General features: G+C 69.9%; 62 protein-coding genes (2 of these 62 cut by a window edge). 22 read left to right on the top strand and 40 right to left on the bottom strand.

Annotated elements, in window-relative coordinates:
- On the bottom strand, positions 1-306 hold the start of the coding sequence (locus C5C17_RS07040; RefSeq protein WP_104252669.1) for a 5-dehydro-4-deoxyglucarate dehydratase. Its footprint begins 654 nt before the window's first position; 306 of the gene's 960 nt are visible here — the first part of the coding sequence; the start codon lies at positions 304-306; its stop codon lies beyond the left edge, outside the window.
- Positions 307-453: 147 nt separating this feature from the next.
- Here C5C17_RS07040 and C5C17_RS07045 point away from each other — a divergent pair, with 147 nt between their 5' ends.
- From C5C17_RS07045 to C5C17_RS07085, 9 genes are all read left to right on the top strand, one after another.
- Complete coding sequence (locus C5C17_RS07045) at positions 454-1,353, top strand: LysR family transcriptional regulator (RefSeq protein WP_104252670.1); 900 nt, start codon at positions 454-456, stop codon at positions 1,351-1,353.
- A gap of 150 nt (positions 1,354-1,503) precedes the next feature.
- Entirely contained in the window at positions 1,504-2,832 is a 1,329-nt protein-coding gene (locus tag C5C17_RS07050) for an enolase C-terminal domain-like protein (RefSeq protein WP_104252671.1), read from the top strand.
- Positions 2,833-2,898: 66 nt separating this feature from the next.
- Positions 2,899-4,716, top strand: coding sequence for an ABC transporter ATP-binding protein (locus tag C5C17_RS07055; RefSeq protein WP_258066044.1), 1,818 nt, complete (start codon positions 2,899-2,901; stop codon positions 4,714-4,716).
- 11 nt (positions 4,717-4,727) lie between these two features.
- Complete coding sequence (locus C5C17_RS07060) at positions 4,728-5,153, top strand: biopolymer transporter Tol (RefSeq protein WP_374953902.1); 426 nt, start codon at positions 4,728-4,730, stop codon at positions 5,151-5,153.
- Between the two features lie 87 nt (positions 5,154-5,240).
- The gene (locus tag C5C17_RS07065) at positions 5,241-5,642 is read left to right on the top strand and encodes an ethanolamine utilization protein (protein WP_219820483.1); all 402 of its coding nucleotides are present in this window, start codon (positions 5,241-5,243) and stop codon (positions 5,640-5,642) included.
- 47 nt (positions 5,643-5,689) lie between these two features.
- Complete coding sequence (locus C5C17_RS07070) at positions 5,690-6,382, top strand: dimethylamine monooxygenase subunit DmmA family protein (RefSeq protein WP_146079101.1); 693 nt, start codon at positions 5,690-5,692, stop codon at positions 6,380-6,382.
- Positions 6,379-7,419 (top strand): PDR/VanB family oxidoreductase, encoded by a 1,041-nt coding sequence (locus tag C5C17_RS07075; RefSeq protein WP_258066045.1) that lies wholly within the window; start codon positions 6,379-6,381, stop codon positions 7,417-7,419. Before C5C17_RS07070 ends, C5C17_RS07075 begins: the two co-directional genes overlap by 4 nt.
- On the top strand, positions 7,416-8,447 hold the full coding sequence (locus tag C5C17_RS07080) for a DUF3445 domain-containing protein (protein ID WP_219820484.1): 1,032 nt from the start codon (positions 7,416-7,418) through the stop codon (positions 8,445-8,447). Before C5C17_RS07075 ends, C5C17_RS07080 begins: the two co-directional genes overlap by 4 nt.
- A gap of 157 nt (positions 8,448-8,604) precedes the next feature.
- Positions 8,605-8,928 (top strand): hypothetical protein, encoded by a 324-nt coding sequence (locus tag C5C17_RS07085; RefSeq protein ID WP_104252674.1) that lies wholly within the window; start codon positions 8,605-8,607, stop codon positions 8,926-8,928.
- 66 nt (positions 8,929-8,994) lie between these two features.
- Here C5C17_RS07085 and C5C17_RS07090 read toward each other — a convergent pair whose 3' ends face one another.
- The 3 genes from C5C17_RS07090 to C5C17_RS07100 all read right to left on the bottom strand — a co-directional run bounded on the left by C5C17_RS07090 (position 8,995) and on the right by C5C17_RS07100 (position 11,595).
- Positions 8,995-9,747, bottom strand: a complete 753-nt coding sequence (locus C5C17_RS07090; RefSeq protein WP_104252675.1) for a sulfite exporter TauE/SafE family protein — start codon at positions 9,745-9,747, stop codon at positions 8,995-8,997.
- Positions 9,748-9,910: 163 nt separating this feature from the next.
- Positions 9,911-10,981, bottom strand: coding sequence for a carbohydrate kinase (locus C5C17_RS07095; RefSeq protein WP_104252676.1), 1,071 nt, complete (start codon positions 10,979-10,981; stop codon positions 9,911-9,913).
- Positions 10,978-11,595 carry a maleylpyruvate isomerase family mycothiol-dependent enzyme gene (locus C5C17_RS07100; RefSeq protein ID WP_258066046.1) on the bottom strand — a complete coding sequence of 206 codons (618 nt, stop codon included), beginning with the start codon at positions 11,593-11,595 and terminating at the stop codon, positions 10,978-10,980. Before C5C17_RS07100 ends, C5C17_RS07095 begins: the two co-directional genes overlap by 4 nt.
- 160 nt (positions 11,596-11,755) lie before the next feature.
- On the opposite strand from C5C17_RS07100, the gene C5C17_RS07105 reads away from it, so the two are divergent.
- A complete protein-coding gene (locus C5C17_RS07105; protein ID WP_104252677.1) occupies positions 11,756-12,949 on the top strand; it encodes a zinc-dependent alcohol dehydrogenase in 1,194 nt (397 codons plus the stop codon).
- Between the two features lie 16 nt (positions 12,950-12,965).
- On the opposite strand, the gene C5C17_RS07110 is transcribed toward C5C17_RS07105, so the two are convergent.
- The 8 genes from C5C17_RS07110 to C5C17_RS07145 form a co-directional block, all read right to left on the bottom strand.
- A complete protein-coding gene (locus C5C17_RS07110) occupies positions 12,966-13,181 on the bottom strand; it encodes a helix-turn-helix transcriptional regulator (protein WP_104252678.1) in 216 nt (71 codons plus the stop codon).
- Positions 13,181-13,666: a DUF2975 domain-containing protein gene (locus C5C17_RS07115; protein WP_104252679.1), complete on the bottom strand. Its 486-nt coding sequence runs from the start codon at positions 13,664-13,666 to the stop codon at positions 13,181-13,183. Before C5C17_RS07115 ends, C5C17_RS07110 begins: the two co-directional genes overlap by 1 nt.
- Before the next feature lie 141 nt (positions 13,667-13,807).
- Positions 13,808-14,272 (bottom strand): SRPBCC domain-containing protein, encoded by a 465-nt coding sequence (locus C5C17_RS07120; RefSeq protein ID WP_104252680.1) that lies wholly within the window; start codon positions 14,270-14,272, stop codon positions 13,808-13,810.
- 265 nt (positions 14,273-14,537) lie between these two features.
- The gene (locus C5C17_RS07125) at positions 14,538-15,455 is read right to left on the bottom strand and encodes an SCO1664 family protein (RefSeq protein WP_258066048.1); all 918 of its coding nucleotides are present in this window, start codon (positions 15,453-15,455) and stop codon (positions 14,538-14,540) included.
- The gene (locus C5C17_RS07130) at positions 15,452-16,060 is read right to left on the bottom strand and encodes a DUF3090 domain-containing protein (protein ID WP_104252681.1); all 609 of its coding nucleotides are present in this window, start codon (positions 16,058-16,060) and stop codon (positions 15,452-15,454) included. Before C5C17_RS07130 ends, C5C17_RS07125 begins: the two co-directional genes overlap by 4 nt.
- Before the next feature lie 16 nt (positions 16,061-16,076).
- Positions 16,077-16,811 (bottom strand): MSMEG_4193 family putative phosphomutase, encoded by a 735-nt coding sequence (locus C5C17_RS07135; protein ID WP_104252682.1) that lies wholly within the window; start codon positions 16,809-16,811, stop codon positions 16,077-16,079.
- 45 nt (positions 16,812-16,856) lie between these two features.
- The gene (locus C5C17_RS07140; RefSeq protein WP_104252683.1) at positions 16,857-18,506 is read right to left on the bottom strand and encodes an ABC-F family ATP-binding cassette domain-containing protein; all 1,650 of its coding nucleotides are present in this window, start codon (positions 18,504-18,506) and stop codon (positions 16,857-16,859) included.
- Positions 18,507-18,638: 132 nt separating this feature from the next.
- Positions 18,639-19,085: a MarR family winged helix-turn-helix transcriptional regulator gene (locus tag C5C17_RS07145; RefSeq protein WP_104252684.1), complete on the bottom strand. Its 447-nt coding sequence runs from the start codon at positions 19,083-19,085 to the stop codon at positions 18,639-18,641.
- Between the two features lie 121 nt (positions 19,086-19,206).
- Here C5C17_RS07145 and C5C17_RS07150 point away from each other — a divergent pair, with 121 nt between their 5' ends.
- Both C5C17_RS07150 and C5C17_RS18570 read left to right on the top strand, forming a co-directional pair.
- A complete protein-coding gene (locus tag C5C17_RS07150; protein ID WP_104252685.1) occupies positions 19,207-20,424 on the top strand; it encodes an MFS transporter in 1,218 nt (405 codons plus the stop codon).
- Positions 20,425-20,650: 226 nt separating this feature from the next.
- Positions 20,651-20,812, top strand: coding sequence for a hypothetical protein (locus C5C17_RS18570; RefSeq protein ID WP_181028513.1), 162 nt, complete (start codon positions 20,651-20,653; stop codon positions 20,810-20,812).
- Between the two features lie 67 nt (positions 20,813-20,879).
- On the opposite strand, the gene C5C17_RS07155 is transcribed toward C5C17_RS18570, so the two are convergent.
- Entirely contained in the window at positions 20,880-21,125 is a 246-nt protein-coding gene (locus C5C17_RS07155) for a hypothetical protein (protein ID WP_104252686.1), read from the bottom strand.
- A gap of 351 nt (positions 21,126-21,476) precedes the next feature.
- Between C5C17_RS07155 and C5C17_RS07160 the strand changes: the two genes are divergently transcribed.
- Complete coding sequence (locus C5C17_RS07160; protein ID WP_104252687.1) at positions 21,477-21,995, top strand: SRPBCC domain-containing protein; 519 nt, start codon at positions 21,477-21,479, stop codon at positions 21,993-21,995.
- 76 nt (positions 21,996-22,071) lie between these two features.
- Here the strand turns inward: C5C17_RS07160 and C5C17_RS07165 are convergent, their stop codons facing one another.
- The 19 genes from C5C17_RS07165 to C5C17_RS07250 all read right to left on the bottom strand — a co-directional run bounded on the left by C5C17_RS07165 (position 22,072) and on the right by C5C17_RS07250 (position 38,511).
- The gene (locus tag C5C17_RS07165) at positions 22,072-22,821 is read right to left on the bottom strand and encodes an SGNH/GDSL hydrolase family protein (RefSeq protein WP_104252688.1); all 750 of its coding nucleotides are present in this window, start codon (positions 22,819-22,821) and stop codon (positions 22,072-22,074) included.
- 36 nt (positions 22,822-22,857) lie between these two features.
- A complete protein-coding gene (locus tag C5C17_RS18575; RefSeq protein ID WP_181028514.1) occupies positions 22,858-23,031 on the bottom strand; it encodes a hypothetical protein in 174 nt (57 codons plus the stop codon).
- A complete protein-coding gene (locus C5C17_RS07170) occupies positions 23,028-23,750 on the bottom strand; it encodes a DsbA family oxidoreductase (RefSeq protein ID WP_258066049.1) in 723 nt (240 codons plus the stop codon). The genes C5C17_RS18575 and C5C17_RS07170 overlap by 4 nt, the downstream gene beginning before the upstream one ends.
- A gap of 55 nt (positions 23,751-23,805) precedes the next feature.
- Positions 23,806-25,110: a Y-family DNA polymerase gene (locus tag C5C17_RS07175; RefSeq protein WP_104252690.1), complete on the bottom strand. Its 1,305-nt coding sequence runs from the start codon at positions 25,108-25,110 to the stop codon at positions 23,806-23,808.
- The gene (locus tag C5C17_RS07180; protein WP_104252691.1) at positions 25,103-25,564 is read right to left on the bottom strand and encodes a LexA family transcriptional regulator; all 462 of its coding nucleotides are present in this window, start codon (positions 25,562-25,564) and stop codon (positions 25,103-25,105) included. The genes C5C17_RS07175 and C5C17_RS07180 overlap by 8 nt, the downstream gene beginning before the upstream one ends.
- Before the next feature lie 53 nt (positions 25,565-25,617).
- The gene (locus C5C17_RS07185) at positions 25,618-26,478 is read right to left on the bottom strand and encodes an ABC transporter ATP-binding protein (RefSeq protein WP_104252692.1); all 861 of its coding nucleotides are present in this window, start codon (positions 26,476-26,478) and stop codon (positions 25,618-25,620) included.
- Positions 26,475-27,533, bottom strand: a complete 1,059-nt coding sequence (locus tag C5C17_RS07190) for a FecCD family ABC transporter permease (protein WP_374953904.1) — start codon at positions 27,531-27,533, stop codon at positions 26,475-26,477. Before C5C17_RS07190 ends, C5C17_RS07185 begins: the two co-directional genes overlap by 4 nt.
- Positions 27,534-27,583: 50 nt before the next feature.
- Complete coding sequence (locus tag C5C17_RS07195; RefSeq protein ID WP_104252693.1) at positions 27,584-28,630, bottom strand: iron ABC transporter permease; 1,047 nt, start codon at positions 28,628-28,630, stop codon at positions 27,584-27,586.
- Positions 28,627-29,664, bottom strand: coding sequence for an iron-siderophore ABC transporter substrate-binding protein (locus C5C17_RS07200; protein ID WP_104252955.1), 1,038 nt, complete (start codon positions 29,662-29,664; stop codon positions 28,627-28,629). Before C5C17_RS07200 ends, C5C17_RS07195 begins: the two co-directional genes overlap by 4 nt.
- A gap of 235 nt (positions 29,665-29,899) precedes the next feature.
- On the bottom strand, positions 29,900-30,691 hold the full coding sequence (locus C5C17_RS07205; RefSeq protein ID WP_258066050.1) for an AraC family transcriptional regulator: 792 nt from the start codon (positions 30,689-30,691) through the stop codon (positions 29,900-29,902).
- 32 nt (positions 30,692-30,723) lie between these two features.
- The gene (locus C5C17_RS07210; protein WP_104252694.1) at positions 30,724-31,563 is read right to left on the bottom strand and encodes an NAD-dependent epimerase/dehydratase family protein; all 840 of its coding nucleotides are present in this window, start codon (positions 31,561-31,563) and stop codon (positions 30,724-30,726) included.
- Between the two features lie 104 nt (positions 31,564-31,667).
- Positions 31,668-33,215, bottom strand: coding sequence for a nucleobase:cation symporter-2 family protein (locus C5C17_RS07215; protein ID WP_104252695.1), 1,548 nt, complete (start codon positions 33,213-33,215; stop codon positions 31,668-31,670).
- 120 nt (positions 33,216-33,335) lie between these two features.
- Positions 33,336-34,253, bottom strand: coding sequence for a factor-independent urate hydroxylase (gene pucL, locus C5C17_RS07220; protein ID WP_104252696.1), 918 nt, complete (start codon positions 34,251-34,253; stop codon positions 33,336-33,338).
- Positions 34,254-34,255: 2 nt separating this feature from the next.
- Positions 34,256-34,609 carry a hydroxyisourate hydrolase gene (gene uraH / locus C5C17_RS07225; RefSeq protein WP_104252697.1) on the bottom strand — a complete coding sequence of 118 codons (354 nt, stop codon included), beginning with the start codon at positions 34,607-34,609 and terminating at the stop codon, positions 34,256-34,258.
- Positions 34,606-35,103 carry a 2-oxo-4-hydroxy-4-carboxy-5-ureidoimidazoline decarboxylase gene (gene uraD, locus C5C17_RS07230; RefSeq protein ID WP_104252698.1) on the bottom strand — a complete coding sequence of 166 codons (498 nt, stop codon included), beginning with the start codon at positions 35,101-35,103 and terminating at the stop codon, positions 34,606-34,608. Before uraD ends, uraH begins: the two co-directional genes overlap by 4 nt.
- Positions 35,104-35,270: 167 nt before the next feature.
- Positions 35,271-35,978, bottom strand: a complete 708-nt coding sequence (locus C5C17_RS07235; protein ID WP_219820485.1) for a helix-turn-helix domain-containing protein — start codon at positions 35,976-35,978, stop codon at positions 35,271-35,273.
- A gap of 121 nt (positions 35,979-36,099) precedes the next feature.
- Positions 36,100-36,486, bottom strand: coding sequence for a DUF4342 domain-containing protein (locus tag C5C17_RS07240; RefSeq protein ID WP_104252700.1), 387 nt, complete (start codon positions 36,484-36,486; stop codon positions 36,100-36,102).
- 121 nt (positions 36,487-36,607) lie between these two features.
- The gene (locus C5C17_RS07245; RefSeq protein WP_104252957.1) at positions 36,608-37,027 is read right to left on the bottom strand and encodes a VOC family protein; all 420 of its coding nucleotides are present in this window, start codon (positions 37,025-37,027) and stop codon (positions 36,608-36,610) included.
- A 122-nt stretch (positions 37,028-37,149) separates the two neighbouring features.
- Positions 37,150-38,511: a deoxyribodipyrimidine photo-lyase gene (locus C5C17_RS07250; RefSeq protein ID WP_104252701.1), complete on the bottom strand. Its 1,362-nt coding sequence runs from the start codon at positions 38,509-38,511 to the stop codon at positions 37,150-37,152.
- 130 nt (positions 38,512-38,641) lie between these two features.
- On the opposite strand from C5C17_RS07250, the gene C5C17_RS07255 reads away from it, so the two are divergent.
- Together C5C17_RS07255 and C5C17_RS07260 are read left to right on the top strand one after the other, a co-directional pair.
- Positions 38,642-39,391 (top strand): ABC transporter ATP-binding protein, encoded by a 750-nt coding sequence (locus C5C17_RS07255; protein ID WP_104252958.1) that lies wholly within the window; start codon positions 38,642-38,644, stop codon positions 39,389-39,391.
- The gene (locus C5C17_RS07260; RefSeq protein WP_258066051.1) at positions 39,388-40,851 is read left to right on the top strand and encodes an FtsX-like permease family protein; all 1,464 of its coding nucleotides are present in this window, start codon (positions 39,388-39,390) and stop codon (positions 40,849-40,851) included. The genes C5C17_RS07255 and C5C17_RS07260 overlap by 4 nt, the downstream gene beginning before the upstream one ends.
- A 220-nt stretch (positions 40,852-41,071) precedes the next feature.
- On the opposite strand, the gene C5C17_RS07265 is transcribed toward C5C17_RS07260, so the two are convergent.
- Positions 41,072-42,001 (bottom strand): aldo/keto reductase family oxidoreductase, encoded by a 930-nt coding sequence (locus tag C5C17_RS07265; RefSeq protein ID WP_104252702.1) that lies wholly within the window; start codon positions 41,999-42,001, stop codon positions 41,072-41,074.
- 194 nt (positions 42,002-42,195) lie between these two features.
- Between C5C17_RS07265 and C5C17_RS07270 the strand changes: the two genes are divergently transcribed.
- From C5C17_RS07270 to C5C17_RS07280, 3 genes are read left to right on the top strand one after another with little or no spacing between them, the layout of a single operon-like run.
- Positions 42,196-42,687 carry a DUF4395 domain-containing protein gene (locus C5C17_RS07270; RefSeq protein WP_104252703.1) on the top strand — a complete coding sequence of 164 codons (492 nt, stop codon included), beginning with the start codon at positions 42,196-42,198 and terminating at the stop codon, positions 42,685-42,687.
- A gap of 11 nt (positions 42,688-42,698) precedes the next feature.
- Positions 42,699-43,130, top strand: a complete 432-nt coding sequence (locus C5C17_RS07275; protein WP_104252704.1) for a thioredoxin family protein — start codon at positions 42,699-42,701, stop codon at positions 43,128-43,130.
- A 53-nt stretch (positions 43,131-43,183) separates the two neighbouring features.
- Complete coding sequence (locus C5C17_RS07280; protein WP_104252705.1) at positions 43,184-43,624, top strand: thioredoxin family protein; 441 nt, start codon at positions 43,184-43,186, stop codon at positions 43,622-43,624.
- Between the two features lie 45 nt (positions 43,625-43,669).
- On the opposite strand, the gene C5C17_RS07285 is transcribed toward C5C17_RS07280, so the two are convergent.
- Positions 43,670-44,467, bottom strand: coding sequence for a GAP family protein (locus tag C5C17_RS07285; protein WP_104252706.1), 798 nt, complete (start codon positions 44,465-44,467; stop codon positions 43,670-43,672).
- Between the two features lie 117 nt (positions 44,468-44,584).
- Between C5C17_RS07285 and C5C17_RS07290 the strand changes: the two genes are divergently transcribed.
- Both C5C17_RS07290 and C5C17_RS07295 read left to right on the top strand, forming a co-directional pair.
- On the top strand, positions 44,585-45,793 hold the full coding sequence (locus C5C17_RS07290; protein WP_104252707.1) for a sensor histidine kinase: 1,209 nt from the start codon (positions 44,585-44,587) through the stop codon (positions 45,791-45,793).
- The gene (locus C5C17_RS07295; RefSeq protein WP_104252708.1) at positions 45,790-46,542 is read left to right on the top strand and encodes a response regulator transcription factor; all 753 of its coding nucleotides are present in this window, start codon (positions 45,790-45,792) and stop codon (positions 46,540-46,542) included. The genes C5C17_RS07290 and C5C17_RS07295 overlap by 4 nt, the downstream gene beginning before the upstream one ends.
- A gap of 22 nt (positions 46,543-46,564) precedes the next feature.
- On the opposite strand, the gene C5C17_RS07300 is transcribed toward C5C17_RS07295, so the two are convergent.
- Complete coding sequence (locus tag C5C17_RS07300) at positions 46,565-47,131, bottom strand: dihydrofolate reductase family protein (RefSeq protein WP_104252709.1); 567 nt, start codon at positions 47,129-47,131, stop codon at positions 46,565-46,567.
- Positions 47,132-47,306: 175 nt separating this feature from the next.
- On the opposite strand from C5C17_RS07300, the gene C5C17_RS07305 reads away from it, so the two are divergent.
- Positions 47,307-48,299: a Gfo/Idh/MocA family protein gene (locus C5C17_RS07305; RefSeq protein ID WP_104252710.1), complete on the top strand. Its 993-nt coding sequence runs from the start codon at positions 47,307-47,309 to the stop codon at positions 48,297-48,299.
- Between the two features lie 43 nt (positions 48,300-48,342).
- On the opposite strand, the gene C5C17_RS07310 is transcribed toward C5C17_RS07305, so the two are convergent.
- From C5C17_RS07310 to C5C17_RS07330, 5 genes are all read right to left on the bottom strand, one after another.
- Entirely contained in the window at positions 48,343-48,723 is a 381-nt protein-coding gene (locus C5C17_RS07310; protein WP_104252711.1) for a VOC family protein, read from the bottom strand.
- A 77-nt stretch (positions 48,724-48,800) separates the two neighbouring features.
- Entirely contained in the window at positions 48,801-50,579 is a 1,779-nt protein-coding gene (locus C5C17_RS07315; protein ID WP_258066053.1) for a biotin carboxylase N-terminal domain-containing protein, read from the bottom strand.
- Entirely contained in the window at positions 50,576-52,225 is a 1,650-nt protein-coding gene (locus C5C17_RS07320) for an urea amidolyase family protein (protein ID WP_104252712.1), read from the bottom strand. Before C5C17_RS07320 ends, C5C17_RS07315 begins: the two co-directional genes overlap by 4 nt.
- Before the next feature lie 9 nt (positions 52,226-52,234).
- Positions 52,235-53,044, bottom strand: a complete 810-nt coding sequence (locus C5C17_RS07325) for a LamB/YcsF family protein (protein ID WP_104252713.1) — start codon at positions 53,042-53,044, stop codon at positions 52,235-52,237.
- 29 nt (positions 53,045-53,073) lie between these two features.
- Complete coding sequence (locus tag C5C17_RS07330) at positions 53,074-54,366, bottom strand: NRAMP family divalent metal transporter (protein ID WP_104252714.1); 1,293 nt, start codon at positions 54,364-54,366, stop codon at positions 53,074-53,076.
- Between the two features lie 181 nt (positions 54,367-54,547).
- Between C5C17_RS07330 and C5C17_RS07335 the strand changes: the two genes are divergently transcribed.
- Positions 54,548-54,575: the start of a GntR family transcriptional regulator gene (locus tag C5C17_RS07335; RefSeq protein ID WP_104252715.1), read on the top strand. 641 nt of this gene lie beyond the right edge of the window; 28 of the gene's 669 nt are visible here — the first part of the coding sequence; the start codon lies at positions 54,548-54,550; its stop codon lies off the right edge, out of view.

Genomic DNA, 54,575 nt, shown 5'->3' on the forward strand with positions numbered 1-54,575 from the left:
GAGGAGGAGGATGCCATCCGCCCCGACCGCCTCTGCGCTGCGCACCTGCGCCTTGGCGTCGGCGAGCGTTCCGCCGGCCCCGGCGAACACCGGCGTTGCCTTCTTGGTGGTCGTGACGGCCGTGTCGACGACGGTCGTGTACTCGTCGAGGCTGAGCGCGTGGAACTCGCCGGTGCCGCAGGCGATGAAGATGCCGCCCGGCTCGTGGGCGAGCCCCTGTTCGAGGTGCTTCGCGAGGGCTGCGACATCGACGGCATCGTCGGCCGTGAAGGGGGTGACCGGGAAGAAGAGGATTCTGTCGAGCACGTCGATCTCCTTAGTTGCGTGTCTCCGCGGTGCGTCGTTGCACGGTGCGGCTGTTCCGAGTTGATTGCCCGGCTATCTGCGACGCTATGGTCTTATGGATGCGCAAACAAACTAAAGTGTGGATGAATCAATGTTGGGAGTGAATTGATGTTTACCCTGGTCCAGCTCGAGTGCTTCGTCGCCGTCGCCGAGGAACTGCACTTCGGTGCGGCCGCCGAGCGCCTCCGCATGACCCAGCCGCCCATCAGTCGCCAGATCCAGCAGCTGGAGCGCGAGCTCGACACGCAGCTGTTCGTCCGGACGAGTCGTCGGGTCGCACTCACGGAGGCTGGGCGCACCCTCCTGCCCAGCGCCCGCAAGCTCATCGACCTCTCGGCGAAGGCCGCGGCCGATGTGCGCGCCGTCGGCGAGGGGGCGACCGGCACGCTGACGGTCGGCTACACCGCGGTCGCGGCGCACAGCGTGCTCCCCAAGCTGCTGCGGGCAGCGGCGGAGGAGCTGCCCGGGCTGCAGCTCATCCTGCAGGAGTCGGTGACCGTCGACCAGATGGACGAGCTCGAGCGCGGCACGGTCGACATCGGCCTCCTGCGTCCCATGCGGGACCGCCCAGGCGTCCAGTCGACGACGGTGCTGACGGAGCGCCTGGTGCTGGCGCTGCCGAGGGGCTCGCGGCTCGCCGAGTTCACAGGGCCCGTCTTCCTGAGCGACCTCAACGATGAGGCGCTCCTCATGTACTCGCCAGGTGGTGCTCGCTACTTCCACGACCTGCTCCTCAGCATGTTCGTCGCCTCATCCAGTCACCCGCGCATCGTGCAGTACGCGGGCCAGGTGCCTGCGCTGCTCGCGCTCGTGAACGCGGGCATCGGCGTCGCGCTCATCCCCGAGTCCGCAACGCAGCTCGCGCCCGACGGCGTCATCTGCCGGCCGGTTGCCGACGGTGACCGATCGGAGCCGTACAACCGAGTGCACCTCGACATCGCATGGCGGGAGGACTCCGACAATCCGCTCGTGGCGGCGGTCGTCGAGCTCATGCAGCGCAACGCGTGACCGCGGTCGCACGCCGCTATTGATGCTGAACGCGCATCCGGTCATGCCGAATACGCTCTCGATCGAATGGATGCGGCTCCTTAGAGTGGCAATACGGCACCGTGGCCAGAGCCACGCGTGACCACCCAGCGCGGCGATGGAGGCGGAGCTATGAACCAGGTGACGGTCGAGACGTGGGACGTGATCCCAGTGGCGGGCCACGACAGCATGCTGCTGAACCTCAGCGGAGCCCACGCGCCCCTCTTCACTCGCAACCTCGTGAAGCTCACCGACAGCGAGGGGCGCGTCGGCATCGGCGAAGTGCCCGGCGGCGAGAGCATCCGCTCGACGCTCGTCGCCTCCGCCGAGCTGATCGTCGGCAAGCCCGTGGCCGACTACCGCGCGATCCTGCGCAGCATCAACGAGGAATTCTCCTGGCAGGACAGCGCCGGCCGCGGCGCGCAGACCTTCGACCTGCGCACGACCGTGCACGTCGTCACCGCCTGGGAGTGTGCGCTCCTCGACCTCCTCGGACAGCAGCTCGGCCTGCCGATCTCGTCGCTCCTCGGCGACGGCAGGCAGCGCGAGGCCGTCGACGTGCTCGGCTACCTCTTCTTCGTCGGCGACCCCGACGCGACCGGCCTCGACTACCTGCGCGGCGACGACACGAGCGACGCGTGGGGACGCGTGCGCCGCGAGCGTGCCCTCGACAGCGAGGGGGTCGTGCGGCTCGCGAAGGCCGCGCAGGAGCGATACGGCTTCCGCGACTTCAAGCTCAAGGGCGGCGTGCTCGAACCGGCCGTCGAAGCCGCCGTGGTCACCGACCTCGCCGCCGAGTTCCCGGATGCGCGCATCACGCTCGACCCGAACGGCTCCTGGCCGCTCGACGAGGCGCTCCGCCTCGGCCCCGACCTGAAGCGCGTGCTCGCGTATGCCGAGGACCCGGTCGGCGCGGAGAACGGCTACTCGGGGCGCGAGGTGATGGCGGAGTTCCGCCGCGCCACGGGGCTGCGGACTGCCACCAACATGATCGCGACCGACTGGCGCGAGCTGGGGCACGCGATCCGCTCGCAGGCCGTCGACATCCCGCTCGCCGACCCGCACTTCTGGACCATGAGCGGCTCCGTGCGTGTGGCGCAGCTGTGCGACGAGCTCGGCCTCACGTGGGGCTCGCACTCGAACAACCACTTCGACGTGAGCCTCGCGATGTTCACGCACGTCGCCGCGGCGGCCCCTGGAACGCCGACGGCGATCGACACGCACTGGATCTGGCAGGACGGCGAGGAGCTCACGACGGCCGCCCCCAAGATCGAGGACGGCGTCATCCAGGTGCCGACGGCCCCAGGCCTCGGCGTCACCCTCGACGACGCCGCGGTGAGCCGCGCCCACGAGCGATACCTGAGCCTCGAGAACTCGGCGCGCGACGACGCGTTCGCGATGAAGACCTTCATGCCCGAGTGGGCATTCCACCCGAAGCGGCCTGCCCTCATCCGCGCCTAGCGGACGCGGCACAGGCACTCCAGAGCAACCAATCCAACACGACGAGGTGTGAGAATGGACCAGCGAATGACGCAGCAGCAGCTCCAGGCCGACGAACTGGCCGCGACGGCAGGACAGGCCGGACGCCAGGCCGAGGTGGCCCCGAACGGTGAGGCCGCCACCGGCCAGGCTCAACCCGGCAAGGCTCGACCCGACCAGGAAGTGGAGAAGGCCATGCTCCTCTCGGTGCGCGACCTCTGCATCTCCTACGGCATCGGCGGACGCGCCGTCGACGCGGTGAGGAACGTCTCGTTCGAGCTGTACGCCGGCGAGGTGCTTGCGGTCGTCGGCGAGTCCGGCTCCGGCAAGAGCACGGTGGCGCACGCGCTCATCAACCTCCTCGCGCCGAACGCGACGGTCACCTCGGGTGAGATCAAGTTCGACGGCGAGCCCATCCAGGGGTTCAGCGACGCGCAGTGGCGGGGCATCCGCGGTCGGCGCATCGGCCTCGTCCCGCAGGACCCGGCCCTCTCCCTCAACCCGACGACGAAGGTCGGAGCCCAGGTCGCCGAGCCGCTCCTCATCCACGGACTCGCGAGCCGCAAGGACGCGCACGCCGAGGCGGTGCGACTCCTCGACATGGCAGGCCTCACCGAGCCGGCGGCCCGTGCTCAGCAGTACCCGCACGAGTTCTCCGGAGGCATGAAGCAGCGCGCGCTCATCGCGACGGCGCTCGCAGGCCAGCCGGAGATGGTGATCGCCGACGAGCCGACCAGTGCCCTCGACGTGACGGTGCAGAAGCAGATCCTCGACCACATCGACGGCCTCGTGAAGGAGCTGGGCACGGCCGTGCTGATGATCACGCACGACCTCGGCGTCGCGGCCGACCGCGCCGACCGCATCATCGTCATGCGCAAGGGTGAGATTGTCGAGACGGGCACAGCCGACGACGTCATGCTCCGGCCGCAGCACGACTACACGAAGAAGCTCCTGCGTGCCGCGCCGAGCCTGCACAGCCACGAGGCCCGCACGGTGCTCGTCACCGACAAGGCGACGGGAAAGGCGTCGAGTCGAGCGGCGGATGCGCGTGACGGGGCTCCGGACATCACCTCGCCGCTGCTGCGGGTCGAGAACCTCACCAAGGAGTTCGCACTTCCCGGCGGTCGCGGCGGCAAGCGCACGCTGACCGCCGTCGACGACATGAGCTTCGACCTGCATCGCGGGGAGACGCTCGCGGTGGTCGGGGAGTCGGGGTCCGGCAAGAGCACGACGGCGCGCCTGGTGCTTCGCCTCGAGAAGCCCACCTCCGGCCGCATCGTCTTCGATGACCAGGACATCACGGACCTCGAGGGTGAGCGGTTGCGAGCCCTTCGCCGCAGGTTCCAGATGGTCTACCAGAGCCCGTATGCGTCGCTGAACCCGCGCTTCTCCATCGAGCAGCTCATCGCCGAACCGTTGGTGTCGTTCAAGCTGGGCGACTCGAAGTCGCGCGCCAAGCGGGTGCGGGAGCTGCTCGACCAGGTCCAGCTGCCGCAGCTGTTCCTGAACCGCGGGCCTGACGAGCTGTCGGGTGGCCAGCGCCAGCGTGTGGCGATCGCGAGGGCGCTTGCCCTCGAGCCCGAGTTCATCGTGCTCGACGAGGCCGTCTCGGCGCTCGACGTGTCGGTGCAGGCGCAGATCCTGGACCTGCTCACCGAGCTGCAGCAGGAGAATGACCTCACGTACCTGTTCATCACGCACGACCTCGCGGTCGTGGCGCAGATCTCCGATCGTGTCGCCGTCATGAAGAACGGCGTGCTCGTCGAACTGGGCAGGACCGGTGACATCCTCATGAAGCCGCAGGAGCCCTACACGCGAAAGCTCATCGACGCCATCCCGGGGCACGGGAGCTCGCACGCCGCGTAGGCTCGGCGCCTATGGGTGACGGAGGCAATGCGGGTGAGGCAGCTGGCGGGGGCGTCGATGGGAGCGGCGCCGGCACCGCGGGTGGGCCCGACGATGGGTCCGCCGGCGAAGAGCACGCCGACGACGAGCGCTGGCTCGTGGTCAATGGCCGGCGCTGGCGGCGTACCGATCCGAGTCTTCCTGCAAGCATGGTCGAACGGCTGAAATCGCATCTCGGCCGCGGGCGATCGGGCGTGGGCGCCGCGAAGCGCCAGGGTGACGACTCTGCCGTGGCGGCGTCGCGCAAGCGCGTCGGCCTCGCGAAGCACGGGCTGGGCGAGCGCGGTCCGCGCTGGTGGGAGGAGCCGAAGGCGGCTCGACTCGAGCGGGCCCGCCAGGCACTTGACGAGCTTGACGAGCTCGACGAGCTCGACGGGGCGGCCCCGGAGGGCGCCTGACGCCGCGGAGCACGGCGAGTCGCTCCGGCACACGATCGACCACCAGTGTTTACACCCAGGAAACTGTGTTCACTGAATACTTGGTCCATGAGCACAGAATTCATGAGCACAGATGCAGTGGCCACCGCCGTTCCGCCGTTCCGCGTGACCCCCGACTTCTGGTCGCAGCTGCCGAGGATGCCGCTCGACCAGTATCCGGGCACCGAGGGCTACATCGCGGACGTGTACTCGAACCCGGACGGATCGGCCATGTCGGCCGGCTACTTCGCCCTGACGCACACGGATGCCCCGCTCGACTACTTCTACGACTACGACGAGATGAAGGTCGTCATCTCCGGCACGTTCCGCCTCGAGAACGTCGACACCGGGCAGGTGTCGTACGCGGGCCCGAAGGATGCCATCTTCTTCCCGAAGGGGTCGCGCATCCTCTTCAGCACCGAGGATGCGGCGCTCGCGTTCTACGTCGGCCACCGCTCCGTCGCACCCTGACCGCCATGGCGATGTCCTCGATGCAACCCGCCGGAGTCGGACCGGGCGTGAGCGCAACCGCCACCAGTTCGGCTCGGTGGCGGCGCCTGCTCGAAGCGGGTGGCCGGGCGGCGACCGACGCATGGTCGGCGGTCGCACCGGCGCGCACCATGACGTTCCTCGTCGGTGCGGCACCCACCGCGTCCATCGGTGGCGTGCCCGATGACACGGCGTCGAGCGGGGTCGCGCGTGGCGCCGCGGTGTCCAGAAGCGCGGAGCCCACCGGCGATGGCCAGCCAGGTCCAGGCGAAGGGGCTCTGGTCGCGCTCGACGACGCGACCTCGGCCGCGTCGCGAGCCCGGATCCTCGAGGCGCTCCGGGTCGCGCGCACGGGGTGGCGGTTCCGAGTCGTCGGCGACGAGCTCGCGCTCGGCGCGTTTCGGGCGGTCCTGCACGACGCCGGCGTGCTCGACGAGGAGATCGAGTTCGTGCTCACGGCCCCGGAGCCAGGCGTCGCCGAGGTGCCCGTGCACTGTGGGCACTGCCAGGCGAAGACGAGTACGCAGACAGGCGGAAGCGTGCCGTGCTCGGGTTGCGGTCTGCACCTCACCGTTCACTCACACTACTCCCGCCGCCAGGGCGCCTACCTCGGGTACTTCGCTGACGCCGAGCTGACCGTGCCCGACGTGGAATCCGCTGCCGGCATCCGCGCGAGCATCGTGGCCGCAGAGCACCGCCGGAGCGGACCGGTGCTCGTGTGAGCGGCGCCCCCGCGGCCGACGCCACGACGACTCGCCCGCCTGCTGCCGACGCCCGTGTGGGTGGCGCGGCGCTCGACCTCATCGTCTCCGAGATCGCGGAGCTCAGCCGCGGCGTCCGCTCCTTCACGCTTCGCGACCCGCTTGGCCGTTCACTTCCGTCGTTCGCGCCGGGAAGCAGCATCGCGGTGCAGCTCGGCGGCGGCGGCCGCAACTCGTACTCGCTGACGGGCAGCGGGCGACGCCCAGACCACTACTCGATCTCGGTGCGCCTCGACGATGCAGGCCGAGGCGGCTCGCGGTGGATGCACGGCCTCAGCGTCGGCGACGAGGTGGCGGTGAGCGCGCCGTCCAGTGCGTTCCCGCCTGTGCTCTCTGCACGCCACCATCTGCTGATCGCGGGCGGCATCGGGGTCACCCCGATCCTCTCGCACGCCAGGGCCGCGGCCGAGTGGGGGCGCTCCTTCGACGTCGTGTACGCCTTCGGCGAGGGCGGGGGAGCGCACCGGGACGAGCTGGAGCGCCTGAGCGGGGGCCGGATGACCGTCTGCGGGAGCCGCGCCGCCCTGCATGCCCACCTCGCGTCGGCCCTGCTCGACCAGCCGCTCGGCGCACATCTCTACGTCTGCGGTCCGGTCGCCATGATCGACGCGGTGCAGGCAGCCGCTCGCGCGGCCGGCTGGCCCGAGGCGCGCATCCACGCCGAGGCGTTCGCCCCGCCCATCCTCGACCCGGGCGAGCCATTCGAGGCCCGGCTCCTCGGCCTCGGCCGGACCATCCGAGTCGACTCGGGCGTCACCCTGCTCGAAGCGCTGCTCGCCGAGAACGTGCCGGTGCCCAACCTCTGCCGCCAAGGCGTGTGCGGCGAATGCCGCGTCGCCGTCCGAGCACCGTCCGATTCGCACCGTGCAGACGTGCACGGCCCCGCGGGGATCGACCACCGCGACAGCTTTCTCACCGATGAGGAGAAGGACCGCGGCGACTGCCTCATGCCGTGCGTCTCCCGCCCAAGAGGCGAGATCCTGGAGCTCGAACTGTGACCGCACCCGCCACCGGCAAGGCCGACCATTCCGTCGCCGTTGCCGGCTTCCCGTTCCCCTTCCCGAAAGAGACGTACCGCTACAGCACCAACGTGGAGCCGGCCTCCGTGCCACGGCCAACGGCGGCAGGTTCCTGGGGCGAGCATCCGGTCGACATCGACCACGCCTATCGCGATGAGCTCGCCGAGCGGGCCCGCATCCTGAGCGCCGACCCCTCGAGGCTGCAGTGCCTGCCGCACATGGTGCCGGCCGCGTGGGACGCGATGTTCGTGCTCATGGAGCAGCTCGCCGACGCGTACCCGCAGCACATGAGCCTCACCAGGGAGGGCGGCGGCTGGCACTGGCACAACGGTCTGCTCGGCATCGACCGGTGCTTCGCGGTCGGCGAGACCTCGTCGATGCCGGAGGGTCCCCTCGGGTTCATCGGCCAGCAGATGCAGGAGGATATCGTGCTGCTCGAGCAGCGTGACGGCGAGCTGTGGGCCGACGCCGGCCTCGTGACGTTCGCCGCGGACTGGTCGTTCGGCTTCGACGTCGGGATGTCGTTCCTCGAGATCCACGGGCCCGTGCCGCGGGTGCACGACGAGGGGGTCATCCCGCGGGCGCAGGCCTTCCTCATGCGGCTCGAGCCCGGGCAGAGCTACCGGCGCACCAACTGGACGCTCACCGTCGACGGCAAGCTGGACACGTCGACGGAGACGTACCCCGAGTGGGGTCCAGACCGGACCACGCTTGTGGACGGCCCGCTCGCGGCGGTCGGCGACAGGCTGCACCTGCGGACCGAGGTGCAGCACCTCATCCGCCTCCCCGAGTCGAACGCCATCATGTTCCTGATCCGCAGCTACCTGCTGCCGTTCGCGGCCCTGGCGACCGTGCCAGAGTGGGCTGCGAGAACGGCGGAGGTGCTCGAGGAGCTGCCAGTCGACATGGCCGAGTACAAGGGCGTGACGCGCACCCGCGAGGCGGGCATCAGGTGGTTGCGCGAGTACGGGGGAGTCTGCGAGGGGAGCGCTGCTGGGGCGGCGTGATGTTGGTGCTGTCGCAGGCGGGCGTGAGCGCGGACGCCGATGTGCACACGGATGCCTAGTGCTGGCATCAGCACGCGTGCCGGTGCAGGTGCCGGTACCGGTACCGGTGTCCGTGCCAGCGCGGGTCGGGCTTCCGTCCCTGTGTACTCTTGCCGACATGGCTGACGCAGCGCAGGTCCCGAGCGAGCCGGCGCACGAGTCTCGACGGGAGCGCGATCCCGATCACGGTCACAGCGCCGGGCGCGGTGCCGAGCACAGGGTCGAGGACTGGGCGGTGGACAGGCCGGACGACTCGGTCGAGGACCCAGCCGCCCCGACCCCTGCGGAGCCGCTCGAGCTCACGCAGCAGGAGCGGGCCGAGGCCACGCTGCGCTCGATCATGTCCGGCGGCAACCTCACCGCCGAGACGATGAGGCTCTCGAACGACTTCACCGACCGGCACGTGTCGCGCCTGAAGTCGTTCTTCCGCCGCGCGAAGTAGACGGCGTCTCGAGCCCGGCGCTGCCCGCACGCACCGCTCGGCGCCTCGCGCAGCGCCGCCGCGCCCTCACACGAGCAGGTAGACGGCGCCGGCGATCGTGAGCACCAGCACGATCCGGTCGAAGAGCTGCTGGCTCAGCCGCGGGGCGAGCCAGCGTCCCAGGAATGCGCCGCCGATGAGGAGCGGAACGAGCAGCAGATCCAGGACAAGCGTGCTCGGCGTGATGAGGCCCAGCCCGATCGAGAACGGCAGCTTGGCGATGTTGACGATCGTGAAGAACCAGGCTGCCGTTCCGAGGAACGCCTTGACGGGGAACTTGGCGGCGAGGAAGTACATCGCCATCACGGGGCCGCCGGCGTTGGCGACCATCGTCGTGAACCCGCCGAGCGATCCGTAGCCGACGCGTGCGATCTTGGCGGCGCGGTCGCTTGGCGTCTCCGGGGTGCGGTACCGGCGCCACACGGTGATGGCGACGAGGATGAGCAGGATGATGCCGATGACGCGGCGCACCCAGTTGTCGTCGGCGAAGGCGAGGAAGGCGGCGCCCGCGAGCAGACCGACCGCGACGGCGGGGATGAGCTTGACGAGCGTCGACCAGTCGGCGTGCCGCCGGTAGGTCCACAGCGCGAACATGTCGCCGACGATGAGCAGCACCAGCAGGGCCCCGGTCGACTGCTTGGCCGGGAGCACGGCCGCGAAGGTCGCGACCGACAGGGTTGTGACGCCGGGCAGTGCCGTCTTCGAGATTCCGACAGCAAAGGCGGCCACTGCGAGCAGGACCCATCCGAGGGTGGGGAGTTGGGGGATCAGCTCGAGCACCTGTCGAGTCTAGGGCCGGGGCTGTCCTTGTCCTGTCGTGACGACAAGCGCCGTCGTGGCGGAGGTGGATTCGGCCCCGTCACGCCTCGGCCCCGTCACGATCCGCGCGTCGTCACGCACGGTTCGGGGTCACGCGCGGCTCGGGGCTACGCGCGGCTCGGCGTCACGCCGTGGAGAGCTCTTCCGGCCACGGCGGGTTCGCGCCGGCGCGGGCCACCGTGATGGCTGCGCTCCGTGCGGCTGTCGCGAGGGCAGCATCCACCCAGGAGTCGTCGAAGGTGCGGCCGTCAGAGGTGCTGCCGGCATCGCCGCCGAGGAGCGCTCGCCGGATGCTCGATGCGGAGACGGCGTGCAGGAGGCCCGACATGAAGGCGTCGCCCGCGCCGACGGTGTCGACGACTCGGACCGACGGGGCCGGCACGGCGAACACTCGCCCAGCGGTGCGTGCGAGGGCGCCGTCGCGGCCGCGCGTCATGAGGGCGAGGCGGGCGCCGAGCTCGGCGAAGCGAAGGAGCACGTCGGAGGGGCTGAGCTGCGGGTACAGCCAGGCGGCGTCCTCGTCGCTGAGCTTCACGACGTGGCTGAGGGCGACCAGGGCCTCGACGCGTCCGACGACCGCCTCGCGCTCGCCCATGATGGCGGCGCGAACGTTTGGGTCGTAGCTCGTGAGGATGCCGCCGCGGTTCCTCGCTTCCGCGAACGCGGCTCGGACGACCGCGCCTCCGGGGTCGACGACCGCGCCGATGGACCCCGTGTGCAGCACGTCGATGCCCGTGAGGTCTGGCGTGGGCAGCGAGAAGTCGAGATCGAACTCGTAGCTCGCACTGCTGTTCTCGTCGAGGGTCGCTCTCGCGGTCGAGGTGCGCTGACCGTCGAGTGCGCCGTCGACCAGATCGACGCCGGATTCCGCAAGGTGGGCGATCACGAGCCCGCCGAGCTCGTCGTCGGCGAGTCGTGCGGCGAGCTGAGAGCGGTGGCCGAGCCGGGCCAGGCCGACGGCGACGTTCATGGGGGAGCCTCCGGGGAGGGCCCGCCCCTCCGGTGCATGCGCGTCACCGGGCAGCAGGTCGACGAGCGCCTCGCCGATCACGAGCACGCTCGCCAGCTTCCCGTCAGCAGCGTCGTTGATCCTCGCGTCTGCCGTCCCCGCGCCGGCGTGGTCCGGGTCGGCACTGATCGGGTCGTGCTTCGCATCGTTCTTCGTGTCCTCGGTGGTTGCTGCATGTTCGTTCATGAGATCGCCTCCGGTGCGATGTCGCGACCGCTCAGCCAGAGGAGCAGGTCGATGGCGGTTCCTCGTACGGGCGGGCCTTCGCCGAGGGAGAGGGACTGTCCGGCGGTGTCGCCCGCGTCCGTCGCGATGAGGGTGCGGTCGGCGGCGAGCTCGCGACCGCCACCCATCGAGACGGGGGTCTTCCGCTGATGGGCGATCGCGGCGAGCACAGCGCCCTGCGGATAGTCGTGGGCGATCCCAAGTGGGCGGCGAATGTCCTCGCCGTGCACGATCGCTTCGACGTAGCGCGTCGCGGTCGGCGTCGGAGCGCTCGAGGTGCGGTCGGCGACTTCACGGAACCGGGCGAGTGTGTCGCGCGGGTGCGCTCGACGCTCTGCCTCGACGCCTCGCTGGTTGAGGGCGTCGAAGTCGAAGCGTGCGGCCATGAGCTGCGCGACGAAGCCGAGTCGCGTCGTCGTCGCATCGTTGACGAGGTGCGCGAGGACGTCGTGCACCGTCCACCCCGTGCAGAGCGACGAGGTGGCCCAGTCGGCGTCGTCGAGGTTCCGGAGGTCGGCGATCAGCGCCGCGCGTTCTGCGTGCACGATGCGCCAGTGCGCTCCCAGTCGACTCACAGTGCCGACGCTACCGCGTCGACGCCCCGTCGGCGAGCCGCGGGCGCGGCTGTGAAGTCAACCCCGCGCATCCGGGCCGCCTTCCTTCGTAGCCTCGAGGCGTACCCCGAATGTCTGGTGCCCGCTCGACGATGGCACCACCCCGACGAGAGGAATCCCCATGCGCGCGCTCACCTGGCAGTCGACCGGCGAAGTGTCCGTCGAGACGGTCCCCAAGCCGACGATCGAAGAGGCGGGTGACGCCGTCATCCGCGTGACGTCCGCGGCCATCTGCGGCTCTGACCTCCACCTGTACAGCGTGTTCGGGCCGTTCCTCGAGAAGGGCGACATCCTCGGCCACGAGACGATGGGCATCGTCGAGGAAGTCGGGTCCGGCGTGACGAAGCTCAGTGTCGGCGACCGAGTCGTCGTGCCCTTCGTGATCGCCTGCGGCGACTGCGTGGCCTGCCATTCCGGGCTGTCCACGCAGTGCGAGGTGACGCAGAACACCGAGCAGGGCACCGGTGCCGACCTCTACGGGTACACGGAGCTCTACGGCTCGGTGCCCGGCGGGCAAGCCGAGTACCTCCGGGTGCGCCTCGCCGACAACAACGCCATCAAGGTCGGGCACGAGCTGTCCGACGAACGGTACCTCTTCCTCAGCGACATCCTTCCGACAGCTTGGCAGGGCGTGAAGTACGCCGCTGTGCCAGAGGGCGGGACGCTCGCCGTCGTCGGCCTCGGGCCGGTGGGCCAGTTCGCTGCCCGCATCGGAAGGCACCTGGGCTACCGGGTGCTCGGCGTCGACCCGGTGCCCGAGCGACGGGCGCTCGCGGAGCGCTACGGGGTCGAGGTCTTCGACTACGACGACGAGACCGCGGACGCGCTTCGCGCCGCCACCGACGGGCGTGGCCCCGATTCCGTCGTGGATGCGGTCGGCCTGGAGGCGCACGGTTCCGGAGACGGCTCCGGCTTCGCGGAGCTCGCGCAGAAGGGTGCCGGCCTGCTCCCGGACGCCGTCGCGAAGAAGGTCATCAAGACCGCCGGTGTCGACCGGCTGTCGGCGATCATGCTCGCCGTCGACGCGGTGCGCCGGGGCGGCACGGTGTCGCTGAGCGGCGTGTACGCGGGAACGGCCGACCCGATGCCGATGATGACCATGTTCGACAAGCAGCTGACCCTGCGCATGGGCCAGTGCAATGTGCAGCGCTGGATCCCGGAGCTGCTGCCGCTCGTGGAAGACCGCAGCGACCCGCTCGGCACGGAGGATCTCGTGACGCACCGCATGCCGCTCGAGGACGCGCCCCGGATGTACGAGGTGTTCCAGAAGAAGGCCGAAGGGTGCATCAAGGTCGTGCTGAAGCCGCGCGGCTGACCCTCGTCCAGAGGAGTCACTCGGCCGCGGCGGGCTCCCAGCGGAGGAGCTCGCCCGGCTGACACTCGAGGGCGACGCAGAGCGCCTCGAGCGTCGTGAAGCGCACGGCCTTGGCTCGGCCGTTCTTCAAGACGGCGAGGTTGGCCGGGGTGATGCCGACCCGCGCCGCGAGCTCCCCCACGGACATCTTCCTCCGCGCGAGCATGACGTCGATATCGATGGCGATCGGCATCAGATGACCTCGCCGAGCTCGCCGCGGAGGGCTTCGGCCTCGGCCTCGCGCCTCGTCGCGAGACGCAGCAGCATCCGCATCACCACCATGAGGAGGGCGCCGCCGGCCGTGACGAGCGCGGCACCGCAGAGAAGGCCGATCAGGCCGGGCGCCGCGGGTCCTGGAGCGAGCAGGATAGCCAGCGTGAGGATGGTGAATGAGGCGACGGCGATCGCGCCGATGATCGTGTCGACGTAGCGGAAGGCTCCTGCGGAGAAGACGGAGCCTCGGCGGACCATCGTCAGAAGACGCCAGATGCTGATGGCGCTGACCTGCAGGGTGAGCACGAAGATCGCGGCGAGCGCGACGAGAACGACCCGGGCCGGGGTCGAAACGCCCGCGAGGTCCGCCCAGGCGAGCGGCAGGAGCAGGAGCTGGACTGCGAGCGACCCGAGGAGCGAGACCGCGATGACGGCCTTGAGTACGAGGATGGTGACGGTGCCCATGGGGTGACCTCCTGCTGTCTAGCGATGCTTTTCTATCGACTTTCGATAGACTACAGCAGGAGGACGCAAGGACCCGACACGTTCACCTGTCCATGCTCACCTCGGCACGTCGACCCTGGTGTGGTGAGGACCCTGGTGCGGTTATCGGGCGAGGTGGGCGGCGAGGTTGTCGAGCGCCTGCATCCAGCCGTCATAGACGTTGTCGTCACCGGGCTCGCCGGGCATTCCCCGCACGTGCAGGGCGACATGGGTCTCGGTCTCTCGGGAGCCCGTCGTGAGGTCGACGCTGACGACGGGGGACGCCGCCGGAACATCGTCGGGCGCGCCCCACGTGAAGACGAGGCGTCCCGGCTCGGCCACCAGCAGGTAAGTGCCCGCCGTCGGATACTCGTCACCTGTCTCGTCGTTGACCATCGTGTAGGTGTAGGTGCCGCCTTCTCGGACATCGAGGTCGATCGTGTCCCGAGGCGTCGAAACCTTCACGGGATGATGCCAGTGGCTGAGGTCGTCGGCATCCGTCCACGCGCGCCAGACGCGCTCGCGCGGTGCGGCGACGGTGCGGCTCAGGCTGAACTCCGGCTGTGCGACGGTCTCCGGGCTGGTCATGGCTGGCTCCTCTGTGTCCTCGTCGACGCAGAGTCCTCGTCGGCGCTGTGTCCTCATCCGCGCAGTGTCCTCGTCGACGCTGCGTGCTCACGATGCAGCGTCTTCGCGGATCTCGTCGCGGCTGGCCCCGGCGTGGCCAGCTCGTCGGGCTGTCGCAAGGCTAGGTTCCCAGGGTTGGAATCTCCTCGACAGCGCCCGCGGCTGCTGCGTCGTCGCTGGTGACTGGGCGCCGCGCCGCGCCGGAACGCGGCCGAGGGTCCGTGTCTCAGAAGAGCGGCCAGGGCGCCGCGGGCATGTCGCCCTCCGGCGCTGGGAACTCGCGTTCGGCCGCGAGGCGTTCGGTGCGGGCGGCGAGCTGCTCGAGCTCGGCGACGGAGAGCAGCTCGGCGAGCTTGGCTCCGAGACCGCCGTCACGCGTGTCGGCGAGGGCCTCGCGGAGCCTCCGGATGCTCGTCGTCTCGTCGTCACTGATCGGCTCGCCGACCCACCCCCACAGGACGGTGCGCAGCTTCGGCTCGACGTGGAACGAGAGGCCGTGGTCGACGCCGTAGCGGTGCCCATCCGGCATGGCGAGCACGTGGCCGCCTTTGCGGTCGGCGTTGTTGACGATGGCGTCGAAGATCGCCATGCGCCGCATGATGAGGGAGTCCTCGTGGACGAGGACCACCTCGCGACCTGTCTCGTCTTCGCCGCTGAGGACCGTCCGCCAACCGTCTCCCGGTACCTCGCTCGCGTCGACGAGATCGACGGGGTTTTGAGCTTCGTCGATGTCCTGCCACAGCTGGAGCATCCCTGGCCCGAACTGGCCGTCGCCGAGCCAGGTTCGCGGCACGATGTTCCAGCCGAGGTATTCCGAGACGAGGTACGCGGCGACTTCGCGATTGGCGAGGTCGTTGTTCGGGAAGTCCCACAGCGGCTTCTCGCCGCGGGATGGCTTGTAGACGACGTCGACCGGGTCGGCGCCTGCGACCGTGTAGGTGCCGACGAAGGTCGCGTTCGACGCGCTCATGAGCCGGGCGGTGAGCTCGAGCGTCTGGCCGCTTGGAGCGGTATCAGCCGAGGCGGCATCGCCCGGATCGGAGTCACCCGGTTCGGAGGCGCTCGTGGTGGACGCCGTCGACGCCTCGGAGTCGGGCGCTTGAGCCGCGCCCGCGGTTTCCCCGTTCGGCTCGGTCTCGGTCACAGGCCGTCGTCTGCCGGGCAGTCGTGGCCCTCCGGGTCCATCGGGAGGCCGCAGCGGGGGCACAGCGATCGGCCGGCGCCGACGATCTCGAGGGTGCGCTTCGCGAAGGCGCGTGCCGACCCGACGGGGATGCGAACGCGGAGCAGCTCCTCGGGTTCGGCGGCTTCGACGAGCTCGTCGAGGCCGGCCATGCGGGCCAGCTCTGCTTCGAGAGCCTCGGTGTCCACGTCGGCGTCGATCTCGAGCTCGACCTCGACGACGGGGATCACCTCGAGGATGACCTGCGCGGTCGCGGGCTCCCAGCCGAGGCCGATCGTGCCGACTCTGAAGCGGCCGTCGACAGGGGTGTCGAGCGGCTCCTCGTCGATGAGCTCGACGGGGGTCGAGCTGGGCACGCTGTAGCGGTTGCCGTCTTCGAGCATCAGCTGGTCGAGGATCTCGTCGACCTTCTCGGCGAGCAGAGCGGACTGCTCTTTCTCGAGGATGACGCTCACGACGCGGGAGCCGTCGCGTGCCTGCAGGTAGAAGGTTCGCTCGCCGGGCTTGCCGAGCGTGCCGACGACAAATCGGTCCGGCCAGTCGAATTCGTGCACGAGGGTCGTCATGGTCTCAAGCCTATGCTCAGGAGGCTCTGCCTGCGCCGCCGCCGACGGTCGCGTCTCCGGTCTGGGAGCCGCCCGCCGCGGCAGAGCGGGAGGGGGCGAGCCAGGAGAGGTCCCCGGCGTCGGAGTTGATGATGGGGACGCTCGGGCGTGCCCTGCCGTAGCTGATGATCGATGTCGACGCGGGTCCGACGGCGAGCCGTTGGAACAGGTCGAGGTGCATCCCGAGGGCGTCGGCGAGCACGGCCTTGATGATGTCGCCGTGGCTCACGGCCACCCAGACAGCACCCTGACCGAACTCGCGCTCGACGTCGGCGTCGTGCCGGCGGACAGCGGCCACTGCTCTCGCCTGCATGGCGGCCATCGATTCTCCGTCGGGGAACGTGACGGCGGACGGCTGCGTCTGGACGGTCGTCCAGAGGTCTTCCTTCGCGAGGTCGGCGAGGCTTCGGTTCTGCCAGGCGCCGTAGCCGCATTCGGTGAGGTCTTCGTCGATGACGTCGAGCGATGGGTCGATGTGCGCGTCGAAGGGAGCGGTCGGCTGCTGCGCGCGAATCGCGGCCGCGGTCTCGACGCATCGCTCGAGTGGGCTCGTGACGAGGCGGGCGAGGGGCACCGACGCGATTCTCACCCCGGTCGCGGCGGCTTGTGCCCGCCCGGTCTCGTCGAGGAGGACTCCCGGGGTGCGTCCCGCGAGGAGTCCGCTCGCGTTCGCCGTGGTGCGTCCGTGGCGGACGAGGATGACGGTGGCCATGCGAGTCACCCTAATCGGTGCGCCACGGGAAGTCCCTGCGCGGCGTCAGCGCTCGGTGAGCTGCCCGCCTTCGACGTGCCAGGCCCGGTTCAGCTGCACCGTCTCGAGCATCCGCCGGTCGTGTGTGACGAGCAGGAGGGTGCCGTCGTAGGATCCGAGCGCCTGTTCGAGCTGCTCGATGGCGACGAGGTCCAGGTGGTTCGTCGGCTCGTCGAGCACCAGCAGGTTCACGCCGCGGGCCTGGAGGAGGGCGAGGCCCGCCCGGGTTCGCTCGCCGGGCGAGAGTTCGTCGGCGCTGCGTCCGACATGGTCGGCTTTCAGTCCGAACTTGGCGAGCAGGGTGCGCACCTCTGCGGTTGGCCAGTCGGGCACCTGCGCTTCGAACTGCTCCGCGAGCGGTGAGGGCCCCGCGAGGGCGGCCCTCGCCTGGTCGATCTCGCCGATGGCGACGCTCGAGCCCAGGCTCGAAGCTCCTGAGTCCGGCACGACGTGGCCGAGGAGGAGTCGCAGGAGGGTCGACTTGCCTGCCCCGTTCGGGCCGGTGATGCCGATGCGGTCGCCCGCGTCGACCTGCACGGACACGGGGCCGAACGTGAACTCGCCCAGGTGGAGTTCCGCGCGCGACAGGGTGGAGACGACGGAGCTCGACCGCGGAGCCGAGCCGATCGTGAACTGCAGCTGCCATTCCTTGCGTGGCTCCTCGACCTCGTCGAGGCGGGCGATGCGGCTCTCCATCTGACGCACCTTCTGCGCCTGCTTCTCGCTGGACTCGGTGGATGCCTTGCGGCGGATCTTGTCGTTGTCCGGTGCCTTGCGCATGGCGTTGCGCACGCCCTGGCTCGACCACTCGCGCTGCGTGCGTGCACGACCCACGAGGTCTGCCTTCTTCTCCGCGAATTCCTCGTACTCTTCGCGAGCGTGCCGCTTCGCGGTCGCGCGCTCCTCGAGGAATGCTTCGTAGCTGCCCCCGTAGACGCGGTTGCTGTGCTGGGCGAGGTCGAGCTCGAGCACACGCGTGACGCTGCGGGCCAGGAACTCGCGGTCGTGGCTGACGAGGACCACTCCGCCGCGAAGTCCCTGGATGAACGCCTCGAGGCGATCCAGGCCGTCGAGGTCGAGGTCGTTGGTCGGCTCGTCGAGGAGCACGATGTCGAAGCGTGAGAGGAGCAGCGCCGCCAGGCCGACTCGAGCAGCCTGTCCGCCGGAGAGGGAGGTCATGAGGGCGTCGGCGCTCAGTTGAAGCCCGAGCTCGGCGAGCACTGCGGGGATCCGCTCCTCGAGGTCGGCGGCCCCGCTCGCGAGCCAGCGCTCGAGGGCGACGGCGTATGTCTCGCCGGGGTCGGGTGCGCCGGGCTTCGCCTCTTCGGCAAGGGCTTCGGCGGCCGCATCCATGTCCCTGGTCGCCGCGGTGGCTCCGGTTCGGCGGCCCACGTACTGCGCGACGGTCTCGCCCGCGACACGCTCGTGCTCCTGGGGCAGCCAGCCGATGAAGGCGTCGGCGGGCGCGAGCGAGACGCTGCCCTCCTGAGGCTCGTCGATGCCGGCGAGGAGGCGCAGGAGCGTCGACTTGCCGGCGCCGTTCGCGCCCACGACGCCGACGACGTCACCCGGGGCGACGACGAGGTCGAGGGCGGAGAAGAGCGTTCGATGGTCGTGGCCACCGGCGAGGTCCTTGGCGACGAGGGTTGCGGTCATTGCTCTATGGTCGCTCACTCCGGCCATGCGCGGTGACGGCGCCCCCAGCAGCGCCCGGTCGCAGCCTCGGTTCCGGGCCCGTGGTCCGAGGCTCGGTATCGAGCCCCGGCCTGGTCCTTGCGGCGGGAGTGTCTACACGAGGGTGTCGGCGTGGAGGGCTCCGACGAGTGGTGCGAGCTCAGGCACATCCGCTGCCTCGGACAAGGACTGCTCGAGCACTGAATCGTGGGTGGGGCGTGCACGCTCGAGGAGGTCGCGGCCGAGCGGCGTCAGCTCGGTGTAGATGCCACGTCGGTCGTCGTCGCACAGGATGCGCGTCAGCAGCTTTCGGTCCTCCAAGCGGGTCACGAGGCGAGTGGTCGCGCTGCTCGAGAGTGCGGCGGCGCGGGCGAGTTGACGCATCCGCATGTGCCATCCGTCTTGGCGGCTCAGGGCGTCGAGGACGGTGAACTCGACGACCGAGAGCTTGTGCTCGCGCTGCAGGGAGCGCTCGAGCTCCATCTCGATGAGTCCGTGGAGAGCGGCGAGCGTGCGCCAGCCTCTGGCGCGGATCTCCACGGCGTCGTCGGCGATTCCCATGTGCCCTCCTCAGGTGCGTGGGTGCCAATGCTACTCCACTTGCGCGCATATAGCGCGTGTGCAACGATCATCTTCGTTGCGCGCGCAACTACTGCACACGCCGTATATCGCTGGAGGAAACATGCCAATCGCGCTCTTCGCGCTCGCACTCGGCGGGTTCGGAATCGGTCTCACCGAGTTCGTCATCATGGGGTTGCTCCCCGAGGTCGCGGCCGACTTCGCCGTCTCGGAGTCTGTCGCCGGCTACCTGATCTCCGGCTACGCCTTGGCGGTGGCAGTCGGCGCGATCGGACTCACGGTCGCTCTCACCCGATTGGACCGCAAGAAGGCGCTGGTGGGGCTCATGGTCATCTTCATCGCGGGCAACGTGCTCTCGGCGCTGGCGACCAGCTACGAGGTGATGATGCTCGGACGCATCGTCGCGGCCCTCAGCCACGGCGCCTTCTTCGGGATCGGCGCGGTCGTCGCCGCGAACCTTGTTCCCGCGAACAGGAAGGCCGCGGCAATCTCGCTGATGTTCGCGGGTCTCACGGTCGCCAACGTGCTCGGCGTGCCGATCGGGACGTTCATCGGACAGGCCACTGGGTGGCGTTCGACGTTCTGGGTGATCGCGTCGATCGGCGTCGTCGCTCTCGTCGGCATGGCGGTGCTGATCCCCGCGTCCGCCGGGCGCAGCGGCGGCGGCAGCGTCCTCGCCGAGTTTCGCATCTTCCGCTCCGGGCAGGTCTGGGCCTCGATGGCCATCACAGTGCTCGGGTACGGTGGCATGTTCGGGGCGTTCAGCTACATCGTCTTCACGCTGACCGGGGTGTCCGGGTTCGCCGCGTCCACCGTGCCCTGGCTCCTGGTGCTCTTCGGCGTCGGCCTCTTCGTCGGCAACATCGTCGGCGGCAGAGCCGCCGACCGGAACCTCGGGCGCACCCTGCTGGTTCTGCTGGTCGGGCTCATCGTGATCCTCGTCGCGTTTGCGCTGCTCGCGTCGAGCCAGGTCGCGACGCTGGTGCTGCTTGTCCTCATGGGCGGCTTCGGGTTCGCGACTGTCCCCGGACTGCAGATGCGCATCATGAACTTCGCTGGTGACGCCCCGACGCTCGCCTCCGGCGCGAACATCGCCGCCTTCAACGTCGGCAACGCCTTCGGCGCCTGGATCGGAGGGTTGACCATCGCTGCCGGGTTCGGCTACGCTTCGCCGCTCTGGGCCGGAGCCGCGGTGACGCTTGCCGGGCTCGCCGCGCTGGTGATCGCCGGCGTGATGCCCGGTGGTGAACTCCGGCGTGCCTCGCGGGGAGGCGAGGCGCTGAAGAAGCGGCCGGAACTCGTGTCAACGCCTGCTGCTTGACCGCATGCCTGGGCGGAGGTGCAGTGCCCGTGGTGGGCGACGACCAGGGACGGAGTCCTTCGAGGCGCAGGAGCACTCGCGGTGCGAGCGTGTGAAATGGAGCGGATGCGGAGCGACCACTCGCCTGGCGTGCACCCTGCTCGAAGACTTCAGTGCTTACGTGAGAGGCAGTAGGGCGGCAGTCAGCTGCCCGCATCGATCCGAGCGCAGTGAGGCGGCGACGATCATGGGTGAAGTCAACTTCGATGAGGGAGTTCCGGAGGGCGAGGAACGCTGGAGGGATGAGGGCGGCTCCGGGGAGAGCACGCACTTTCATCCACACGGCTGGCAGCCCGACCCGGTAGCGGCCGCAGCGCCGGAGGACGACGCGGATGCGAACGGCAACTGAATCTCGTGTGCTGGCGCAGGCTGCGGCCTCGCCGGGGCTCCGGAACGGAACCTCGGCGGAGTGAGGGTTATCCGGCGGCGAGGGCGCTGACGACGCCCAGCCGTCCGGTGCGACGGCGACGTGGTCGTGCCGCTGCCACGTCGGACTGGTCGTGTTCGACCGGGAACAGGGCTTCGGCGAGTGCCTCCTGGGCTTCGTCGAGCGTTGCGTAGTCTCCGATGCTCTGGCCCTGGGGGCCCTGGAGTGTGTGCAGACCGGTGTCTGCGATCGTGATGAAGCCAGCGAACTCGTCGCTGATGGTCGCCGCGTACACGTCGTCGTCGGCTTGTCGCCAAGAGACTCGAGGTGTGGGCAGGGTGAATGGTATTGCGAGTGTGATGCGATTCTTCGTTTCGTTGCGGCGCAGCCCGCCTGCGTTGGCAGGGCGCGGTATTTCAAGCATGTGAGCGCCGGAGTGGGCGCGTGCTGGTCAGCCGATTCGTGCTTTTGAGCAGTGGATTCGTGCTCTCGGGCAGATTGGGCGTCTCGGACTTGGGTCCTGGTGGCCACGGATCCGGTGGCGCGGATGGCGACTGGCAGGATCTGGAATGTCCGCGAGAAGCGGGGTGATCATGCGTCGACTCCACGACTATACGGCACAAAGCCTGAGTGAGAGGGTTTTCTTATGAGCGATGACACGAACAGCAGCGTCGGCGCGGATGGCGGCGCGAGCGAGAGCGGTGAGTTGACGGAGCTTGGTTTCACGGTTTCGGGCTTCATCTCGAAGCCGGTGCGCGAGGTCTACGAGGCGGTCGCCGACCCCACCGTCCTCTCCGAGTACTTCACGACGGGAGGCGCGAAGGGGCGGCTCGAGGCCGGAGCGGAGGTGCACTGGGACTTCGCGGACTTCCCCGGGGTGTTCCCCGTCGACGTCATCGAGGCGGTTGCACGGAGCCGCATCGTCGTCCGGTGGGGGGCCGAGGAGGACAGCGCGGGGCAGGGGTACACGACGACGACGTTCGAGTTCGATCCTGTGGACGACGGATCCCGCACGAGGGTGCGCATCAGCGAGTCGGCCTGGCGCCTGAGCGATGCCGGTGCGAAGGCTGCCTTCGGCAACTCGATGGGGTGGACGGGCATGCTCGCGGCCATGAAGGTGTGGCTCGAGCACGGCATCCGTCTCCGCGAAGGGTTCTACAAGTAACCGGCGAGACCGCGAGCTGTGGGACGGCGCTCTCAACCTGCGTGCTGCGCCCTGCGCTCTCCCTCGCAGGGTCTCGCTACTCCGTGGCGACGCGTTCGAGGGTCGGGTACTTGGCCGTGCGTGTGTCGCCCGACGATTTCCCCGTGAGGCGCCGGCCGATCCAGGGGAGGACGTATTCGCGCCAGTACGCGGAGTTGCGGGGGCGCTGGATGCTCGGGGCGCGGGGGCCGAAGTCCGGTGCGGGAACGTCGAGGGCGGCGAGCACGTTGGCCGCCACTCGTTGATGCCCGCTGACGCCCATGTGGAGCCGGTCGCGCGACCAGTAGTCGAGGTGCCTGAGCTCGGGGTCGGCCCAGTTGTCGACGAACGTCAGGCCTGGCTGGGCGGGGATCTTCGAGTGGACGGCGGCCGCGAGGGCGTCGCCGCGGGCGCTGATGCGCTTGCCCATCGGCAGGTGGTCGGAGGGGTTGGCGCCCGAGAGGAGGATGACGTGGATGCCCGCGTCGAGGGCCTGCTTGGCGCCGTCGACGAGGCGCTGGGCGACGGCGTCGATGGAGACGCGCGGGCGCAGGATGTCGTTGCCGCCGCCGTTGAGGCTCAGGAGCTGTGGCTTGAGTGCGATGGCGGCGGGAAGCTGCTCCTGGAGGATCGCGTCGAGCAGGCGACCGCGGATCGCGAGGTTGGCGTAGCTGACCGGTTCCTTAGACGAGAAGGCGAGGCCCTGCGCCACCAGGTCGGCCCACCCACGGGCGCGTCCATCCGGGAGCTCGTCGCCGACACCCTCGGTGAAGCTGTCGCCGACGGCCGCGAAACTCGTGAATTCCATGCGGGAGAGTCCATCACACCGGAGCCGAGGTGACGTTCAGATGAGGCAGGAGTCGCCTTCGCAGGCTGTCCCCGCTGCGCCGAGCATCGTGAAGCCGCCGCCGGCCGGCGCTGCCCCCTCGGTCGGGGCCTCTGCCTCTGCTCCTGGCAGCTCGTCGAGCATCGTGGTCGCAGTCGTGCTGGCGTCGCTCAGGCCGGTCTCGTTGCTCATGCGTTCGCTTCCTCGCGGTCGCTGGTGATCTTTGCGAGGACGTCGGCGAAGGTCGCGGCTTCCTGGGCGCCGGAGACGCCGTACTTGCCGTCGATGACGAAGAAGGGCACGCCCTGGATGCCGTAGGCCTGCGCCTGCTGCTGATCGGCGAGCACGTCGTCGTGGTGCACACGCTCCTCCAGAGCGTGGACTGCTGCGGCCCGGTCGAGGCCGAGTTCTTCTGCGAGGTCGGCGAGCACGGCGATGTCGCTGAGGTCCTGCCCCTCGACGAAGTAGGCCTTCAGGAGGCGTTCCTTGGCCTCGAGCTGGCGGCCGTTCGCCTTGGCGAAGTGGATGAGCTCGTGGGCGCGCACAGTGTTCACGTGCTGCACGGAGTCGAAGTCGTAGTCGAGGCCGACGTCGTTTGCGATGCCGGTCACACGGTCGAGCATCTGCTCCACCTGCACGAGGGGGAGTCCCTTGCGTTCGGCGAGGTACTCGGTCGTCGACCCGTGGAAGTCGATGGGCGTATCCGGCGACAGCTCGTAGCTGTGGTACTCGATCTCCACGGCCGGGGCATCGCCCGACGCGGAGAACTGCTCGATGCCGCTCTCCAGCTTCCGCTTCCCGATGTAGCACCAGGGGCACGCGATGTCCGACCAGATGTCGATGCGGATCGGTGCCTGCTCTGGGCTGGCTTGCGGAGAGGTCTGGGGTGCGTTCTGCGCTGCTGTCGTCACACGCAATGCAACAGGCCCCGCTTCGCGGCTATTCCCAGCCGCCGAGTCCCCGCGCTCACTCCGCCTTGACGACTGCCAGCTCATCCCAGTGTGTCGTGGCGCGCGGGGAGATCATCTCGCGCCGCATCGTCCAGCTTCGGCCGCCGCGCAGGCCAGCGATGCCGAGGCCGAGCGACTCCTGCCCGAACTTCGCGGCGACGGCGTCGAGGGCTTCCCCCACGCGCCGGTCCTCGCTGCGCTCGCCGAAGATGTCGAGTGCTGCGTAGGAGTCCCGAGCGACGAACTCGAACAGCGAGACGCCCACCCGCACGTACTTCAGGTCGCTGCGCAGCTGCGGGCCCAGGGCCGTTGCGGCGGCTCGGAACAGGACGACCGGGTCATCGGTGGGCTCTGGGAAGGCGACGGACACGGCGTGCGACTCGTGCCCCTCTCGGAAGGGGGAGGTGGCCGCGTAGCAGCTCATCGCCCGGGCCAGTGAGCCCTGCGACCGCAGCCGCGCCGAGGCGCGCTGCGTGTAGACGGAGAGCACCTCCTCGAGCTCCTGCACGGTCGAGATGGGCACGGCGAACGACCTCGAGAACTGGATCTGCTCGCGCTCCGACGGCACCTCATCCATGGGGAGGCAGTCGATGCCGCGAAGCTCCTGCACGACCCGCTCCTGCACGACCCCGTAGCGTCGTCGGATCGCGGTTGGCGACGATTCGCGGAGGTCGAGGGCGGTGCGGATGCCGAGGCCCACGTACTTCGCCGCCATCTTCCGGCCGACGCCCCACACGTCTCCGACGTCGATCGTGCCGAGGATGCCGCTCAGCTGCTCCCGGCCGTAGGAATCGAGGTGGCAGACCCCGCCGAGCGAGGGCTCGGACTTGGAGCCGCGGTTCGCGAGCTTGGCGAGGGTCTTGCTCGGCGCGATGCCGATGCTCACGGGAATGCCGATGAGCTTGCGCATGGCGACCCTGATCTCCCGCGCGACGGCGAGGGCCTCCGCACGGCTGCCCGGGAGGCGGATGAAGCTCTCGTCGATCGAGTAGACCTCCTGCGACGGCGTGTACCGGCCGAGGAGTTCGATGGTGCGCGCGTTGATGTCGCCGTAGAGCTCGTAGTTGCTCGAGCGGGCGACGACGCCCTTCATCGCCGCTTCTGGCGCGATGGCCTGCCAGGGAGCACCCATCGGGATTCCCGCCGCTTTCGCTTCCTCCGAGCGCGCGATGACGCATCCGTCGTTGTTGGAGAGCACGACGATGGGCTTCCCCTCGAGGCTCGGGTCGAAGATGCGCTCGCAGGATGCGTAGAAGTTGTTGGCGTCGACGATCGCGATCGCTGACTGCGGGGCGTCGCGAGGCTGGCTTGGCTCAGACACGGTGCAGGCACCTCGTGACGACGCCCCACACGGTGAGCTCGCTTTGCTCCTCGAGCACGATGTCGGCGTAGGCGGGGTTCTCGGGGACCAGTCGAACGCGGCCGTGGTCGAAGCGGAGGCGCTTGACGGTGAGCTCACCGTCGACGACGGCGATGACGACGTTGCCGTCGTGCGGTTCGAGGGAGCGGTCGACGATGATCTCGTCGCCGTCGAAGATGCCGGCTCCGATCATGCTGTCGCCGCTGACGCGCACGATGAAGGTCGCCGCGGGGTCGTTGATGAGGTGCCGGTTGAGGTCCACTGGCCCGGTGTAGTAGCCCTGCGCGGGCGACGGGAAGCCGGCCGGCACGGCCTCCTCGGCACGTTCCGCGAGCGGCGCGGGCGACTCCGAGCTGCTCGCGCCCTCAGCGGGCGGCGAGACGGAGGCGAGGACTTCGACGCCTGCATCGCTCATGCGCCGCCTCCTGTCCTTCGTCTGGCAGGCGGGCCGGTGCTGGCGCGCGTGCATCACACGGTTGTGCGAGCACCAATTGTCGCGGATGAACCTTCGGAGTGCGTGACGGATGCGCCCGGCGAGTGGTGTCGCCCGATCGGCACCATGAGCGGTCGGCCGGAGACGGGGTCGTCGACGATGAGGCTCTCGAGTCCGAACACGGCGCGCACGGTGTCGACCGTGAGCACGTCACCGGGCTGACCGGCAGCGTGGAGTCCGCCGTCGGCGAGCGCGATGAGGTGGTCGGCGTAGCGGGCTGCCAGGTTGAGGTCGTGCAGCACCATGACGATCGTGGTGCCACGCGAGCGGTTCAGGTCGGTGAGGAGGTCCAGCACTTCGACTTGGTGGCTCACGTCGAGGAAGGTCGTCGGCTCGTCGAGCAGCAGGAGGTCGGTCTGCTGGGCGAGCGCCATGGCGATCCACACGCGCTGACGCTGCCCGCCGGAGAGCTCGTCGACGTGCCGGTCGGCGAGCGCCGTCGTCTCGGTCGCCTCGAGGGCGGCGGCGACGGCGAGGTCGTCGTCGTGGCTCCACCTGGAGAGGAGGTTCTGGTGCGGGTGGCGGCCGCGGCCCACGAGGTCGGCGACCGTGATGCCCTCTGGGGCGATCGGCGACTGCGGGAGGAGTCCGAGTATCCGCGCCAGCTGCTTCGCCGGCGTCTTGTGCACTTCCTTGCCGTCGAGGAGCACGTGCCCGCCTCGCGGCGAGAGGAGCCGCGACATGGAGCGCAGCAGCGTCGACTTCCCGCACGCGTTCGCGCCGACGATGGCGGTGACCTTGCCGGGCGGCACGAGCAGGTCGAGCTCGTCGATGACGACTCGGTCGCCGTAGCCGAGGCTCAGCTTCTCGACGAGGAGGGTGTGGTCTGCGGTCATAGTGAGCCTCCCGCGCGGTTCGTGCGGATGATCAGGGAGATGAGGAACGGTGCGCCGAGCACACCGGTGACGACGCCGACGGGGTAGCGGGTGCCGAGGAGGAACTGGCCGACGAGGTCGGCGACGAGCACCAGCAGGGCGCCGACGAGCCCGGCGGGGATGAGGAGCGACCCGCCCCCGCCGAAGAGGCGCGCGGCGATGGGGCCGGCGAGGAATGCGACGAACGCGATGGGTCCGGCGGCGGCGGTCGCGAAGGACAGCACGCCGACCGCTGTGACGATGACGACGAGTCTCGTCCGGTTGACGCGCACCCCCAGCGCGGCCGCCGTGTCGTCGCCGAGCTGCGTCGCGGCGAGGTTGCGGCTCTGCGCGAGGAGGATGGGCACGAGTACGACGATCGCTATGGCCACCGGCGTGATGGCGTTCCAGGATGCACCGTTGAGGCTGCCGTTGAGCCAGCGCAGCGCTTCCTGCAGGTCCCACTGCGCGGCCTGCGAGAGCACGTAGTTGGTGATGCTGTCGAGCATCGCCGCGATGCCGATGCCGATGAGGATGAGCCTCGTGCCGGTGACGCCGCCCTTGAACGACAGCACGTAGATGAGGATCGCGACGCCGAGCCCGACGAAGATCGCGAAGAACGAGACTTCGCTCGCGCCGAGGGACAGGGTGATGATGCCGAACGCGGCGGCTGCGCTGGCGCCGGAGGAGATGCCGATGATGTCCGGACTCGCGAGGGGGTTGCGCAGCATCGTCTGGAAGGTGACGCCGGCGAGGCCGAAGGAGAGGCCCGCGAGGATCGCGAGCACGGCGCGGGGGAGCCGGAGGCGTCCGATCGTGAAGGTCGCTCCCTGCACGTCCTGGCCCATGATGACGGCGCTGACCTGGTCGATGCCGTAGAAGGTCTGCCCGAACATGAGCGAGAACACGAAGACGACCGCGATGAGCGCGACGAGCACGAGCATGAGCAGGCGGCGGCGCGCGGAGCGTCGGCCGCGGCTGGCGGCGACGGCGCGTGCTGTCGCCTCGATCGCCGAGTCGGGTGAGGAGGGGGCCAGCGACTTCGGCGACGAGGCGGGGGAGCGACGGTCGGATGCGCGCGTTGCGGTCACAGGGCACGCACCTTCGAGCGGCGGACGATCCAGATGAAGATGGGGGCTCCGATGATGGCGGTGATGATGCCGACGTCGATCTCGGAGGGGCGGGTGAGGATGCGCCCCAGGACGTCTGCGCCCGTCAGCAGCGACGCGCCGACGACGGCCGAGAATGGCAGCACCCAGCGGTGGTCGACGCCGAACATGAGGCGGCAGGCGTGCGGCACGACGAGGCCGACGAACGCGATGGGGCCGGTGACGGCGGTCGCCGCGCCGCAGAGGATGACGGCGCCGAGGGCCGCGGCGCCGCGCGTGAGCGCGACCTTCTCGCCGAGGCCCGCCGCGAGGTCATCGCCGAGTGCGAGCGAGTTGAGCCCCTTCGCCGACAGGAGGCTGATGAGGAACCCGACGATCAGGAAGGGCAGCACCTGCGAGATGCTGTCCCAGGTTCCGCCGCCGACACCGCCGATCTGCCAGGATCTGGCGCTCTGGCTGATGTCGCCTCGGGGCAGGATGATGGCGGTCACGAAGGACGCGAGGGCTGCCGAGGTCGCCGCCCCGGCGAGTGCGAGCTTGAGCGGGGTCGCGCCGCCTCTGCCCAGGGAGCCGACCACGTAGACGAACACGGCCGCGACGGCGGCGCCGGTGATGGCGACCCAGATGAAGCTGGACGCCGACGTCAGGCCGAAGTAGGCGATGCCGGTGACGACGGCGAGGGATGCCCCCATGTTGACGCCCAGGATGCCCGGGTCTGCGAGCGGGTTGCGCGTCACGCCCTGCATGACGGCGCCGGAGACGCCGAGCGCGGCACCGACCGCGACGGCGAGGAAGGTTCGTGGGATGCGCTTCGCGACCGCGGCCTCGTCGAAGCCGTTGGTCGAGCCGCCGAGCGCGGCAACCGCATCCGCCCAGCTGACGTCGCGTGAGCCGATCATGACGGAGACGACGACCAGCGCTCCCAGTGAGGCGAGCGCGAGGATGAACCACAGCGCCCGCAGCCGCCGGGGGCGTCGCACGGTGGCGACACCCCCGGCGGCTGCGGGAGGAGCGGTGAGGGTCACTGGACCTTGTCGGCTGCCTGCGAGAGGAGTGCGACGTAGTCGTCGAGGATCCACGAGATGGAGAGCGGCGTCGGGTTCGCGGCCGTGCCGAGCGGTTCGGTGCCTGGCAGGTTGACGATCGAGCCGTTCGCGACGGCGGGGATCTGCGAGAGGACCGGGTCGCCCTGGAGGGTCTGGACGAGTTCCTCGCCACCGTAGGTGACGATGATCTCGACGTCGGCGAGCGTGTCGGTCTGCTCGGCGCTGATCGTCTGCGAGAACTGGTCGGTGCTCGCGGAGGCGTCGACGAGGCTCTGCGGGAAGGTCATGCCGAGGTCCTCGAAGAAGGCGCTCCGCGTGTCGTGCGTCGTGTAGAAGCTGACCTGGCTCAGGTCGGTCTCGTCGACGTGCGTCAGGAACATCGTCTTCTTGCCCTGGATGGACGGATACTTCGCGGCCGTGGCCTCGATCTCGCCCTCGAGCTCGGTGATGAGCGCTTCGCCTTCGGCCTCGAGGCCCATGCCCTGGCTGTTGAGGCGGATCATGTCGCGCCACGAGGTCGCCCAAGCTGTCTCCGGGTAGGCGACGACCGGCGCGATCTCGGAGAGCGTGTCGTAGTCCTCCTGCGTGAGGCCCGAGTATGCGGCGAGGATGACGTCGGGGTTCGTGTCGGCGACTGCCTCGAAGTCGACGCCGTCGGTCTCGTCGAAGAGAACTGGCGTCTCGCCGCCGAGTTCGTCGAGCTTCTCGCTCACCCAGGGGAGGATGCCGTCGCCGTTGTCGTCGCCGAAGTCTGCGCGGGCCATGCCGACGGGGACGACGCCGAGCGCGAGGGGGACTTCCTGGTTCGCCCAGTTGACGGTCGCGATGCGCTCCGGCTTCTCGGTGATCTCGGTCGTGCCGAGCGCGTGCTCGATGGTGATCGGCGTGAAGTCGCCACTCGCCGAGCCGGGCTCCGCACCGGTGTCGGCGGCCGGGGAGGTCGAGCAGGCGGCGAGGCCTGCGGTGAGCAACGCGGTCGCGGCGAGCGCGACGAGCTTGGAGGCGCGGGGCATGGTGTCCTTTCGGGGGCGGAGCTGAAGCATTTGCCGCGCGCCGATCGTCGCCGGCTGGCGGCGGAGAGGCGGGGCGGGGCGTCGAAGTCAGCGGCAGCCGGCCGGGCTCGAGATCGTGCCCTGTTAGGCGTGCCTTACCAAAGCTAAGGGACGCGCGCCTGGTTTGCAATCGAGGCGAACCGACACGATCCTTCGCGAAACGGACACGGGTGGAGCAGGTGCGGGAGCGCCGGGCTCACTGCGCGCGGAACCGCCCGGGGCTCGAACCGGTCACCCGCCTGAACGCCGTCCCGAAGGCGCTCGCCGAGCGGAAGCCGACGGCCGCCGCGACATCGTCGATGCGCTCGCCCTCGGTGAGCAGCACGATCGCGCGCTGGATGCGGGACGCGGCCACCCAGCGGCTGAAGCCGAGCCCCGTCTCCGCTTGGAACTGGCGCGTGATGGTGCGAGCGCTGACTCCGAGCCGCGCCGCCCACTCGTCGAGGGTGCCGGCAGCTCGCACGTCGGCGTCCACCGCCGCGATGATCGGTGCCAGCAGCTCCGAGGCGGGGACGTGCGTGAGCAGCTCGTGCGGAGACGGCGCGAGCACGTCGAGCACCATCGCCTCGGTCGTGGCCCGGGACGCGGCGTGGAGACCCGGCTCGACGAGACGGTCGAGGAGGAGGCGCAGGAGATCGGTCACGTCGACCGCCACGGGCTCGTCGGCGATCGGCACGGTGGTCTGCACGCTGAACATCGCGGTCCGGTACCAGGTGCCTGCTGGGGTCCACGCTGTGTGGCGCACACCGGCGGGAATCCAGAGGCCGACTGACGGTGTGATGGTCCAGGTGCGCGAGCCCACGGTCAGCGACGAGGTGCCCCGCGTGTTCCAGATGAGCTCGTGCGTCGGGTGGGAATGCTCCTCCCAGAACGTGTTGCGCTGGATCGACTCGTCCATGCCGTCGATGACGTATGGCACGTCGACGGAGCCCGCCTCGTAGAGGGGCAGGCTCCGCCGGTCGACGTCCGGCACATCGAGGGTGCTCACGGGGCAAGCCTACGGAGTCTGGCGTCCGCGGCTCAGCTGCGGTCGGTGCCGAGCCAGTCCGCCGGGGTCGGCACCCAGCCGTAGGCCTCGCGCGCGTAACGACCGGTTGCCACCTGATCCTGCAGGAGCGCCCCCGCGAGGTCGGACCCGAGTCGTGCGCGGGTCTCGTCGCCCGTCTCCTCGACGAGCTCCGGCATCTCCTCGATGCCCCGGTATGCCGACGCTGCGATCTCCCGCACCGTCGGGTTCTCGCCGCCGGCGGCGATGACGTAGCCGACGGCCGCGCCCTTCTCGAGGACCCGCACGTAGAGGTCGGCGAGGTCGTCGACGTGCACGAGTGTCCAGCGCTGCGTGCCGTCGCCGACCAGCGGGATCGGTGCGGGGCCGTCACCGGCGAGGAGTTGGGTGAGGCCGCCCCGCCCGCCGTACACGACCGCTGGCGCCACGATGGCCGTGTTCACGTTGCTGTTGATGACCTGGCGGTCGATCGCGACCCGCCAGGACACGATCTCGGGCGGGTTCGGCTCAGACTCCTCCGTGATGGCGGGGTTGTCGCCGAAGAGCCAGATGCCGCTTGTATGGACGAACTGCGTGGGGGAGTGCACGAGCTCGTTGAGCACGACAGGCACGAAGACCGGGTCCACCTCGGGTCCGGAGGCGGTGTGGATGACACCCTCGGCCTGGCGGAGCAGCGGGGCGAGCGCTGCGCGGTCGCTCAGGTCGACGACCACGGCCTTCGCGCCGGCCTCGCGGACGGTGGCCGCCTTCTCCTCGTTGCGAACGGCCGCCGTCACGACGTGGCCGTTGGCAAGGAGTGCCCGCAGGATTGCGGAGCCGATGTAGCCGGTTGCCCCGGTCAGAAACACCTTCATGTGGTCGCCTTCCGTTGTGTCGCGGTGGGCTGTCGCCCTTGACACAGCAGTGCAACCGCGGCGGGGCTGGCAGCATTCCGACGGCGCCGCACCCCGCCGGGCGCTCAGCTCTCTCCTGGCCCTGCCTTCCGCGCCCGGGTTCCGTGCTCGACGGGTGCAGTGTCCGGCTCGTAGGAGTGCTCGTCGAGGGACCCGCCGGACTTCAGCACACGGAGCTCCTCGGTCTGGACGCGCATCGCCGGGGCCGCGGCAAGGTTCGACGGCGTGCTCGGTGTGCCTGGCAGCCACACGTTGAAGAAGAGGTTGAGGACGACGGCGACGATAGCCGCTGAGCTGATGCCGGAGTCGAAGATCGTCACGAACCAGTCAGGGAAGGCGTGCCAGAACTGTGGGGAGACGACCGGGATGAGGCCGAAGGCGAGCGACGAGGCGACGATGATCATGTTGTTGTTGCCGGTGTAGTCGACCTTGGAGAGGGTGCGCACGCCACTCGCTGCGACGCTGCCGAAGAGCACGATGCCGGCGCCTCCCAGCACGGGGCTCGGGATGACGCTGAAGACGGCCGCGGCCATCGGGGAGAGGCCGAGGATCACGAGGAGGCCGCCGCCGGCTGCGACGGCGAAGCGGCTCTTGATGCCGGTGAGGGCGACGAGCCCGACGTTCTGGGCGAAGGCGGTCGCGGGGAAGGAGTTGAAGACGGGCGCGATGAGCGAGGACACCATGTCGGCTCGGAGTCCGTCGCCGACTCGGCGGGAGTTGACCTTGGTGCCGACGACCTCGCCGACGGCGAGCACGTCGGCCGTGGTCTCGACCATGATGACGAGGATCACGATGGTCATGGAGACGATGGCGCCGATCTCGAAGATGGGCATGCCGAACGCGAATGGCTGCGGGAAGGCGAAGACGGATGCTGACCCGACGGCGTCGAAGTCGGCCTGCCCCATGAGGAGCGCGAAGACCGTTCCGATGGCGAGCCCGAGGAGGACAGCGAGACGGGAGAGCGCCCTGATCTTGCTCAGGACGAGGACCACCGCGAAGGTGAAGAGCGCCAGGCCGATCTTGTCAGCGGAGGCGAAGCCCTCTGCGGTCGGGTCGGAGCCGGTCACCCACCTCCCGGCGACAGGCATGAGGGAGAGGCCGATGACCGTGATGATGGACCCGGTCACGACGGAGGGGAAGAATCGCACGATCCTGGCGAAGAACGGCGCGATGATGAGGCCGATGGCGCTGGCGACGATGACCGCGCCGAAGACGGTCTGCAGACCGGCCTCGCCGTTGTTGCCGATGATGGAGAGCATGGTCGAGACAGCGGCGAACGAGATGCCCTGGACGAGTGGCAGCTTCGAGCCGAAGTAGGGCACGCCGATGGTCTGGAGAATGGTCGCGGCGCCGCTGACGAAGAGCGCGCAGGCGACGAGGAGGGCCTTCTGGCCCACGTCGAGGCCGGCCGCCCCGCCCACGATGAGCGGTACCGCGATGACGCCGCCGAACATGGCGAGGATGTGCTGGACGCCGTAGCCGATGGTCCTGCCTGGGCTGAGGTGCTCGTCTTCCGGGCGGATGTCGCCTGCCGATGGTCCGGTCGCGGTTGATGGCGCGGCCGATTCCGCTTGTGCTGCTGACGCTGCGGGAGTGCTGGGTTGTGGAGACATGAGGTGACCTCTCTTGGGTCTACGATCCGGAGACGTCGATCGGGGTCGACGAACAGCGCCACCGGGCGGAGCGGGTGGTGCGGTGCGCTGCCGTGGGCGCTAGGGGGTGTCTGACACGACCTAGATGAACGAGGGCGTGTCGGTCCACGCTTCGGGCGCCGGTGCGACGCCGTCTCGGATGACGGTTCCTTCGATGAGGCCGTACGGGCGGTCCGCGGCGAAGAAGACCTCACCGGGGTTGTCGAGCTCGAACGGCGAGAGGTCGACGAGGAAGTGGTGCTTGTTCGGCATCGCGAAGCGCACCTCGGCGACCTCGGGGAACTGCTCGATCGCGGCCTTGCCCATCTGCCAGAGGGACTGCTGCAGTGCCAGGGAGTGCACGGTGGCGAAGGTCGAGAGGAGCGCGGCGGAGATCCCCTCGTAGAGGGCGTTGTAGTCGGGCTCCGCCTCGACGGCCTCTGGGGTGTAGCGCCAGCGGGCGGTGACCGAGGTCGCGAGGATCCTGTCGGTCGTCTCACCGAGCGTCGTGTACTTGTCGCGCGGGAAGCCGTGGAACTCGCTGCCCGTCGACTTGAGCACCGTCAGGTCCTTGAGGCCCGCCGTGACGTGGGTCGCGCCGCCGATCTTCTGCACCGTCGCGAGCCTCGTCGCCTGGCCCTTTCGGACGAAGGCGTGGTCGTGCTCGTCGCCGTCCACGACGATCCGCTCCCAGGCGAACTGCTCCGCCTGCCAGAGGCCGCCCTCGATCCACTCGAACGCGTCGACGAAGTGCGCGCCGAGCTTCAGCAGGAAGCTCTCCGGCGAGCCGACGCCGTGCTCGCGCGCGAACGCGTACACGGTGTTCTTCTGCGTGTCGGTCGCCACGACCAGCGAGTTGTCTCCCTCGAGGTAGGAGCCCACGAGCGCTGCGCCCCGGAGCTGGCTCGTGATGTTGAGGTCCTCGATCTCGTGGCGTTCCGTGTCTCGGGTGACCTTGACGAGGCGGTTCTCCGCCTTGCCGTACTTGTTGGCGCCAAGGCTCACGGTGACATCGGTCATGGTCAGGTCCCCCTGTAGGTGGAGTACGCGAACGGGCTGAGCAGGAGTGGCACGTGGAAGTGCGGTGGGGTCTCGTCGCCGGACCCCGAGTCGGCGCCGGTGATCTCGATCGCGACGGTGATGTACGGGTAGAACGTGTCCACTCCGCGCGCCGCGAAGTAGACGCCGGTTTCGAAGACGAGCTCGTAGGTTCCGGCGGGTAGGAGGGCCGGGCCAAGGTCGGAGACGCGACCGTCCGCATCCGTCACGGCCTGCCCCAGCTCTTGGCCTCCGAGGGCTCGGAGGTGGATGCGGACGCCCTCGGCGGCACGTCCGACGGAGCTGTCGAGCACGTGGCTCGTGATCTGGCTGGTCACTCTGTCACCGATTCGTCGAGCCGCAGGAGGGTGATGTCGCGCAGCTCGGACGCGACGACGGCGAGCTCGGTCGCATCGTCGTTGCCGAGGCGCTCTTCGAGCTGCGCGAGGATCTCGGCTGGCGTGCGGCCTGCGGCTCGGACGAGGAAGATGCGGTCGAAGCGAGCCTCGTAGCGTCGGTTGCCCTCCGCGATGCGGGCGAGCACATCCGCCTCCGCCCCCTGCACTGCTCCCTGCTCGCGCGCCGAGTGCTCGGCGCCTGGCTCGGATCCGTCAGGGCGCTCGCCGATGCGCGGGTGGCCGGCCAGGGCGAGCTCCACCTCCTCGTCGTCCCAGGCGGCGGCGGCCTCGGCGGCACGCTCCCGAAGCTCGCTCTTCGAGGCGAACGGGCGAGAGCTGGCGAGCGCGGCCGTGAAGCTGGGGATCGCGACGAGCGTCGCTGCGAAGTCGATGGCGCTGGCTTCGCCGAGCCGGTTGTATTCGCTGATGAGCAAAGCTGGTTTCCCTCCGTGGTGGCTAGCCGTAAAGCTATCCCTTCACGCCCGGCGGGAGATTTCAGCGAGGTAAAAGCGAGATTTCGGTGCGTTTCGGGAACGGAGGCGGCGGCAGGCGCGACAGCGGAAGCCGCTCGCGGCGACGACGCGACGACGCGGCGAACCGGCTAGCCGTGGGAGGCGCGCGCCTCCGAGAACAGCGGATCGCTGGGATCGGACTGCGGCGCGCGAGCGATGACCCAGTTCGCGACGCACGGCTGCGAGCTGCGGTTGCTCACGCGGTGCGGGGTCTCCGATGAGTACGTGATCGAGTCACCCGGGCGCAGCGTCACGGTGTCACCGTGCACCTCGACCGTCAGCTCCCCGGAGATCACGACCCCTGACTCGACCCCCGCGTGGGTGGCGAACGAGGCGGAGTCGCCGGCGCTCGCGGACGTCATGGGAGGGAAGGTCGACTCGAAGTGGTCGATGCCCGAGGTGCGCGAGCCGGACAGTCGCCGGTAGACGACGCCGCTCTCCAGCGTCACCGCTGCGATCTCGCCCCTGCGGAGCAGGCTGTAGCTGCCGAAGCTCGAGCGCTCCGCGTAGGAGCTCGTGCCTCCAGCGAAGACGTCGGTGATGGATGCGCCGAGCTCACCGACGATCGCGATGAGCCGGTTGACGCTCGGGCGCATGACGCCCCGCTCGATCTGCGATACGGCACTCGCGGAGATGTCGAGTCGTCGAGCCAGCTCCCTCAGCGAGAGCCCGGCCTCCTCGCGGAGCGCTCGCAGTCGCGCGCCGAGCTCGGCGGCGTCTCCCGACTGCTCCGTGAGCGTTGTGACGGCCGCCAGCTCGGCGGCCGACGTCTGGGTGAGCGTCTCTGGTTCTGGCACTCTGCACGCGCCTCTCGACTCTGGGAATCCACAGAGCGTAGCAAGCCCGAGCTTCACACCCCTGGGACCGGAGGCCGTGGCGACAGGTGTCCTGGCGCCACGGCCCCCCGGTGACTCGCAGCTAGGACGTCGTCGGGCCGAGGTCGGGGTCGGTGGCCTGCGCTGAGGGTGCCGGTGCAGCGACATCGCTCCTCGGGACGCCGTCGGCGCCAACGGGGCTCTCGTCCGCGTCGGAAGCCGAGCCAGGCTCCCGCCGGTCGACACCAACCGTGACCTGCGTGACGAGCGCTGCGATGGCGCCAACAGCCACCAGGACGGGGGCGAGCGCAGCCGCCACGACGGTGACCGCGAGGCCCGCCGTCAGCGGGATCTCGAGGAGGGTCGTGCCGTCGTCGTTCTTGATGAACACCCGACGCACGTTGCCCTCGTGGATGAGCTCCTTGACCTTGCCGAGCAGGTTCTCGCCGGAGACCTTGAACTCCTCGTAGCCGTTCTTCTTCTCAGTCATGTTCTGCGTCCTTCTTTCGAGTGGTGTGGGACTAGCGGATGGTTTGGGACCGACGGATGGTGCGGGACCCGCGGGTTGCGGGGTCCGCTGGCCGGTCCGCTGGGCGGGTGAGAGACGCTGGTCAACGTGGCGCGTCGATGCCGTGCTCTTCCTGTGGGGCGGCCATCTTCGAGTAGTCGGGCAGCTCCTGGATCGACCAGGTGTTGCCGTCAGGATCGGCGAAGTACACGAAGCGGCCCCAGGGCTGGTCGTCGATGTCGCTCACCTCGACACCGCGTCCGCTGAGGTCGGCGTGCGCCTCCTCGATGGAGGTGACAACGCACTGGAGAGCTCGCAGCGAACCGGCCTGCATCTCGCTGATGCCGTTGCCGAAGGCGATGGAGCAGGCGGAACCCGGAGGAGTGACCTGCACGAAACGGATCTCGTCGCTCACGACCTGGTCGTGGTCGACCGGCCACCCCAGTGTGTCGCCATAGAAGGCTCGCGAGCGGTCGACGTCGGCGACCGGAAGGCCGACGAGCTCGATGCGGTACTCGACCATGATGTTCCCCTTGGTGTTCGTCAGCGTGCGTCGCTCGACTTCCCTGCGACCCGAGCGTGCGGGCAATGTAGCACCGGCCTCCGACAGTTCGGAGAGACACGTCGCTCGCAGCGGCTTCGGCGTCAGCGAACCTCCCGCCAGGCCGCGAGGGCGGCTTCCCGGCCTTCCTTGAGTCCGACGATCGGTGCCGGATAGTCCTCGGTCCCGGCCTCCGGCACCCAGCGCTGCACGTACGCCCCGTGCGGGTCGAAGCGTTCGGCCTGTCGCTCCGGGTTGAAGACGCGGAAGTAAGGGGCGGCATCCACTCCAGAACCGGCGACCCACTGCCAGTTGAACGGGTTCGAAGCCTGGTCGGCGTCGACGAGCGTGTCCCAGAACCACTCCTCCCCTCGACGCCAGTCCGTCAGCAGGTGCTTGGTGAGGAACGAGGCGGTGACCATGCGGATGCGGTTGTGCATGCTGCCGGTGCGCCACAGTTCCCGCATCCCCGCATCCACGATGGGAATGCCGGTGCTGCCCCGCTGCCACGCCTCGAGGGCGTCGCGGTCGAGTTCAGGCCACGGGAAGTCCTCGTAGGACGCGCGCCACGGACGCGTGTGCAGCTCGGGGAAGCTGTACAGGGTGTGCCAGGCGAACTCGCGCCAGAGGAGCTCGCGCCGGAAGGTCGCCGCGCCTTCCCCGGTCAGCCCGTCGAGTGCATGCCAGGCTTGCGCGGAAGAGATCTCGCCCCAGCGGAGGTGCGGGCTCAGCCGGCTCGTTCCCACGAGGTCCGGCCGGTCTCGGTCCGCCTTGTAGTCGTCGACGACTCCGTCGAGGAACTCCTCGAGCCGGTCGTGGGCGCCCTGCTCACCCGGCGTCCACTCCTCGCGCAGTCCCTCGGCCCAGTCGGGCCTAGTCGGCAGCAGCTGCCACGAGTCGAGCGCCTCGGAGTCGAGGGAGGTCGCCCTCGAACCGTGGGGGAGCGCCTCCGGTGCTGGCAGGGGCAACCGCGGGGGCTCGTGGGCGAAGCGGCTCTGGCAGGCGTTGGCGAACGGCGTGTACACCCGGTACGCCTCGCCCTGCCCTGTCTGGATCTGCCACGGCTCCGTGAGGAGCGAGCCGGGGAGGCTGTGGGCCTCGGCACCCCCATCGATGAGGCCCTGCTTGATGCGTGCGTCGATGTCGCGCTCGGCCCCGCCGTAGCGGCGGTTCCAGACGATGAGGCCCGCGCCTGCCTGTTCGGCGACGCTCGGCACGACCTCCTCGGCGCGCCCGCGGCGCAGCACCAGTGACCCACCGATGTCTTCGAGGCTCTCGCGCAGGGCATCGAGGCTGTGGTGCAGCCACCACTTGGCTGCGCCTCCGAGCGCGCGCACACCGGGGGACTCCTCATCGAGCACGTACAGCGCGATGACGGGCCCGCCGCGTTCCAGGGCAATGTGCAGAGCCGGGTGGTCGTTGAGGCGCAGGTCGTCACGGAACCAGACGAGCGTTGGGGAGGCCATGCGGTCAGGCTATTGCTCGAACCTCGGTCGGAGGCTGGACGCGAGGCGCGGCAGTGTCATCCCAGAGGACCATGCGGGCGAGACCAGGGGCGGACGCGGCGTGCGCGCTGCCATCCGTAGCGTCGTCGACATGAACACCACATCCTCCCTTGTCGCGAGCGTCGTCGACGTTCGAAAGATCTACGGCACCCACGGCAGCGTCGCGGCCCTCGATGGCGTCAGCCTCGGCATCCGAAGCGGCGAGTTCACGGCGATCATGGGCCCGAGCGGCTCCGGCAAATCGACGCTCATGCACGTCATGGCGGGGCTCGACGGCGCCACCTCCGGCCGCGTGTTCCTCGGCGACACCGAGATCACCGGCATGAACGACGCCGAGCTGACCGTGCTCCGGCGCCGAGCGGTCGGCTTCATCTTCCAGGCCTTCAACCTCGTGCCCACGCTGGACGTGCGCGGCAACATCATGCTGCCGTTCGACCTCGACGGCCGGTCCGTCTCCCGCGACGAGGAGCAGTGGATCACGCACCTCATCCAGACCCTCGGCCTGGCGCAGCGACTCGCGCACCGCCCCTACGAGCTCTCCGGTGGGCAGCAGCAGCGAGTTGCCATCGCGCGAGCCCTCGCGACGCGGCCCAAGCTGATCTTCGCCGACGAGCCAACGGGAAACCTCGACTCCAAGACGGGCCGAGAGGTGCTGTCGCTGCTCTCCACGGCGAGCAGCCAGTACGGTCAGTCGATCGCGATGGTGACGCACGACCCGATCGCCGCCAGCCACGCCGATCGTGTCGTGTTCCTCGCAGACGGAAAGGTCGTCGCCGACCGGCCCCGCACGAGCGCCGCCGAGATCTCCAACCTCATGCTCTCGATGGAGACGGCAGCATGAGCGCCGCCGGAACCGCGACCGCCGCGAGCAGTGCGGGGACCCGGAGCGCCGGCAAGCCACGGCGTGCACCGGAGTCCCAGCAGAACAGCGGAGGGGCGGCAGTCGTGCTGGTGTCCGCGCTGTCGGCCGCCTTCGGCACGGTGCTCATCATGATCGTCGCCGACCTCGCCGCCTACTTCGACGCCATGGGCCTCAGCGAGATCGGCCAGCTCGCCACGGTGCTCGGCACCGTCGCGGCCCTGTTCTTCACGATCGCCCTCTTCGTGGGCGCCGTGGTCACCTCCAACTCGGTCGCGACCGTCATCGCCGGGCGCACGAAGGAGATCGCGCTGCTGCGCCTCATCGGCGCATCGGGGAAGTCGCTCCGATCCCGGACCGTCCGCGAAGGTCTCGTGCAGGGAGCATCGGGGGCGCTCGCGGGGGCCGTCCTCGGCATCGGGCTGACCGCCCTCGGCGCACAGCTCGCGATCATGAACGGCGCACTCGAGCCGTTCACCTTCCCCATCGTGCATCCCGCGGTGCTCGCCCCCGTCATCGCCGTCACCGCGGCGACGATCATCGCGTCCTGGGTGGGTTCCCGCCGAGTCCTGTCGGTGTCCCCGATCGCGGCGACCTCATCCACGGCTGAGCCGACCATGCAGGAGCTGCGCGCCGGGCGCGGGCGGAGCGTCACGGCCGTCATCCTCATCGTCCTGGGCGTCGCGATGCTCGTCGGCGGTGTCTTCCTGGGCCTTTCCAGCCCGACCGGTGTGCTCGTGAGCGTCGGCGGCGGCATGCTGTCGTTCGTCGGTGTCGTCATCGGCTCGCCGGTCATCCTCCCGCCCCTCATGAGCCTCGCCGGGAAGGCGCTGGGGCGCGGCCCGGTGCCGCGGCTCGCGGCCGCGAACGCCGTGCGCAACCCGTCGCGGAGCAGCAGGGCGGTCATCGGCCTCGTCATCGGCATCACGCTCGTCACGATGTTCGCCGTCGCCACTGAGACGTTCCGCACCATCACCCTCGAGTTCGGAGAGATGGAGCCCGAGATGTACGCCGCGTTCGAGCAGGTCATCGACGTCACGACCGCCATCATGAGCGTGCTCCTGGGCTTCTCGGTGCTCCTCGCCGCGGTCGGCATGGTCAACACCCTGTCGCTGAGCGTCATGCAGCGCAGGCGCGAGCTCGGCCTGCTGCGGGCGCTCGGGTTCACGGCGGGGCAGGTGCGGCGGATGATCGTGACCGAGGCCGTCGCCATGATCGCCTCGTCGGCGATCTTCGGCCTGCTGCTCGGCGTCTTCTACGGGTGGGTGGGCGCGCAGGCCACCTTCGGGTCCCTGGTGGGGCGCATCATGATGCCGAGCATCCCGTGGGTCACCGTCGCGGGTGTGCTGCTGGTGACGCTGCTCATCACCGTCGCGGCGTCGCTGCTGCCCGCGCGGCGGGCGACGCGCGTCTCCCCGGTCGCCGCCCTCGCCGTCGACTGAGGGCCTCGGCTCCCGCGCATCCGCCCACGTTCTGCCGCGCTCCCGCGCCGCACCCACGCCCGCGCACCCGCCCACGTTCTGCCGCGCTCCCGCGCCGCACCCACCTCGCAAGAGTTGTGGCCCGTTGCCGTTCCCGGACTCGGGAACAGCAACGGGCCACAACTCTTCGCGCCGTCAGCGGCGTCTGGTGGCCCGTGCGGCCTCGCGCGGGCGGCGCTGGCTACGGCAGCGTGTGGCCGGCCGCCGTGAAGATGCGGTAGTACTCCTCGCGCGTGAGGTGCACGTCGGAGCCAGCCGCCGACTCTGCGACGCGCGATGGGGTCGTCGTGCCGAGCACCACCTGGATGTTCGCGGGGTGTCGGGTGATCCAGGCCGTCGCGATTCCCGTCGGCGTGACGCCGTACTTCGCTGCGAGCGCATCCAGGACGTCGTTGAGGTCGGCGAAGTCCTCGCGGTCGCCGATGAAGACGCCGTCGAAGAACGCCTTCTGGAACGGCGACCAGGCCTGCAGCGTGATGCCGTTCAGGCGCGCGTAGTCGAGCATGCCGTTGTCTCGGTCGATGGACTGGTCGAGGCCCACCATGCTGGCGGCGATACCCGACGCGATGATGGGGGCGTGCGTGACGCTGAGCTGCACCTGGTTGATGATGAGCGGCTGCGCGACGACCGACTTGAGCAGGTCGACCTGCCCGGGCGTGTGGTTGGAGACGCCGAAGTGGCGGACCTTGCCGCGGTTGTGGAGCTCGCTGAAGGCCGTCGCGACCTCGTCGGGTTCGACGAGCGTGTCGGGGCGGTGGAGGAGGAGCACGTCGAGGTACTCCGTGCCGAGGGCCTCCAGCGATTCGTCGACGGTGCGCATGATGTGCTCGGCCGAGAAGTCGAAGTAGCCCTCGCGGATGCCGACCTTCGACTGGATGAGCACGTTCTCGCGTTCGGCGGGGGAGAAGTGGATGGCCTCGCCGAAGCGTCGCTCGCAGGCGTGGCGTTCGCCGCCGTAGATGTCGGCGTGGTCGATGACGTTGACGCCGGCGTCGAGGGCCGTGCCGACCAGGGTGCGCAGCTGCTCGTCGTCGAGGTCCATGATGCGCATCTGGCCGAGAACGATGCTGGACGCGCGCACGTCGGTCTGCGGGAGTGTGAAGGTCTTCATGGGGGCATCATCTCAACACCGCTGTCGAGGAACCTGGCTGCATCGAGGACCCCGGGCGTCGCGGAGCGTCACAGTCGTTCCCCTGCTCGCCGCGCACGCCTAGCCTTTCCGCACGGCATGCGCCGTCGCGAGGACCGCACCCTTCCAGTTGCGATCCGGAAGCCATCCCAGGCGTCACCCAATGAGGGAGCATCATGTCGGCACAGACTCGAATCGACCCCCGGGGCCCGCGCTTCGGAGCGGCCATCTCGGCATTGCTTCTCCTGGTGACGGTGTATCTCGGTCTCGTGGCACCCGCCGCGGCCTCGTTCGCCGACCGAATCGTGCAGCCAGGGTTCCTCCTGCTCGTCGCACTCTCGGCGCTGTTCGCGTGGGGTGCGTTCGCGGGCATCCAGCGCCACCCGTACGGCCGCTTCTTCGCCCGCTTCATCCGCCCGCGTCTCGCCCCTCCCGCCGAGACGGAGGAGGCGGCCCCGCCGACCTTCGCGCAGGGGGTCGGCTTCGCGGTCACGTTGGTCGGCGTTGTCCTGCACCTCCTCGGGGTGCCGCTCGCCGTGCCGGTCGCGGCGGGGGCCGCGTTCATCGCGGCGTTCCTGAACGCCGTCTTCGGCTACTGCCTCGGCTGCCAGCTGTACGTGCTGCTCCTCCGCGGCGGAATCATCCGCCGCCGGGCCGTGCAGGGCTGAGCCGCACCAGCATGGATGCCACCACCGCCGCGCTGCTCGTCGGCGCGCTCGTCGTGATCGCCACGATCGTCGGAGTGGCGGTGCAGCGCTCGAGCGGGCGCGTGAAGCGCACAGCCCAGCAGCTCGACGGTGCCCCGGACCTGGACCTGCTCGCCGACGGGCCGCCGCAGGGGGAGCGCGCAACGCTCATCCTCTTCTCCACCGCGTTCTGCGCCAGATGCCCGGCGACCAAGCGGATGCTCGAGGAGCTCGCGGCTCAGACGCCCGGCGTGGTCGTGGCCGAAGTCGACCTCACCGATCGTCAGGACCTCGCGCGCAGCTACGACGTGAGGCAGACGCCCACGGTTCTGGTGCTCGACGACGCCGGCACGCGGGTCGCTCGCATAGGCGGACCGCCGAGGCGAGCCGAGCTGCAGGCGCAGCTCCTGCAGCTGAGCGCCTGATCCCGGCGGCCCAGACCTCACCGTTCGACCTCCGGATATGCGAGGCTGTCCGCGTGGACGCATCAGTGGTGTTGCTCGTGATCATGGCGCTTGTGCTCATCGTGGCCGTGGTCGGCTGGGTCGCCAGACGCGGCGTGAGTCGCTTCGACGGCGAAGGGGAGCCGGAGCTCGAGCAATCGGAAATCGACCTCGAACTGCTGCCAGAGGGCGTGCTCCCCGGTCGCCGCGCGACCATCGTGCTCTTCACCGCCCCGGACAGCCCCGAATGCGCCGTGACGCGGTGGATGCTGCAGGATGTCGCCGCCACCTCGGCGGGGGTTGTGCTCGCCGAAGTGGACACCAGCATCCGCCCGGAGCTCGTGCTGCCGTACGACATCGTCGTCACCCCCACGGTGCTGCTTCTCGACGCCGACGGCAACCGGGTCGGCCGCTTCGACGGGGCACCGTTGCGAGAGTCGGTGGAGGCGCAGCTCATCGAGCTCAGCGTGCGCTGACCCTCCCGCGGAGGCCTTCGCCGACCCTCCGCATCGTTGGCGGCGTCAGGAGTTGAAGGGCCAGAACTCGAAGCTCGAGGAGTGCGACAGTGCGTCGCGCAGCAACAGGAAGCCGACGATGCCGATGATCCAGGCGGTGTTCTCGGCGGCATTGCGGCTCAGCCAGTCCGAGAGCCGCCGCAGGGTGGCTTCGACGACGCGGCGCGCTGCGATTCGTCCGAGCAGGAGCAGCAGCGCCGGGACGATCATGACGACGCAGTACGCGGCGAGCAGCGGCGTCGACCCGGAGACGCCGAGTCCCGAGTTGGTGAGCAGGCCGACGGCCGCGAGATAGGGGATCATCGTTGCCAGCTCGATCAGACCAGCCGCGAGCGCGAGCACGATGACGGTCGCCGGGGAGCCACCGCCGAGCGCCCGCTCGCGCCAGCGACCAAGGCGACCGGGAACAGCCGATGCCGGGTCTGACTGCGGGTTCCGGCGTGCGGGAGGAGCCCCGCTCCCGGCAGGGACGACCTCTGCGGAGGCTCGCTGCGGCTCCTGCTTCTTCGTCGGCATGAGGATCGCGACCGCGAGCAGGCCCGCGCCGAGAACCAGCTGCACGGCGTAGGCCGTCGGCGTCTCGAGCACCGCGGCAGTGCGCTCGAGGAACGCGGATGCGCCCGCGGTGAGCGCCAGCCCCACGACGAAGTAGAAGCCGGCGATCGTGCCCAGGTAGGTGAGCATGCGCCCGAGGCGGATGCGGCCGGGCGCGAGCAGGAAGAAGATCGGGATGAGCAGCGTGCCCGCACTCAGGCTGTCGACGAGCGCGAGTCCGAGGAGCGAGAGCAGCAGTTCCGTGGTCATGCAGCAACCATTCCTCGCACGAGTGCGGGGCCGCGTCCCCTGAACGAAGTCCACTCGGGCGAACGGGTACATCGTTCGGGTGACACGGCGCGCGTGGGCGTGTGCTGGGATGGTCGCATGACGGAACCCGGAGGGACGCTCGCAGCAGCGGGGACGCGCATCCGGCACCTCGACGAAGACACGACGTCGACGGTCGTCGTCGTGGCGATCGCCGCGGTGCTGGCGTTCTTCGATTCCGGCGAGCAGCTCGGTCCGACGCTCGTCGCGATCGCGATCGGCGCGGCGGCACTCACGCAGAAGCGAAGGTTCCCACTGACCGTGCTCGCCGTCTGCGTCGTGCTGGCCACGCTCACGCTCGTCGTCGGCGGCGCGCTCGGCGTCATAGTGCTGGTGCTCGACGCGCTGTACGTCGTGGGGAGGTTCGCTTCGAGTAGCGAACTCCGCGTCGTTCAGGTGGTCGTCGGCGCGGCGGTCCTGGCGGCGCTCGCCCTGCCCCTGCTGTTCGGGACCACGCTCCGAGAGGCGGTCCTCTTCTGCCTGCAGGCCCTCGCCATCCTCTGCACCCCGCTGTGGTGGGCGAGCTCGGTGCGTCAGAGCGCCGAGCTGGCGCGCGTGCAGGAGGCGCGCGCCGACGACGCCGAGCGGCTGCTCGTGCTCGAACGCGAGGAGGCGGTGCGCGCCGAGCGCGAGCGAATGGCCCGCGACCTCCACGACGTCGTCGCCGCGAACCTCTCGGCGATCGCGATCACCTCGGAGGCGGCGCTCGCGGGGCCCGAGGTAGCTCCCCGGGAGGCCGGTGCACTGCATGCCATCCGCACCTCCGCTCTCGACGGGCTCGACGAGATGCGGTCGATGATCCTCATCCTGCGCGGCGGCGAGCCCGGCCTCGGCGGTGAGGTGGCGGCGGCGCCTCGCCTCGCCCAGGTGCCCGCCATCGTCGCGGCGGTCGCCGCGGTCGACGCGACCCTCGTCGGGGACGTGCCGAGCGCATCCGCCGCGACCGAGCAGGCGCTGGCGCGAGTCGTGGCAGAGGCGGTCGTGAACGCCGAGCGCCACTCACCGGGTGCCGCGCTCGAGGTGCGCTTCACGGAGGACGCCGACGCTGTCTCGGTCGTCGTCACCTCCACGGGCGGCACGCTCATCGACGGCGCCCCGGGCACCGGGAACGGGCTCGGGCTGATCCGCGAGCGAGTCGAGCGTCTCGGCGGGCGCCTCGAGGCTGGGCCCATCGCGGACGGCCGAGGGTGGCGCGTCAGCGCACGAGTGCCCCGCAACGCCGGGGACGCGGAGCGCGGGGCCGATGGACGCACGGGGAGGGCACCATGAACGAAGCGGGCGGGCCGGTCGAGGAAGATCGGGCGAGGGAAGCAGGCCGAGCCGCCGGGGCAGGCCGGCCAAGCCGGGGAGGCGACGCCGGCGCGGCGCGAGTGCGCGTGCTCATCGCGGACGATCACGCCGCGATCAGGGCGGGCCTGCGGCTGCTGCTCGAGGCCCACGGCTTCGAGGTCGTGGGCGAGGCTGCCGACGGAGCCTCAGCGGTCGGCAACGCGCGGGCGCTCCGACCAGACGTGGTGCTCATGGACGTCCGCATGCCAGGCACCGACGGCATCGAGGCGACGAGGACGATCGTCGCGGAAGCGCTGTCGGAGGTGCTCGTGCTGACCACCTTCGACCTCGACGAGTACGTCTTCGGCGCGGTCCGTGCCGGCGCGGCGGGGTTCCTGCTGAAGTCCACGACCGGCGCGGCACTGCAAGCTGCTGTCGAGGCGGTGGCGAGGGGCGACGGGGCGCTCTCGCCGGAGGTCACGCGGCGCCTCCTCGACCGCTTCGCAGAGACGCGCGACGCGCTGGTCGCCGAGCCACCGGCGGTGCCCGGCATCGAGCACCTCACGAGCCGAGAGCGGGAGGTCCTCGCCGCCCTCGGCGAGGGGCTCTCGAACGTCGGCATCGGTCAGCGGATGCACATCAGCGCGTCGACCGCGAAGACCCACGTCTCCCGGGTGCTCGCGAAGCTCGGCGTCGCGTCGCGCATGGAAGCCGCGGTGCTCGCGAGGCGTGCGGGACTCACGGACTGAGTCCCGCACGCATCCGCTCGCCCTACCGGACGACGTCGAAGACCTGCTTCTGGATTCCGTTCGAGTAGACCTCGTGCTCGACGAGATCGAGGTGCTGGGTGGCCTTGTCGGTCTCGCTGAAGAGCCGCTTGCCTGCGCCCAGGAGCAGCGGGAAGACGAGCAGGTTGTAGCGGTCGACGAGTCCGGCGTCGGCGAGTGCCTGGCCGAGCTCGGCACTGCCGTGCACGATGATCGGGTCGCCGTCGCCCTCCTTCAGCGCGGCGACGTCGTCGATGGAACGCAGCACCGTCGCGGGCCACCGCGGGTCGCCAGCCTCGAGCGTCGTCGAGACGACGTAGCGGGGCATCGAGTTGTACCTCGGGAACTCCTCGGTCATGCCGGGCCAGACCGGCGCGAAGGCCTCGTAGCTCTTGCGGCCGAGGAGGAGCGCGCCGGCTTCGAGCTGCTCGGTGCCCTTGATCGTGTAGGCGGCCGGGTCGAATTCGATGCCCTGCCAGGTCCACCCCGAATTGCGGTAGCCCTCTTCACCTCCGGGGGCTTCCATGACCCCGTCGGCGGAGACGAAGGCGGTGATGATGAGCTGGCGCATTGGATTCTCCTGACGGCGTGCGGTCGATCCGCTCCTGCGCGAACCCGGGGAAATGCTAGATCACTTCCGGCTAGGTCGGAGGCCAGCAGGAGAACGTGGAGGACGGCTCTCGCGTGTGGCATCGCGGCTCGAGCTCTGGCGGCTTCGTTGGTCGCGCCGCTAGAGTTTTCCCGTGATGACCAGGCGCGTTCGGTGGGGAATTCTCGGGGCAGGCAACATCGCGAAGACCTTCGTGGCCGACCTGCTGGCGCAGGGGCTCGAAGTGGCCGCGGTCGGTTCGCGGGATGCCGCGAAGGCGGCTGCGTTCGCCGCCGAGTTCTCCATCCCCGCCTCTCACGGCAGCTACGAGGACCTCGTCGCCGACCCGCACGTGGATGTGGTCTACATCGCGACGCCGCAGACGCTCCACGCGGAGCAGGCGCTGCTCGCGATCGGAGCCGGCAAGCCAGTGCTCGTCGAGAAGTCGTTCACCAGCACGGCCGCTGAGGCGGAGCGGGTCGTCGCGGCCGCCCGCGCTAAAGGCGTCTTCGCGATGGAGGCCATGTGGACCCGCTTCCTGCCGACGGCGGACGCGATCGGCGACGTGCTGGAGCGCGGGGCGATCGGCGAGCTCGTGAGCGTCACGAGCTCGCACTTCCAGAACCTCGACGTGTCTCCGACGAGCCGACACGGCGACCCCTCGCTCGGCGGCGGGGTGATGGCCGATCTCGGCGTGTACGGCATCTCGATGGCCTCGCAGCTGCTCGGGCCGGCCACGTCGATCCTCGTCGACGGCGAGGCCTCCGACCTCGGGGTCGACCTCGCTGCCTCCGTGCTGATGCGCCACGGCGCTGGTCGCAGCTCGGCGACGCTCACGCGCATGGACGCACCGGGTTCGAACCGCGCGGCCATCGTCGGGACCGACGGGTGGATCGACATCGATGCGGTCTTCTACGCGTCGACCTCGTTCACGGTCTACGACGGCGGCAGGCCGCAGCGTGAGGTGCTGAGCTTCGACCGGCCACAGCACGTCGGTCGGGGCATGCAGTTCCAGGCTCTCGAGGTCGAGCGCTGCCTGCACGCCGGTCAACTCGAGAGCCCGCGCATGCCGCTCGACGAGTCGGTCGCCATCATGGCGGTGCTCGACGAGGTGCGAGCCAGCATCACCGCGCAGGCGGCATCGCTCTAGCGAGCTCGAGCGATCCCCCCCCTGAGAACTCGACCGGGACGCGCTAGGAGGTCGACCAGACGCCAAGCTCGTTGCCAGCAGGGTCGGTGAAGTGGAAGCGTCGGCCGCCGGGGAACTCGTACGGGCCGCTGACGATCTCGCCACCCGCCGAGCGCACCTGGGAGACGCTCGCCTCGAGGTCCTCGGTGTAGAGGAGCACGAGCGCGCCACCTGGCGTGACCTGGGGGTCGAGGCGGAAGCCGCCCACCTCGTCGGTCTCCTCGCCACCCGGACGACGGATGCCGACGTAGGTGGGGCCGGGGCCGTAGTCGTTGAACGTCCACCCGAAGGCGTCGCCGTAGAACTGCTTGGCCACGGCGAGGTCGGTGACGCCGAACTCGAGGTAGTCGATCGAATGGTGGGCGCGGGCAGCTGGTTCCGTCATGGGAACCAGTCTGCCCGCACCCACCGACAATCCGCTCCCGGTGGCGCCTCGCCGGCGCGGGCGCGGCAGCTCGGAGCTCAGCTCGGCTGGGTGACCTCCGCGAGCACCTCGCCGGCGGCGATCGGGCTGCCAGCCTCGGTGCGGTGACGAAGGGTGCCGGCGGCCTTCACCTGCACGGGCGTCTCCATCTTCATGGCCTCGACCACGGCGACCGCGGTGCCCGCCTCGACCTCAGCGCCGTCATCGACGAGCCAGCGCAGGAGCGTGCCTGCCATGGGGGCCGTGACCGACGAGCCAGACCCGCCGCCAGCGTCCGCTGCCCCTGCACGACCTGCCGCGCCGGCGGGCGACACCGCGGCGGCCGAGCCGCCCGCGGCGAAGAGCGTCGCCGGGAGGCGCAGGGCGACGCGTCGCCCGTCGAGCTCGATCCAGGTCGACACGACGGATGCGTCCGTCGGCTCGACGGAGAGCGACTGCTCCGGGATGCGCTCGGCGAAGGTCGTCTCGATCCACTGCGTGTGCACGCCGAAGCCGGGCGCTCCGTCGGCGCGCTCACCGCCGATGAAGTCGGGGTCGTCGAGCACTGCGCGGTGGAAGGGCAGCACCGTCGGCACGCCCTCGACCTCGAACTCGGCGAGCGCGCGGCGCGCGCGGCGCAGGGCCTCATCGCGGGTGGCCCCTGTGACGATGAGCTTCGCGAGCATCGAGTCGAACTGGCCCGAGACCACCGAGCCGGTCTCGACGCCAGTGTCGATGCGCACGCCTGGACCAGACGGCGAGCGGAACAGCGTGATGGTGCCAGGCCCTGGCAGGAAGCCGCGCGCCGGGTCCTCCGCGTTGATGCGGAACTCGAATGCGTGCCCGCGCGGCTCGAACCCGGACGTCTCCAGCGCGAGCCCGTCGGCGATGCGCAGCTGCTGCACGACGAGGTCGACACCTGCGGTCTCCTCGGTGACGGGGTGCTCGACCTGCAGGCGCGTGTTGACCTCGAGGAAGGAGATGACGCCGTTCGCGTCGAGGAGGAACTCGACCGTGCCGGCACTGCGGTAGCCGGCCTCCGCGCAGATGTCGCGGGCCGAGGTGTGGATGCGCTCCCGCTGCTCGGGGGTCAGGAAGGGGGCTGGGGCCTCCTCGACGAGCTTCTGGTTGCGGCGCTGCAGCGAGCAGTCGCGCGTGCCGACGACCACCACGTTGCCGTGCTCGTCGGCGATCACCTGGGCCTCGATGTGTCGAGGGGACTCGAGGAACTGCTCGACGAAGCACTCGCCGCGGCCGAACGCGGCGACGGCCTCGCGACCTGCTGCCGCGAAGAGCTCCTCGACCTCGTCGAGTCGGCGCGCGACACGGAGGCCGCGGCCGCCACCGCCGAACGCGGCCTTGATGGCGATGGGGAGGCCGTGCTCCTCGGCGAAGGCGCTCGCCTCCTCGGGGGAGTCGACGGGGCCGCTCGTGCCGGCGACGAGGGGCGCGCCGACCCGCTCGGCGAGGCGGCGGGCCGAGATCTTGTCGCCGAGGAGCTCGATGGCCGCTGGCGGCGGCCCGATCCAGACGAGGCCGGCGGACTCGACGGCGCGCGCGAAGTCGGCGTTCTCCGAGAGGAAGCCGTAGCCGGGGTGCACGGCGTCGGCGCCCGTCGCCTTGGCCGCGGCGAGGAGCTTCTCGGCGTCGAGGTAGGTCTCTTTCGAGGTCGCGCCCTCGAGCGGCACGGCCTCGTCGGCGAGGCGCACGTGCAGTGCATCGGCGTCGGAGTCGGCGTAGACGGCGACGGATGCGACCCCGTAGTCGGCGCAGGCGCGGGCGACGCGCCCCGCGATCTCGCCGCGGTTCGCGATGAGGACCTTGCTGATGCGGGTCATCGGAGTTCTCCTGAGGTCTGGGTGCGTGGAGGGTGGGTGCGTGGTTGGTGGGTGCGCGGGTCGACGATGCGGAAACGCACCGTCGCTCCGACGGGCAGCTGGCCAGCGAGGGGCAGGTCGTCGGTGATGACGGCGCCGAGCACGGGGTAGCCGCCCGTGAGGGGGTGGTCGGCGAGGAAGAGCACGGGTTGCCCGCTCGGCGGCATCTGCAGGGCCCCGCTGACGCAGCCCTCGCTTGGCAGCTCGCCGCTCTTGGCGCGGGTGAGGGCGTCGCCCTCGAGGCGCACGCCGACGCGGTTCGACTGCGGTGTCACGCGCCACTCCTGGCTCGTGAAACGGGTGATCTCCTCGGCGGAGAACCAGTCGTCGCGCGGTCCGAGCACGATGCGCAGCTCGACGCTGTCGCCACCGGCGGCAGGCAGGTCCCGGTGCACCTCGTCGGCGACGGACGTCACCGGGGCGATGGGGGCCGCGGGGTCCCGGACGCCGAGGACGTCACCGGTCTCGAGCGGGTCGGGGCCGAGTCCGGCGAGCAGGTCGGTCGCGAGGCTCTCCAGCACGGGCTGGGCATCGAATCCACCGCGCACCGCGAGGTAGCTGCGCACGCCGGCGGTGGGCGAGCCGAGCTGCAGTTCGTCACCGTCGTCGAGGGCGAAGGCGGCGCCGAACGGCACGGTGCGTGGGAGGGCGCCGTCGACCGTGACCTCGACCTCGGCACCGGCGATGGCCACGACCTGCGGTCCGTGCGCCCGCAGGCGCAGGCCGCCGTAGGCGACTTCCAGCGTCGGTTCGCCCGGGCTGTTGCCGACGAGTCGGTTCGCCTGCCGGTGGGCGGGCGCATCCAGTGCGCCGGAGGCCGAGACGCCCATGCTGGCGTAGCCGTCTCGCCCGAGGTCCTGGAACAGGGTCTGCAGGCCGGGGGAGCGCACTTCGAGGGCGGAAGCGCGGTCGGAGGCCGCTTCGGGCTGCGCCAGCTCGGTCGGCTTTGGTGCGCTCGCGTGTTCAGCGCTCACGGTCGAGCGGGCTCGCTCCGTCGCGGCGTCGACGCTGAAGGTGACGACGTCGCCCGGTGCCATGAAGGCGGCGGGGTCCCGTGCCAGGTCCCACATGGGGACCTCCGTCGTGCCGATGAGCTGCCAGCCGCCGGGGCTCTCGCGCGGGTAGACGCCGCTGTAGGTGCCTGCGAGGGCGACCGAGCCAGCGGGGATGCGGGTGCGCGGTGTCGACCGGCGCGGCACGTCGAGCAGCGGGTCGTCTCCCGTCAGATAGGCGAAGCCGGGCGCGAAGCCCACGAACCCGACCGTGAAGGTCGAGTTCGTGTGGCGACGCACGACGTCGTCGGCGGACATGCCGAGGAGCTCGGCGACCTCCGCGAGGTCCTCACCGTCGTACCGCGTCGGGATGTCGAGGCGCCGCGGCGTGCCCGCTCGCACGCCGCTGAGGTCGGCCGCGCGGGCGGCGGCTTCGATCTCCTGGGCGGTGACCCGTGCGGGCCGGAACGGGACGAGCAGGGTGCGGGCACCCGGCACCATCTCGCCGACTCCGGGGATGCGCAGGGCGGTCATGGCATCGAAGAGCGCGATCGTCTCGTCGAGGCTGTCGCACTCGATGAGGACCGCGTCGTCGCGGGCGGTGAGGACTCTCATGGGGTGAGCTCAGCTCCTCGCGGTCGCGGTCGCGGACGTGGTGACCGCGGCCGCGGCCGCGAAGGGGCGCAGCTCCACGCCGGCCTCGGTGAGCGCGAGCCGCACCTGCTTGGCCATGTCGGTGGCTCCCGGACTGTCGCCGTGCACGCAGATCGAGTCGGCGCGAAGTTCGAGCGTGCTGCCGTCGATGGCCTCGAGAAGGCCATCGGTCGCGAGGCGCACCATGCGCTTCGCGACCTCGTCGACGTCGTGCAGCACGGCGCCCGGCTCCCGTCGGGAGACGAGGGTGCCCTGCGGCGTGTACGCGCGGTCGGCGAACGCCTCGATCGCGGTGGGCATGCCCGCCTCGGTCGCGAGTCGGAGCACGGCCGAGCCCGGCATGCCGAGGAGCACGAGGCACGGGTCGACGAGGCGCACGGCCTCGACGACGTCGGCTGCCTGACGCTCGTCGTGCACGATCGTGTTGTAGAGGGCACCGTGCGGCTTCACGTAGCTGACGCTGGTCCCCTCGGCTGCCGCGAGGGCCTGGAGCGCGCCGATCTGGTAGATGACGTCGGCCACGAGGTCGTCGGAGGCGACGTCGATGTTGCGCCGCCCGAAGCCGGCCAGGTCGCGGTAGCCGACGTGGGCGCCGATCGCGACCCCCGCATCCGCCGCCCCCTTGACGGTGGAGCGGATGGCGCGGGGGTCGCCGGCGTGGAAGCCGCAGGCGACGTTGGCGCTCGTGACGATGCCGAGCATCTCCTGGTCGTCGCCGAGGGTCCAGCGGCCGAAGCCCTCGCCGAGGTCGCTGTTGAGGTCGATGGAACGTGCGTTCATGTGGTCAGCCTTTCGCTCCGGGATGCGGATCAGGTGTTGAGGAGGTCGAAGATCGGTCCGACCGCGTTGACCGCCATGTACCAGGTGATGACCGTCGCGAGCGTGCCGACGATGAGCAGCCACTTCGGGTACTTCGCGCCGCCGAGCTTCGACGGGCGGAACCAGCCGATGTACATGAACAGCGTCAGGCCGATGGGCAGGATGAGGCCGTTGAAGCCGCCGACGAACACGAGCAGGGTGGCTGGCGGCGTGCCGATGGAGAGGTAGACGGCGAGCGAGAAGACGATGAAGCCGACGGTCCAGAAGTCGGCGGCGCGGCCGGCGATGCGCTTCGAGAAGACGGGCAGGAACGACACCGACGTGTAGGCGGCGCCGATGATGCTCGTGAGGGCGGCGAGCCAGAAGATGGCGCCGAAGATGCGGAAGCCGGCTTCGCCGGCGGCGGCCTGGAAGGCGTCCGCGGCGGGGTTGAGGGTCGTGTCGAGGACGACGCCGCTCGCGACGACGCCCAGGATGGCGAGGAACAGCACGTAGCGCATGATGCCGGTGATGACGATGCCGGTCACGGCGGCGCGGTTGACCTGCTTGATGTGCTCGGGGCCGGCGTTGCCGGAGTCGAGGAGCTTGTGAGCGCCCGAGTAGACGATGTAGCCGCCGACGGTGCCTCCGACGATGGTCGTGATGGTCGCGAAGTTGATGGTGTCGGGGAGGATCGTCTGGCGGAGGGCGTCGCCGACGGGCGGCTGGGCCACGATGGCGACGATGACCGTGAGCACGATCATCGCGAGGCCCGCGACGATGACGACCCGATCCATCACGATGCCGGCGCGCTTGATGAGGAAGATGGCGATGGCGATGGCGGCGCTGATGACGGCGCCGATCTTCACGTCGAGGCCGAGCAGCACGTTGAGGCCGAGACCTGCGCCGCCGATGTTCCCGATGTTGAAGACGAGCCCGCCGATGACGATGAGCACGGCGAGGACGTAGCCGCTGCCCGGCAGGGCGTCGTTCGCGAGGTCGCTCGCGCGCTTCCCTGAGAGCGTGATCATGCGCCAGATGTTGAGCTGCACGGCGAGGTCGATGAGCACCGAGATGAGGATGCCGAAGGCGAAGGCGGCACCCAGCTGCTGGGTGAAGGTCGCCGTCTGCGTGATGAAGCCGGGGCCGATGGCCGACGTGGCCATGAGGAAGAGGGCGCCGATGAGCGAGTTGCGGCGCGCCTTCGCGTAGTGCTTGAGCTTCTCGGGAGTGCTCGCGTCGTCGTCGGCGGCGGCAGAGCTGGCGGGTGAGGCCGATGATGCGGGAGGAGGTGTAGAGGACATGACTCGTTCCAGTTCGGTAGGGGAGCAGCGAGTGATTGCGGCAACCCTACGGTTGTTCAACGCTGAGCAACAGATTGTTCAACGATAGACGCGTAAATGTCTTGTTACAAGATGTATCGGGGTTGTTTCCGGAATCAGATCGACGAGCTCAGGGCCCGAGCTCGCCGGTAGAGTTCGGAGCGTGAACGCAGCCGACGAGACCCTCGACA

The sequence above is a fragment of the Pseudoclavibacter sp. RFBA6 genome, assembly GCF_002931575.1.
Lineage (GTDB): Bacteria > Actinomycetota > Actinomycetes > Actinomycetales > Microbacteriaceae > Pseudoclavibacter > Pseudoclavibacter terrae.

Coding starts and splice junctions, on each gene's coding strand:
- C5C17_RS07185 (WP_104252692.1), bottom strand. CDS start 26,478: ATGACCGCAGACCACACCCTCCTCGTCGAGAAGCTGAGCCTCGGCTAC.
- pucL (WP_104252696.1), bottom strand. CDS start 34,253: ATGACCGATGTCACCGTGAGCCTTGGCGCCAACAAGTACGGCAAGGCG.
- C5C17_RS07085 (WP_104252674.1), top strand. CDS start 8,605: ATGGCTGACGCAGCGCAGGTCCCGAGCGAGCCGGCGCACGAGTCTCGA.
- C5C17_RS07165 (WP_104252688.1), bottom strand. CDS start 22,821: ATGGAATTCACGAGTTTCGCGGCCGTCGGCGACAGCTTCACCGAGGGT.
- C5C17_RS07285 (WP_104252706.1), bottom strand. CDS start 44,467: ATGACCACGGAACTGCTGCTCTCGCTCCTCGGACTCGCGCTCGTCGAC.
- C5C17_RS07255 (WP_104252958.1), top strand. CDS start 38,642: ATGAACACCACATCCTCCCTTGTCGCGAGCGTCGTCGACGTTCGAAAG.
- C5C17_RS07260 (WP_258066051.1), top strand. CDS start 39,388: ATGAGCGCCGCCGGAACCGCGACCGCCGCGAGCAGTGCGGGGACCCGG.
- C5C17_RS07050 (WP_104252671.1), top strand. CDS start 1,504: ATGAACCAGGTGACGGTCGAGACGTGGGACGTGATCCCAGTGGCGGGC.
- C5C17_RS07215 (WP_104252695.1), bottom strand. CDS start 33,215: ATGTCTCCACAACCCAGCACTCCCGCAGCGTCAGCAGCACAAGCGGAA.
- C5C17_RS07110 (WP_104252678.1), bottom strand. CDS start 13,181: ATGCCGATCGCCATCGATATCGACGTCATGCTCGCGCGGAGGAAGATG.
- C5C17_RS07055 (WP_258066044.1), top strand. CDS start 2,899: ATGACGCAGCAGCAGCTCCAGGCCGACGAACTGGCCGCGACGGCAGGA.
- C5C17_RS07330 (WP_104252714.1), bottom strand. CDS start 54,366: ATGTCCTCTACACCTCCTCCCGCATCATCGGCCTCACCCGCCAGCTCT.
- C5C17_RS18570 (WP_181028513.1), top strand. CDS start 20,651: ATGGGTGAAGTCAACTTCGATGAGGGAGTTCCGGAGGGCGAGGAACGC.
- C5C17_RS07290 (WP_104252707.1), top strand. CDS start 44,585: ATGACGGAACCCGGAGGGACGCTCGCAGCAGCGGGGACGCGCATCCGG.
- C5C17_RS07250 (WP_104252701.1), bottom strand. CDS start 38,511: ATGGCCTCCCCAACGCTCGTCTGGTTCCGTGACGACCTGCGCCTCAAC.
- C5C17_RS07200 (WP_104252955.1), bottom strand. CDS start 29,664: ATGCCCCGCGCCTCCAAGCTCGTCGCGCTCGCCGCGACCGCGTTGCTC.
- C5C17_RS07065 (WP_219820483.1), top strand. CDS start 5,241: ATGAGCACAGAATTCATGAGCACAGATGCAGTGGCCACCGCCGTTCCG.
- C5C17_RS07310 (WP_104252711.1), bottom strand. CDS start 48,723: ATGACGGAACCAGCTGCCCGCGCCCACCATTCGATCGACTACCTCGAG.
- C5C17_RS07145 (WP_104252684.1), bottom strand. CDS start 19,085: ATGGGAATCGCCGACGACGCCGTGGAGATCCGCGCCAGAGGCTGGCGC.
- C5C17_RS07240 (WP_104252700.1), bottom strand. CDS start 36,486: ATGACTGAGAAGAAGAACGGCTACGAGGAGTTCAAGGTCTCCGGCGAG.
- C5C17_RS07135 (WP_104252682.1), bottom strand. CDS start 16,811: ATGGCCACCGTCATCCTCGTCCGCCACGGACGCACCACGGCGAACGCG.
- C5C17_RS07320 (WP_104252712.1), bottom strand. CDS start 52,225: ATGAGAGTCCTCACCGCCCGCGACGACGCGGTCCTCATCGAGTGCGAC.
- C5C17_RS07210 (WP_104252694.1), bottom strand. CDS start 31,563: ATGAAGGTGTTTCTGACCGGGGCAACCGGCTACATCGGCTCCGCAATC.
- C5C17_RS07160 (WP_104252687.1), top strand. CDS start 21,477: ATGAGCGATGACACGAACAGCAGCGTCGGCGCGGATGGCGGCGCGAGC.
- C5C17_RS07105 (WP_104252677.1), top strand. CDS start 11,756: ATGCGCGCGCTCACCTGGCAGTCGACCGGCGAAGTGTCCGTCGAGACG.
- C5C17_RS07060 (WP_374953902.1), top strand. CDS start 4,728: ATGGGTGACGGAGGCAATGCGGGTGAGGCAGCTGGCGGGGGCGTCGAT.
- C5C17_RS07045 (WP_104252670.1), top strand. CDS start 454: ATGTTTACCCTGGTCCAGCTCGAGTGCTTCGTCGCCGTCGCCGAGGAA.
- C5C17_RS07140 (WP_104252683.1), bottom strand. CDS start 18,506: ATGACCGCAACCCTCGTCGCCAAGGACCTCGCCGGTGGCCACGACCAT.
- C5C17_RS07120 (WP_104252680.1), bottom strand. CDS start 14,272: ATGACCAGCCCGGAGACCGTCGCACAGCCGGAGTTCAGCCTGAGCCGC.
- C5C17_RS07265 (WP_104252702.1), bottom strand. CDS start 42,001: ATGAAGACCTTCACACTCCCGCAGACCGACGTGCGCGCGTCCAGCATC.
- C5C17_RS07325 (WP_104252713.1), bottom strand. CDS start 53,044: ATGAACGCACGTTCCATCGACCTCAACAGCGACCTCGGCGAGGGCTTC.
- C5C17_RS07180 (WP_104252691.1), bottom strand. CDS start 25,564: ATGAGCGATGCAGGCGTCGAAGTCCTCGCCTCCGTCTCGCCGCCCGCT.
- C5C17_RS07295 (WP_104252708.1), top strand. CDS start 45,790: ATGAACGAAGCGGGCGGGCCGGTCGAGGAAGATCGGGCGAGGGAAGCA.
- C5C17_RS07315 (WP_258066053.1), bottom strand. CDS start 50,579: ATGACCCGCATCAGCAAGGTCCTCATCGCGAACCGCGGCGAGATCGCG.
- C5C17_RS07130 (WP_104252681.1), bottom strand. CDS start 16,060: ATGACGACCCTCGTGCACGAATTCGACTGGCCGGACCGATTTGTCGTC.
- C5C17_RS07095 (WP_104252676.1), bottom strand. CDS start 10,981: ATGAACGAACATGCAGCAACCACCGAGGACACGAAGAACGATGCGAAG.
- C5C17_RS07270 (WP_104252703.1), top strand. CDS start 42,196: ATGTCGGCACAGACTCGAATCGACCCCCGGGGCCCGCGCTTCGGAGCG.
- C5C17_RS07275 (WP_104252704.1), top strand. CDS start 42,699: ATGGATGCCACCACCGCCGCGCTGCTCGTCGGCGCGCTCGTCGTGATC.
- C5C17_RS07305 (WP_104252710.1), top strand. CDS start 47,307: ATGACCAGGCGCGTTCGGTGGGGAATTCTCGGGGCAGGCAACATCGCG.
- C5C17_RS07245 (WP_104252957.1), bottom strand. CDS start 37,027: ATGGTCGAGTACCGCATCGAGCTCGTCGGCCTTCCGGTCGCCGACGTC.
- C5C17_RS07115 (WP_104252679.1), bottom strand. CDS start 13,666: ATGGGCACCGTCACCATCCTCGTACTCAAGGCCGTCATCGCGGTCTCG.
- C5C17_RS18575 (WP_181028514.1), bottom strand. CDS start 23,031: ATGAGCAACGAGACCGGCCTGAGCGACGCCAGCACGACTGCGACCACG.
- C5C17_RS07150 (WP_104252685.1), top strand. CDS start 19,207: ATGCCAATCGCGCTCTTCGCGCTCGCACTCGGCGGGTTCGGAATCGGT.
- C5C17_RS07300 (WP_104252709.1), bottom strand. CDS start 47,131: ATGCGCCAGCTCATCATCACCGCCTTCGTCTCCGCCGACGGGGTCATG.